Annotated in this window: 49 protein-coding genes and 2 pseudogenes (1 of these 51 running past the window's edge); 41 read left to right on the top strand and 10 right to left on the bottom strand. The window is 40.4% G+C overall.

Annotation, left to right across the window (positions count from 1 at the left end; translation table 11 throughout):
* The 4 genes from BLS16_RS19765 to BLS16_RS19750 form a co-directional block, all read left to right on the top strand.
* Positions 1 to 886, top strand: partial view of a CapA family protein gene (locus BLS16_RS19765; RefSeq protein WP_092335372.1) — the 3' portion only. Its footprint begins 284 nt before the window's first position; only the last 886 of its 1,170 coding nucleotides appear in the window; the start codon falls outside the window, past its left edge; its stop codon occupies positions 884 to 886.
* Between the two features lie 239 nt (positions 887 to 1,125).
* The gene (locus BLS16_RS19760; protein WP_092335371.1) at positions 1,126 to 2,184 is read left to right on the top strand and encodes a DUF6385 domain-containing protein; all 1,059 of its coding nucleotides are present in this window, start codon (positions 1,126 to 1,128) and stop codon (positions 2,182 to 2,184) included.
* Between the two features lie 204 nt (positions 2,185 to 2,388).
* On the top strand, positions 2,389 to 2,703 hold the full coding sequence (locus BLS16_RS19755) for a hypothetical protein (protein WP_092335370.1): 315 nt from the start codon (positions 2,389 to 2,391) through the stop codon (positions 2,701 to 2,703).
* 361 nt (positions 2,704 to 3,064) lie between these two features.
* Complete coding sequence (locus tag BLS16_RS19750; RefSeq protein WP_014901306.1) at positions 3,065 to 3,289, top strand: hypothetical protein; 225 nt, start codon at positions 3,065 to 3,067, stop codon at positions 3,287 to 3,289.
* An 85-nt stretch (positions 3,290 to 3,374) separates the two neighbouring features.
* Here BLS16_RS19750 and BLS16_RS19745 read toward each other — a convergent pair whose 3' ends face one another.
* From BLS16_RS19745 to BLS16_RS19725, 5 genes are all read right to left on the bottom strand, one after another.
* Positions 3,375 to 4,370 (bottom strand): glycosyltransferase family 4 protein, encoded by a 996-nt coding sequence (locus BLS16_RS19745; protein ID WP_092335369.1) that lies wholly within the window; start codon positions 4,368 to 4,370, stop codon positions 3,375 to 3,377.
* Positions 4,371 to 4,493: 123 nt separating this feature from the next.
* A complete protein-coding gene (locus BLS16_RS19740) occupies positions 4,494 to 5,444 on the bottom strand; it encodes a CgeB family protein (protein ID WP_092335368.1) in 951 nt (316 codons plus the stop codon).
* 216 nt (positions 5,445 to 5,660) lie between these two features.
* Positions 5,661 to 7,529 carry a hypothetical protein gene (locus BLS16_RS19735; RefSeq protein ID WP_242876382.1) on the bottom strand — a complete coding sequence of 623 codons (1,869 nt, stop codon included), beginning with the start codon at positions 7,527 to 7,529 and terminating at the stop codon, positions 5,661 to 5,663.
* Between the two features lie 161 nt (positions 7,530 to 7,690).
* Complete coding sequence (locus tag BLS16_RS19730; RefSeq protein WP_034598120.1) at positions 7,691 to 9,247, bottom strand: YncE family protein; 1,557 nt, start codon at positions 9,245 to 9,247, stop codon at positions 7,691 to 7,693.
* 91 nt (positions 9,248 to 9,338) lie between these two features.
* Entirely contained in the window at positions 9,339 to 10,340 is a 1,002-nt protein-coding gene (locus tag BLS16_RS19725; RefSeq protein ID WP_092335366.1) for a glycosyltransferase family protein, read from the bottom strand.
* Positions 10,341 to 10,497: 157 nt separating this feature from the next.
* On the opposite strand from BLS16_RS19725, the gene BLS16_RS19720 reads away from it, so the two are divergent.
* The 7 genes from BLS16_RS19720 to BLS16_RS19690 all read left to right on the top strand — a co-directional run bounded on the left by BLS16_RS19720 (position 10,498) and on the right by BLS16_RS19690 (position 19,296).
* A complete protein-coding gene (locus BLS16_RS19720; protein WP_092335365.1) occupies positions 10,498 to 10,734 on the top strand; it encodes a hypothetical protein in 237 nt (78 codons plus the stop codon).
* Between the two features lie 251 nt (positions 10,735 to 10,985).
* Positions 10,986 to 12,134, top strand: a complete 1,149-nt coding sequence (locus BLS16_RS19715) for a glycosyltransferase family 4 protein (RefSeq protein ID WP_092335364.1) — start codon at positions 10,986 to 10,988, stop codon at positions 12,132 to 12,134.
* Positions 12,135 to 12,275: 141 nt separating this feature from the next.
* Positions 12,276 to 13,262, top strand: coding sequence for an SDR family NAD(P)-dependent oxidoreductase (locus BLS16_RS19710; protein ID WP_092335363.1), 987 nt, complete (start codon positions 12,276 to 12,278; stop codon positions 13,260 to 13,262).
* Between the two features lie 18 nt (positions 13,263 to 13,280).
* Positions 13,281 to 13,973, top strand: a complete 693-nt coding sequence (locus tag BLS16_RS19705; protein ID WP_092335362.1) for a sugar phosphate nucleotidyltransferase — start codon at positions 13,281 to 13,283, stop codon at positions 13,971 to 13,973.
* 76 nt (positions 13,974 to 14,049) lie between these two features.
* Positions 14,050 to 14,967, top strand: coding sequence for a dTDP-4-dehydrorhamnose reductase family protein (locus tag BLS16_RS19700; protein WP_092335361.1), 918 nt, complete (start codon positions 14,050 to 14,052; stop codon positions 14,965 to 14,967).
* Positions 14,951 to 16,012: a polysaccharide biosynthesis protein gene (locus BLS16_RS19695; RefSeq protein ID WP_092335360.1), complete on the top strand. Its 1,062-nt coding sequence runs from the start codon at positions 14,951 to 14,953 to the stop codon at positions 16,010 to 16,012. The genes BLS16_RS19700 and BLS16_RS19695 overlap by 17 nt, the downstream gene beginning before the upstream one ends.
* Complete coding sequence (locus tag BLS16_RS19690) at positions 16,009 to 19,296, top strand: glycosyltransferase (protein WP_092335359.1); 3,288 nt, start codon at positions 16,009 to 16,011, stop codon at positions 19,294 to 19,296. The genes BLS16_RS19695 and BLS16_RS19690 overlap by 4 nt, the downstream gene beginning before the upstream one ends.
* A gap of 13 nt (positions 19,297 to 19,309) precedes the next feature.
* Here BLS16_RS19690 and BLS16_RS19685 read toward each other — a convergent pair whose 3' ends face one another.
* The gene (locus tag BLS16_RS19685; protein ID WP_092335358.1) at positions 19,310 to 20,260 is read right to left on the bottom strand and encodes a hypothetical protein; all 951 of its coding nucleotides are present in this window, start codon (positions 20,258 to 20,260) and stop codon (positions 19,310 to 19,312) included.
* 199 nt (positions 20,261 to 20,459) lie between these two features.
* Here BLS16_RS19685 and BLS16_RS19680 point away from each other — a divergent pair, with 199 nt between their 5' ends.
* The 6 genes from BLS16_RS19680 to BLS16_RS19655 all read left to right on the top strand — a co-directional run bounded on the left by BLS16_RS19680 (position 20,460) and on the right by BLS16_RS19655 (position 25,786).
* Positions 20,460 to 20,798 carry a hypothetical protein gene (locus tag BLS16_RS19680; RefSeq protein WP_092335357.1) on the top strand — a complete coding sequence of 113 codons (339 nt, stop codon included), beginning with the start codon at positions 20,460 to 20,462 and terminating at the stop codon, positions 20,796 to 20,798.
* A 63-nt stretch (positions 20,799 to 20,861) separates the two neighbouring features.
* Positions 20,862 to 21,206 carry a hypothetical protein gene (locus tag BLS16_RS19675; protein WP_092335356.1) on the top strand — a complete coding sequence of 115 codons (345 nt, stop codon included), beginning with the start codon at positions 20,862 to 20,864 and terminating at the stop codon, positions 21,204 to 21,206.
* A gap of 25 nt (positions 21,207 to 21,231) precedes the next feature.
* Positions 21,232 to 22,497 carry a BclA C-terminal domain-containing protein gene (locus BLS16_RS23290; RefSeq protein WP_143015553.1) on the top strand — a complete coding sequence of 422 codons (1,266 nt, stop codon included), beginning with the start codon at positions 21,232 to 21,234 and terminating at the stop codon, positions 22,495 to 22,497.
* A gap of 291 nt (positions 22,498 to 22,788) precedes the next feature.
* The gene (locus tag BLS16_RS19665; protein WP_092335355.1) at positions 22,789 to 23,655 is read left to right on the top strand and encodes a hypothetical protein; all 867 of its coding nucleotides are present in this window, start codon (positions 22,789 to 22,791) and stop codon (positions 23,653 to 23,655) included.
* A gap of 466 nt (positions 23,656 to 24,121) precedes the next feature.
* Positions 24,122 to 25,234 (top strand): tetratricopeptide repeat-containing glycosyltransferase family 2 protein, encoded by a 1,113-nt coding sequence (locus BLS16_RS19660; RefSeq protein ID WP_092335354.1) that lies wholly within the window; start codon positions 24,122 to 24,124, stop codon positions 25,232 to 25,234.
* An 18-nt stretch (positions 25,235 to 25,252) separates the two neighbouring features.
* Positions 25,253 to 25,786, top strand: a complete 534-nt coding sequence (locus tag BLS16_RS19655) for a class I SAM-dependent methyltransferase (protein WP_092335353.1) — start codon at positions 25,253 to 25,255, stop codon at positions 25,784 to 25,786.
* Between the two features lie 168 nt (positions 25,787 to 25,954).
* Here the strand turns inward: BLS16_RS19655 and BLS16_RS19650 are convergent, their stop codons facing one another.
* Together BLS16_RS19650 and BLS16_RS19645 are read right to left on the bottom strand one after the other, a co-directional pair.
* Positions 25,955 to 26,590: a glycosyltransferase family 2 protein gene (locus BLS16_RS19650; RefSeq protein ID WP_092335352.1), complete on the bottom strand. Its 636-nt coding sequence runs from the start codon at positions 26,588 to 26,590 to the stop codon at positions 25,955 to 25,957.
* Positions 26,591 to 26,764: 174 nt separating this feature from the next.
* Positions 26,765 to 27,754: a glycosyltransferase family 4 protein gene (locus BLS16_RS19645; RefSeq protein WP_092335351.1), complete on the bottom strand. Its 990-nt coding sequence runs from the start codon at positions 27,752 to 27,754 to the stop codon at positions 26,765 to 26,767.
* A gap of 136 nt (positions 27,755 to 27,890) precedes the next feature.
* On the opposite strand from BLS16_RS19645, the gene BLS16_RS19640 reads away from it, so the two are divergent.
* Positions 27,891 to 28,463, top strand: coding sequence for a class I SAM-dependent methyltransferase (locus BLS16_RS19640; protein ID WP_242876381.1), 573 nt, complete (start codon positions 27,891 to 27,893; stop codon positions 28,461 to 28,463).
* A 105-nt stretch (positions 28,464 to 28,568) separates the two neighbouring features.
* Here the strand turns inward: BLS16_RS19640 and BLS16_RS19635 are convergent, their stop codons facing one another.
* Entirely contained in the window at positions 28,569 to 29,564 is a 996-nt protein-coding gene (locus tag BLS16_RS19635; protein WP_092335350.1) for a glycosyltransferase family 4 protein, read from the bottom strand.
* A 186-nt stretch (positions 29,565 to 29,750) separates the two neighbouring features.
* On the opposite strand from BLS16_RS19635, the gene BLS16_RS19630 reads away from it, so the two are divergent.
* From BLS16_RS19630 to BLS16_RS19560, 13 genes and pseudogenes are all read left to right on the top strand, one after another.
* On the top strand, positions 29,751 to 30,809 hold the full coding sequence (locus BLS16_RS19630) for a UDP binding domain-containing protein (RefSeq protein WP_092335349.1): 1,059 nt from the start codon (positions 29,751 to 29,753) through the stop codon (positions 30,807 to 30,809).
* Between the two features lie 106 nt (positions 30,810 to 30,915).
* On the top strand, positions 30,916 to 31,842 hold the full coding sequence (locus BLS16_RS19625) for an NAD-dependent epimerase/dehydratase family protein (protein WP_092335348.1): 927 nt from the start codon (positions 30,916 to 30,918) through the stop codon (positions 31,840 to 31,842).
* A gap of 86 nt (positions 31,843 to 31,928) precedes the next feature.
* On the top strand, positions 31,929 to 32,633 hold the full coding sequence (locus BLS16_RS19620) for a glycosyltransferase family 2 protein (protein ID WP_092335347.1): 705 nt from the start codon (positions 31,929 to 31,931) through the stop codon (positions 32,631 to 32,633).
* 19 nt (positions 32,634 to 32,652) lie between these two features.
* A complete protein-coding gene (locus tag BLS16_RS19615) occupies positions 32,653 to 33,519 on the top strand; it encodes a YncE family protein (RefSeq protein ID WP_092335346.1) in 867 nt (288 codons plus the stop codon).
* Positions 33,520 to 33,615: 96 nt separating this feature from the next.
* Positions 33,616 to 34,683 carry a non-hydrolyzing UDP-N-acetylglucosamine 2-epimerase gene (gene wecB / locus BLS16_RS19610; protein WP_242876380.1) on the top strand — a complete coding sequence of 356 codons (1,068 nt, stop codon included), beginning with the start codon at positions 33,616 to 33,618 and terminating at the stop codon, positions 34,681 to 34,683.
* 249 nt (positions 34,684 to 34,932) lie between these two features.
* A complete protein-coding gene (locus tag BLS16_RS19605; RefSeq protein WP_176786241.1) occupies positions 34,933 to 36,054 on the top strand; it encodes a PAS domain-containing protein in 1,122 nt (373 codons plus the stop codon).
* Positions 36,050 to 37,972, top strand: a complete 1,923-nt coding sequence (locus BLS16_RS24085; RefSeq protein WP_282433775.1) for an ATP-binding protein — start codon at positions 36,050 to 36,052, stop codon at positions 37,970 to 37,972. Before BLS16_RS19605 ends, BLS16_RS24085 begins: the two co-directional genes overlap by 5 nt.
* On the top strand, positions 37,960 to 38,208 hold the full coding sequence (locus BLS16_RS24080) for a response regulator (protein ID WP_207649778.1): 249 nt from the start codon (positions 37,960 to 37,962) through the stop codon (positions 38,206 to 38,208). The genes BLS16_RS24085 and BLS16_RS24080 overlap by 13 nt, the downstream gene beginning before the upstream one ends.
* A gap of 69 nt (positions 38,209 to 38,277) precedes the next feature.
* On the top strand, positions 38,278 to 38,634 hold the full coding sequence (locus BLS16_RS19580; RefSeq protein WP_092335343.1) for a hypothetical protein: 357 nt from the start codon (positions 38,278 to 38,280) through the stop codon (positions 38,632 to 38,634).
* A gap of 201 nt (positions 38,635 to 38,835) precedes the next feature.
* A pseudogene (locus BLS16_RS19575) lies at positions 38,836 to 40,087 on the top strand (IS4 family transposase).
* A 405-nt stretch (positions 40,088 to 40,492) separates the two neighbouring features.
* Positions 40,493 to 40,702 carry a hypothetical protein gene (locus tag BLS16_RS23855; RefSeq protein WP_092335342.1) on the top strand — a complete coding sequence of 70 codons (210 nt, stop codon included), beginning with the start codon at positions 40,493 to 40,495 and terminating at the stop codon, positions 40,700 to 40,702.
* A pseudogene (locus BLS16_RS19565) lies at positions 40,695 to 41,207 on the top strand (chemotaxis protein CheW). Before BLS16_RS23855 ends, BLS16_RS19565 begins: the two are co-directional and overlap by 8 nt.
* Complete coding sequence (locus tag BLS16_RS19560) at positions 41,204 to 41,575, top strand: MCP four helix bundle domain-containing protein (protein WP_092335341.1); 372 nt, start codon at positions 41,204 to 41,206, stop codon at positions 41,573 to 41,575. Before BLS16_RS19565 ends, BLS16_RS19560 begins: the two are co-directional and overlap by 4 nt.
* A 497-nt stretch (positions 41,576 to 42,072) precedes the next feature.
* Here BLS16_RS19560 and BLS16_RS19555 read toward each other — a convergent pair whose 3' ends face one another.
* Positions 42,073 to 42,876 carry a CAP domain-containing protein gene (locus BLS16_RS19555; RefSeq protein WP_092335340.1) on the bottom strand — a complete coding sequence of 268 codons (804 nt, stop codon included), beginning with the start codon at positions 42,874 to 42,876 and terminating at the stop codon, positions 42,073 to 42,075.
* 222 nt (positions 42,877 to 43,098) lie between these two features.
* On the opposite strand from BLS16_RS19555, the gene BLS16_RS19550 reads away from it, so the two are divergent.
* The 10 genes from BLS16_RS19550 (at position 43,099) to BLS16_RS19505 (ending at position 57,283) form a co-directional block, all read left to right on the top strand.
* The gene (locus BLS16_RS19550; RefSeq protein ID WP_092335339.1) at positions 43,099 to 43,830 is read left to right on the top strand and encodes a PIG-L deacetylase family protein; all 732 of its coding nucleotides are present in this window, start codon (positions 43,099 to 43,101) and stop codon (positions 43,828 to 43,830) included.
* Positions 43,830 to 44,978 (top strand): DUF362 domain-containing protein, encoded by a 1,149-nt coding sequence (locus BLS16_RS19545; RefSeq protein ID WP_092335338.1) that lies wholly within the window; start codon positions 43,830 to 43,832, stop codon positions 44,976 to 44,978. Before BLS16_RS19550 ends, BLS16_RS19545 begins: the two co-directional genes overlap by 1 nt.
* Positions 44,979 to 45,074: 96 nt before the next feature.
* The gene (locus BLS16_RS19540) at positions 45,075 to 46,100 is read left to right on the top strand and encodes a DUF1786 domain-containing protein (protein WP_092335337.1); all 1,026 of its coding nucleotides are present in this window, start codon (positions 45,075 to 45,077) and stop codon (positions 46,098 to 46,100) included.
* Positions 46,101 to 46,206: 106 nt separating this feature from the next.
* Positions 46,207 to 47,019: a diadenylate cyclase CdaA gene (cdaA, locus tag BLS16_RS19535; RefSeq protein WP_092335336.1), complete on the top strand. Its 813-nt coding sequence runs from the start codon at positions 46,207 to 46,209 to the stop codon at positions 47,017 to 47,019.
* A gap of 2 nt (positions 47,020 to 47,021) precedes the next feature.
* Positions 47,022 to 48,257 (top strand): CdaR family protein, encoded by a 1,236-nt coding sequence (locus BLS16_RS19530; protein WP_092335335.1) that lies wholly within the window; start codon positions 47,022 to 47,024, stop codon positions 48,255 to 48,257.
* Between the two features lie 4 nt (positions 48,258 to 48,261).
* Complete coding sequence (locus tag BLS16_RS19525) at positions 48,262 to 49,863, top strand: NAD(P)/FAD-dependent oxidoreductase (protein WP_092335334.1); 1,602 nt, start codon at positions 48,262 to 48,264, stop codon at positions 49,861 to 49,863.
* Positions 49,864 to 50,087: 224 nt separating this feature from the next.
* Positions 50,088 to 51,425 (top strand): phosphoglucosamine mutase, encoded by a 1,338-nt coding sequence (gene glmM / locus BLS16_RS19520; RefSeq protein ID WP_092335333.1) that lies wholly within the window; start codon positions 50,088 to 50,090, stop codon positions 51,423 to 51,425.
* Positions 51,426 to 52,086: 661 nt separating this feature from the next.
* Entirely contained in the window at positions 52,087 to 53,910 is a 1,824-nt protein-coding gene (gene glmS / locus BLS16_RS19515) for a glutamine--fructose-6-phosphate transaminase (isomerizing) (RefSeq protein WP_092335332.1), read from the top strand.
* Positions 53,911 to 54,365: 455 nt separating this feature from the next.
* Entirely contained in the window at positions 54,366 to 55,718 is a 1,353-nt protein-coding gene (locus tag BLS16_RS19510) for an APC family permease (RefSeq protein ID WP_092335331.1), read from the top strand.
* A gap of 89 nt (positions 55,719 to 55,807) precedes the next feature.
* Entirely contained in the window at positions 55,808 to 57,283 is a 1,476-nt protein-coding gene (locus tag BLS16_RS19505; RefSeq protein ID WP_092335330.1) for a protein adenylyltransferase SelO, read from the top strand.
* The last annotated feature ends 388 nt before the right edge of the window (positions 57,284 to 57,671 follow it).

Here is a 57,671-nt window from a genome sequence, read left to right as displayed (position 1 = left end):
GAATTTTGAAGCAGCTATGGCTGGAGGTGAATCTGGGTATACGGGTTATCCTAAGTTTAATAGCCCGGATGAAGTTGCAGCCACTCTGAAAAGTGCAGGATATGACCTTATTGTTACCTCAAATAACCATATTTTAGATAGAGGGTATTCAGGAGCCATACGAACCATGAGGGTCTTACGCAATGCTGGTTTAGATATCGTTGGAACCTATCAAAGCCAAGAGGAAAGGGACACCTATTTCATTAAAGATTTAGATGGGGTTCGAGTGGGATATTTGGCTTACTCTTATGGAACTAATGGGATTCCTGTACCAAAGGAGCAACCCTATTTCTTCAACTTCCTAAATAAAGAAATAATCTTAAAGGATATTGCTCAATTAAGCCCTAAGGTGGATGTCCTAGTTCTTGTCTTGCACTGGGGAATTGAATACAGCTTACAGCCCACTGAAGAGCAACGAGAGTTAGCTCGATTATTTCTCGAGAATGGAGCAGATGTCATCCTGGGCAGTCATCCTCATGTGATTCAACCAATGGAAATTATGAATATTAATAATCAAGATAAACTTGTTGTTTATTCGATGGGTAACTTTATTGGGGATCAGCACGGAGTGGAACGGAATAGCGGAGTGATATTAAACATTACCTTTCAAAAAGATCAAACAAAGGGAGAAACCCTTCTGAAAGAAGTTTCTTATACGCCTACCTATTCTCATAGTTACTTTGAGAATAAGCGCCGTCAATTTCGAGTTATCTCAGTTGAAGACGCTATACGAAAAATTCAGGAGGGAAAAGATCCCTATCTTAAAAGTTCAGATTTAGCAGTTTTAAAACAAGTCCTTGCTCAGACCCAAAAACAACTAGGTATGCCGTATAAACAAGATATATAAAATTGGATATTAAGAGGGATTAGCTGAAGAGCCAATCCCTCTTAGTTTTTGGTGATAATTCCAGAACACCGTGTTTATTGTGGAATCCCTTTGCAAACGGGTACTTCTTCTGCCCTGAGAGCCTATCAATAGATTAATAGTGTCTTTGTCTGTTTTGAAGTATTAGTGATATTTTTGCCCGTCGGCTGATAGGATATTGAAAGGTACTTTATTTAACGTCCAATTGTAGGAGGTTAACGATGAGAAGAAATATGACAGGGACATTCAATAGAGTACCAAATGGAAACTTTCTAAGAAGGAGTAAAGCTCAAGATGATTTCCCCGAGTCTTGGCTTCAAATCGGTGGCAATAATGAATCTACTTGGAGATTCATCTCTGAATCAAAGGTTAACCCCACTCTGGAGATTAATAATTCTACCGCCATTCGATCGGGAATCATTCAAACTAAGGAAGCATCTCTAAGCATTGGAAAGGATAAAGAATGGCTCTTTAAAGTAAATCTTAAGGGAGAAAGACCGGATACCCAGGTTTATATACGGATTTATCCCATCTCATTAGAAGGGAATGTATCAAAGCCTATAGAGTATTACTTTAGAATAGGCTTAAAAAAGGAACAGATTTCACAGGTCATTAGTGCTGGTTATAATGTAGATTTTTTTCGTCTAGAAATAGGAATTATGGGACAGGGGTCCCTTGATATATTCAAAGTCATTGCCTATTCTCTTTCTCCGGGCACTATGAAAAGGCGTGTGATCAATAACAATAAAGCATGGACCCACAAAATTGAGTCTATTAAAACCATTGAAGAAATAAAGAAACCGATTCGACTTGCCTCTCCAATACCCATTCAAGTTCCAGTCAATGTCCACGCAACTGTTAGTGCAGATGTACGTAATTTAACACCGATTCGAGATAAAGTACAGGTTTATGGAAATAACCAAGTTCCTATAGCTACTTCAGTATCTGGGCTTGTCCAAGTCGAAATTAGCAGTCATGAGTTTTATGAAAGTCTCGAAGATGTTACTGCAACCGAAAAAATGTCCACAACCATAACTAGAGATATTTCGGCACTTCATCGTTGTTCCTTCTCGGTACTGAATTTCGGAAGCGATCCAGCATTTATACAGATAGAGCTAAGCCCTGACGGAATTCATTGGCTGACTGAAGATAGTTTACAGGAAGTACTACCTGGAAAGCTTGTGCTTGTTTCTCCTAAGAACTTTTTGCGGTTTATAAGAATTTCCTACAAGGCTGAGAATTTTACAATGTTAAGAATTTGGGTTCAGGCTCAAAATTGATTTGTTCACATAATTTATTAATATCGCTTAACAGGGATTGAAAAACATTTAATTTATTTACTTGGTGCATTAAGAATTTGGTTTCAAGCCCAGTGTTGATAGGTCCAGTACCATCACTATGCTCTGAATGAGATAGAAGAACATTAAACTCCTTGAGGAATATGATGGAAGTAATTGGAGCTGATTTTCAGAGGAGAGATTGGGATGGACGGGCTGGCTTTAGTTTTTTTCTTAGCGGTTCTGGTAGAGAAGGTCGTAGAGATTTTTAAAGATATTGTTTATACTGTACCCTTTTTTCCAGATAAATTTAGGCCCCTTACTTTAGAATTATTGAGTTTAGCCTGTGGGGTCATTTTAGCTTTTCAAAGTAGAATTAATGCTTTCGAACTTTTAGATGTGGAGATTTCAAACCCTAAGGTAGGAATGGTAATTACAGGACTAGTTATAGGTAAGGGTGCAAATTTCGCCCATGATTTCTTTCATTCTTATGGTAAAAACAAGAAGTCGATAGAAAAATAATGGGGGACTAATGTCCCCCTAAATATTTTCACCTAGAGTTTCCTGCTCTACTATTTGGTTTAGGGTCCGAAATCGAGAGATATTATTCCAAACTGGGCACGAGCGACGTTTCTATGACACTTGCTAATATCACAGATAAAGCAGGAAGTGGGGATGAAACTTATAATGTCTTAGAGGTGAACCATGGACAAGCCATTTACCCTTGAAAAATTGAATGAGGCTTAAGCCATATGAAAAGCCAGTGAATATTATACTAACAAACAAGCGACATTACTGAATTGAATGAGAAAGGAAGGGTAATGTAGCGGCTAGGTGATGTGAATATTTTGGCTATATCCTAAGTAAAGGGGTGAGTGAATAAATGGCCCAGTCAAGTTGTATAAAATGTGGTAATACTCAATTTGAGGTTGTTCACGCTAATAATCTAGAAGGAACAACTCGGTCTGTACTCTTTGTACAGTGCAAAAGCTGTGGATCAGTCGTCGGGGTGCTAGATTTCCTAAATGTTAGTGTTAAAGCAGAGCGCATGAAAAATGATTTGCGAATTTTAGCTGAAAAGATATTGACTCAAATTAAAGATAGTTAAGAGCAAGTAAGGGAAGAGGGAACGCCTCTTCCTTATTATATTAAATGCAATTAAATATTTTTAAATTGTAATTAGATCTGGAATTTTAGCTAAGGACTTTATTATAGGCTTCTAAAGTTATCTCTGCGACCCTCGACCAGGGGTAATGCTTATGAATATGCTGCATCAAAGGCAGGGGTGAAGCATTATAAGATTGTTCAAGAGCGGTATGTAGACTGGTGTTATCAAGTGGGTGAACATAAAGGGCCATATCCTGAAAATATTCTTTAGGACTCCCTTGATCCGTCGAGATAACAACAGTACCGCAGGCACTAGCCTCTAAACTTGATAGTCCTGGTGTTTCAAACCAACTAGGTAAAGCATGAGCTTTAGAAGCTGCATAAGCTGAAGCTAGCAGTTGCCCTTGAAGAGTACCGATATGGGTAACGTTGGAAAAGCTTAAGACACATTTATAATAATTTTGATCATTAACGGGTCCTAAAAGGACGAGAGATAGACCAAGTTCATGACAAGTTTTGGCTAACCATAGTTGATTTTTACGTGGGGATATTCGCGCCGCACAGAGAACAAATTCATCTGGTATATTAGGAAACTGTTCCCGAAAAAGTTTAGGGGTCGTGCCGATGAATGAGTCAGGAAACCCATTAGGTGTTACATGATAATCAGCAATTTTGAGGAAGTCTTGTTGTAGAACATCCATTTCAATTTGGCTATTGGGAAGCAAGAGATCACATTCTCGTAAGAGCCGTGCCCTCATAGGTTGCGTATGTTTCCAAGCAGCAAGAGCGTTAGAACTTGCCCCTTCACGGTTAAGATAAGCATTAGGAGGCCAATAAATTGGAGATATAATAATTTTTTTCCCTTGTTTTTGGGCATTGAGAAAAAACATGTAACTTTCTTTTATACGAGTAATATTGAAAATATGGACAAGGTCGTATGAAGAGACATCAATGTTCGGATCAGATGAGAAATGTGCTTCAATTCCTAGGGCTTTTAAAGCTTGCCCAGTTGAAACAATTTGTACAGTATCTCCGGCAGGGTTCTTCATAAAGTCCGGACGAGCTTGGAAAAGTATTTTCATAAACAATCCTCCCAGAAAGATCTCTTTACTTTTGGGCAAAGTCCGTTGAGGATTCAACACTAAGGATCAAAGAATAACTGTCATGCCAGGTGATTATATAAACAGAATGTAGTCAAGAGAAACTCAGAGTTTTTGTAGGTGCTTATAAACAGATTGCACGCGGTGCTGATAAGTATGTTTGTGGTACACTTCTTCTTGTCCTTGGCGAGCGATTTTTTCTCGCAAGTCTGCTCGGTTTAAGTAAAATCGAACGAGCTCTAATGTTTCGTCTGGATGGCGGCTCCAAACAAGGTGAACGTGGTTTTTAAAAAGATTCTCTACCGCCGGTGTCCAATGAGTCAAATAAAAGGCTTGACAACCCAAGGCTTCGAAAGTGCGCATGCTCATCATTGTAGGAGAGTCAATTACAGAATTTAGGCCTAAGACAATTTTAGCGGAAGAATATGCACAAGGTAATTGATCATATGGCAAATAACCTTGATACACTCCCGGTGCCAATGTGTAATGATCTGTATTTGCCAGCCAGTGCTCATTCCCAAAGACTTTAAGATCATAGGGTTCTGATTTCAAGGGGGATAGGACTTGCTCTATGCCGATTTTGCGTTGAGGATATGAAGTATAGTAATTGGCAACAAGAAGTAAATCGCAAGAATACTTATATGAAGGCTCAGTCGGCTGATGGAAACTAGGGTTACAGGCAAAGTGAAAATAGAGGGCCCGTATTCTCTCGCGTTGATAAAGGGATAGACATTCTTTTGCAGGGGTGAGAACCAGACTAGCTCCCCGCCCCAAAGGACGAGACATAAGGCGCCAGTCTGGAGGATCATCAATTGCCCAATAGACTAAAGGGATTGAATAACGGCGTAAAAGCGGAAAGAGTTTTCGAGCCACTGTGGAGATTGATACACCTTCGGCTAGAGCAAATTTGGGCTTCCAGGTCTTTAATAAATTAGTTAAACGATCCGCCCAGTCCGGTTGATGAACCGGAACTAAACGTATATCATCCTTTGAAGAGAAGCCCGAGACTAGCCCTAGACTTAACAAAGAGGAATCATTCAAAAAGAGGATATTCATTAATTTATCTCCATTGATGTTTAGATTGGTCGATGGTAACTTCTAAGGTTTTAATTAAAGTTGCGGAATTGAGACGATATCGTTGAGCAGCCTGCTCAATACTCATAGTGAGTAAGCTTTTTGCCCCTCAACCAGATGTGAGAATTCCAAATTTACGAAATGCTTTTGCAGTTTGTGGATATTTACACAGAATATCCGCAATGTTAGTGTTTAAATCTATGTGATCCATTTGTTCCAAAACCCTCCTTTATTCTTAGTATCATCTTTTTCTGATTGAAGTTGAGAAATCTGCGTTTCGAGTTTTTCAAGAGAAGAGTCACTTTCTTCTTGCTTGACAAGCATGACCCGGAGAACTTGTGATAGACTTTGGGTTTCTTTTTCTAAATTCGACATAGCTTCTTTGACGGGCTCTAGTTCGTCAAAAGGAGGTGAGTCTTCTTGTTTTGGCTTAACAGCAGTTTCAGTTATTGCTTCCATTATTTCATTAAATTTGGTTAGCATGCTTTGGACTGCAGTACTTAAAAGAGCGTTTTCTTGTTCAAGATGGGCGACGGTTTTGATCAAAGACTCTAGTTGGTCTGGATTTTCACTAGGCATCGAAGGAAGGACCTCCTCGTCACACTTTACTGAGATTAGAGTTTCTTCAAAAACTTCAAGATTCTCAGCTTGTTCAGGCATCTGAGGTGTTTCAAACATTTCAGATGTTTCTGTAGTTGTGATAACTTCTATTTCTTGAACTTCTTTGTCTACGAGAGGACTAGTGATTTCAGGCATTTTTGGCACTTCGGTAAATTCTGTTCCTGTTTTAGAGATTAAAGGTAGTTTTATTGCGTCAGGTATAGAAACTATATCTGGAGGGTTGGGTGCATTAAGTTCTCGCAAGTTAATCCCTGCCGGGATATTAGGAAGAGGATCACTATGGGGTGAGATTTGGTTCGGATAGAAGGCTGGAACAGGAGGAGCGGGTGTGGCAAGAGAAGGGTTTGGGGAGATTGGTTGGTAAGGAATAGCACAGTAGGGCGAAGGCGATGAAGTTTGCCTATCGACGGCGAATCCTAATTCCCGATGATAGGCTGGAGTGCGTCGTAACATTCGATCTTCCAACCAGTATGTCTGATGGAAATACTTTCGACCTTTATGAACCCACTGAATGATTTGATTATATGGTGTGTGTGAGGCAATCAATCGCCACCCTTTGCCGTCATTTTGCATTAGCATCTCTTCGCCAGTAATTGCTAGGAGCCATAATACGCCGCCAATTTCTAAAGCCCCAATATTTTTACATGGAGAGTTAAATGTTTTTATTGGAGCAAGAGACGGGCTCCAGCTACTCGACAATTCTTGGGCATCCAATTGCTGGGTTGTGCGGAGTTCGAATTGCCCCGTTGGAGTTTTAATTACCCAAAAGAGATGATGAACATTGTCCGTTGTCATTAGTGCAGCCATATCCATGACCTCACCGGGTATTCTCATGGTTTCAGTTGGAGATCCCCATAAATGAAATGTTCCATTAAATCGATTTGTGAAAAGAAGAGAATGCCTGCCTTGGAAAGTAATACTACAAAGATGAAGATTGCCGTGACTATCTAAGCTGACACTATAGAGAGGTTCTCGGGGATGAACAACCTCACCCATATGATTACTGCGCCAGGAATTACCGTTCCAGAACCGGTGTTCAATACGCCAGAGTTCGGGAATGGATTGGTGTGTAGAGGCGTAAAAGATATGTATTACTTTCCCTTGAGGAAACAGAAAAAGCTTACGATATCTTGTGCCGCGTACGTCCAGTTTAGCTATTAAGGTTGTCTGTGGAGTGCTTGCCCCGGAAATAAGAGTGTAGCAAAGATCTCCACTGGATTTGAGTACAACTATATGAATTGTTTTAGAATCTGTCATAATACCATGGGCTAAGAGAAGAGGTTCTTGAATCCGGTAAACTGGTTCATGACTATTTGCATTAAATAGAGCACAGCCTTGTGAGTTGATATGTAAGTATGAAGATTCATTTTCATAGGTTAGGAGAAGCGGACTAACAGTGTTTCGTGTAAGAAAAGCCAATACAATCACTTCCTTTCTTAAAATCATTTTAGACAAGAGTTTAGGATGACAATAGAACAATATATTTCGATTTGAGCCCCCACTACGCGCCAAGGGATCGTAGAAGAAAGGGCCGTTTATGGACGACCCTTTCTTTATCCCTAGAGCAAAGATTTATAAGAAGAGGGTGAATAACACATAAGAAATGATTATTGGCAAGTATCTTGCTGTGGTGGGAAGAAATCACTTGGGAATGGGGTAAGGGTGGCATCAAAGAAATTGATGCACGGATTTTCTGGAATATCCGGGAATTCCTCGCACATTGGAGGTTCAGGGCAGAATCCGAAGGCAGGAACGAGTAGCTGAACGAGACCTGTAACTTTTGTAATGACAAAACTTCCAATGGCAATTTGAATTGTTGTTGTTGTAAATAATGGGCTGGTTAATACTTCTGTTCTTGTTTCAACCCGCAAGTTAAAGTCGAATTCTGGACGTGTCGGTGGGAAGTACATAACAATGTCTTTGTTGATATCTGGTAGGGTGCCGGTTACAGTGAATAAAGCGCCAGTTGAATCCCTTAATGTCAAGGTGTAAGGAATCTGAATTGTGAATTGTACTCTGGAGAAGTTCGGCCGTGCAGGAATAGGTGTAATGACGACACTGCCGGGAACAATTACGCCTGTTGAGAAAGTCATGCTTACAAAGGTGAAAGGTGGAACTCCGCCTGCGGGTAAAGTGATTATGAAGGCGGGGAAGCATTCTCGCTGCAGACAGCTAGCATAAACTTTTTCGACGATAATGCACACTGATTCAGTAATTTCTTCAAGCTGATATGGGTCTGTCAAGTCAATGGGGTCACTAGGCGATAAAGCTGAACCCACTCTACCTACTGTTACACCCCGAGGTGGGAATGATGTTGGCAATGCAGCTGCAATGGTATTTGTCAGAGTGTTAATAATGCTAATTGAGCTGTCGCCTTCGTTTGCGACCCATAATTGAGTGCCATCTCCTGTAACATCTAGCCCGAGGGGATTTACTCCGACAGGAATTGTGGTTATAACGTTAAGTCCTGTTGTCGAGATCACACTAACACTATTCGATCCGAAGTTGCTGACGTACATAAAGACAGGGTTTACTGGGTTAGCAGCAATTTTTTGAGGGTTTGATCCAACGGGAATGAGGCTTAGTAAAGCATTTGTAGCGGTGTTAATTACACTAACATTATTGCTGCCACTGTTAACGACGAAGAGCCTGGTATTGTCTAGGCTGAGGGCTAGACCATTAGGAGAAGTACCTACTGGGATTGTTGCAATGACAGTATTGGTTACTGGGTTGATAACTGAAACTGTATTACTGTCGCCATTGCTTACGTAGACACGGCTGCCATCGCGGGCAATTGCAACATCGACCGGACCTGTACCAACCGTTATAGTGCTTACTACCGTATGAGTTGGAATACTAATTACGGAAACAGTTCCACTTCCAGAGTTTGTCACATATGCTGTAGTACTAGTAGGGTCAATTGCGACAGAGGTAGGAGCAAGACCTACTGGGATGGTAGCCAAGACAAGGTTGCCGGCTGTACAAATAACAGAGACAGTGTTACTACCGAAATTAGGAACCAAGACTTTTGTACCATCCGGAGTGCGTTTTGGGAAAGCTGGTGCAATCCCCACGGGGATGGTAGCGACTAGCACATCGCTATAAACGTTATATATAGCGACCGCATTGTCGAGTGTTACCCAAGCGTGGGTTTCAAATAGCATGTGTGTATTCCCCCCTTTTTTGATTGAGAAACGAGTTAGACTTAGTAGCTTTCAACGTATACTATTCGCTCGTCGATTAGGGTGTTACACGCTATTTCTGATTTGTATTAGCCCTTTCTAAAATATACTGCAGCATTCGGCCGACCCGCTCACTCCAATCATTAGCTTGCGCGTAGGCCATTCTTTCTGCTTTATTGGAATCAACTTCTTTTACTAAGTGTTTGAGGCGCAGTGAGAATAGGTGAGGACTGCTCTCAAGATTAATTTTAGGAATTTTGAGAAGTTCAGGAAGAGGTGTACCTAGAACTCTTATTCCGGCTGCGTAATATTCATAAAGTTTGATCGGGTTGCACCCTTTGGTCATTTCTGTTTGACGAAAGGGAATCAATCCAACATCAAAATAATGGAGATATGCAGGAAGCTCCTGATATGACTTTAATCCTAGGTAGTAGACGTTTTTTAATTTCATTGGAAATTTATTAAGCTGAAAGAGGGCTCCTAAAAAGACAAAGTTTATTTCAGGGTTTTCTTGGATTACTAATTTAAGCAAATCCCAATCTACCCATGGAGCAATAGCTCCACTATATCCGACAATGGGTTTTCCTGATGGAAGGTCGATAGGGCGGTGAGTAGGGGCGGGCGAAAAATGAACGTAGTCTACACCATTGGGGATTAAATAGACATGAGGATGTCGGTTAAGAAAATATTCGTAAATACTGTTGCTGCTACAAAAGATGAGATCTGCTTTTTCGAGTATTGAAGGATAATAGGGAGCCCAACTAGCGAACTCATCCTTAGGTTCATCCACAGCATCGTAAATAACCAGATCAGGGTCATAATTTTTAATTAAATTAATGTGAGATGGAACATTCAGCCATAGGATGCGTGGTCTTGGGTGGGGAACAGACATTGCTGACGAACCTTGACAGATGAGAAATGAAGGAGACAGTAGATTGTTTTTTGAAGTTGAAAAATTACCCAGGTCTTCATAAAGGACTGTTTGCCCAGAAGCCGAGAACCGTCCGAGTAACTGTTGTGGGCGCTGAAACATCCAATTCCAAGGAATTGAAGGAGGGTAGATTATCGTTGGCATTTGTAACCTCCTCATTAGCCGTTACCGAAAAATAATCGTACTTAGTATTATGATATGTCGAAGCGAGTTGAGGGGGAATGAACAGCAAGTACCTTTTCATGAATGGGAGCATAGGATATTGTAAAGGGTTGTCCGTAGTTGAGATGGAGGGTGGACAATGGAAGAGGAAGTCCAGACAATTAAGAAGGATATTGCAGAGATCAAGGAGGCTGTTAAGGATGTCTCAACAGTCGTAAACGACATGCGTGTACTTCTGGCGGGTAACTATATTACAAAACAGGATTTTGAGGATTACAAAAAAGGAACGGAAAACAGCCGACGTTGGTGGTCGGGTTTTGTTATTGCCTTGGCGGGAGCATTTGCTACTATTGTAAATGTTCTTTGGAGGCATTGATTAATATGAAAGAAAAAAGTAATAGCAAAGTATCAAAAAGCAAACGAAGTCTGCCATTGTATCAATAGGTAGACTTCGTTTCTTTTTTTTATGTTAGGTAAGAGCTTTCAGCAATACTGTTAGGGAATTTTTTACTAAGTGGGAGATTGATCCGATAAGTATGGATTAAGGCTTATTAAACCTATTAAGTATTTAAGTCTAGCAAGATAGAAGGCTTGTGCATAAAGTATTAGAGAAGTCAACTTAGGAACATGACAATTAGTAAGGGGGGAGATTTTCTGAAAATCTTATCCTTAAGCAACGAATTTGAGGAAGAAAGCTTTGGCGGCGCAGGAACAGCAGTCACAGGTATGGTGCATATGCTTGATCGTATGGGTGTGCAACAGACCGTTGTAGTACCGCGCAGTAACTGGAATATACCTGTCTGGACGGCAATAGGACAACAAATTAAGGTTCTATGGCTGCCGCGGGGCAGTCGATATTTTGGATATCTTGGGATGATCAAGGCAGATGTTGTATGTCAGGAATTTCCCCAGATCTGTCAGGGATGGGACATGATTCATAGCCACGCCATTAATTTTGCACCGTTGTCGTATACTCTATCTCAAGGAAATATTCCAATTGTATATTCAGTTTACTCTTTCTTACGCAAAGAATTGGGAGACTTACCAGACCCTGAATTACAAGCGCAATTTAAGATACAGGAAGAATTGCTAATGCGTTGTCAATGCATTCATCTTATTAGCCAGAGTGAGAGACAATATTTAGCTGGTCGTTTTCCGCAATATCTTTTTAAGACTCAAGTTTTACCCCTCGGTATTAGTATTCCTTTAGAACGTTGGCAACAAGGGATAATGAATCAATTGCTATATGTCGGAAGGTTGTTAGATTATAAAGGAATTGAAGATCTGATTAAGGCTGTATCAATTAGAGTTAGGAGTGGGCATCAAATTCATGTAAATATTGTAGGTAAAGGAACGGAGTTATATGAAGGTTATTTAAAGCATCTTGTCCAAGCCCTAAATCTGGGATCCTACATTCATTTTCATGGTCGAATCTCAAGTTTGGAGGTCAGACAGAGAATGGCAAGTACAACTGCACTTGTTGTTCCCAGTCGGCGAGAAGCCTATGGACTAGTTGCTTTAGAAGGAATGGCGATTGGAACACCGGTTATCTCCTCTAATGCTGGGGGGTTAGCAGAAGTTGTTCCAAATTCGTGTGCATTGACTTTCGAACCCGGAAACATTTTAAAGTTATCAGAGGCTTTAGCAATCGTATTGGGTAATCCCTCTCTACAAAAATCACTCTCAATTAAAGGACACCAAAATGCAGTAAAGTTCGAGTGGTCTCAGCTAGCATCGAAGTATTATACCCTCTTGAACACCATGTCAAAGGGATAGTCCTTTTTAACACGTTAATGTAAATTAGTTCGCCTTATTAAGGATTAAAAAGGATCGTCCTCCGAAACGGTAACTGCGGTGTCAGATAGACAAAAACTGACATAAGATATATCAGTTATTGTAATAGAAGGGATGAGCGTAATGTGGGAGCATAAGCAGGTCTTGATTACTGGTGCAGGAGGATTCATCGGCAGTCACTTGGCAGAGGCATTGGTAAAAGCAGGGGCAAAAGTTCGTGTCTTTATTCGATATAATTCTAGGGATGGCCGCGGAAATCTAGAAGATTTGGAACCAGGGTTACTTGAACAAATTGAAATCATTGCCGGGGATTTACGTGATGCAGATGTAATCGAACGATCTGTCAAAGGGTGTAACGCAGTATTTCATCTTGGGGCTTTGGTAGGGATTCCATATTCTTATAAAAATCCTCGAGAAGTTGTGGAAACCAATATTTTGGGAACATTTAATGTTTTGACAGCGGCCCGAGATCATGGGGTAGAGCAGATTGTACACACTTCGACAAGTGAGGTCTATGGATCGGCACTCTACGTCCCAATTGATGAGTCTCATCCACTTCAAGGGCAGTCGCCTTATTCAGCAAGCAAAATTGGTGCGGATAAATTAGCAGAGAGCTTTTATGCTTCTTTTGATTTGCCGGTAGTGACTGTAAGACCGTTTAATTGTTACGGACCGCGCCAATCTGCTCGGGCTGTGATCCCGACACTGATCACTCAGGCTTTGGCCTGTAAGGAAATACGTCTTGGTAACACAGAAACTTTGCGTGATTTTACCTTCGTCACAGATACAGCAGATGGTTTTATTAAAGCAGCACAGAGTAAAAAAGGCTTTGGAAAGGTTATAAACATTGGTTCAGGTAGAGAAATTTCGATTGGAGAATTGGCCAAAATTGTTTTGAAGACCGTTCAAAGCACTGCAGAAATTACAGTGGATGGGGCGAGAATCCGCCCAAGTCGTAGCGAAGTCAGCCGTCTTTTAGCAGATAATCGCTTAGCAAAAGAAACTATAGGGTGGGAACCCCAGGTTACGCTTGAAGAAGGCATCAAAAGAACAGTAGCCTGGATTGCCAGCCATATGAATCGTTTTCAGATCGGAAAATACCAGATTTAGAAGGTAAGGGGGGATATTATGCAAACTATTATTTTAGCCGGCGGCAGAGGAACCCGCCTGGATCCCTATACCCGAATTTTGCCTAAGCCGCTTATCCCCATTGGAGATAAACCAATAGCAGATATTCTGGTTCAACAACTAAAATCTTCTGGAGTCGATGAAATAATCATGTGCCTAGGATATCTTGCGGATTTTATTAAGCTTTATTTTCAGGATGGCAGTCATTTTGGCCTTGACATCCGTTATTCTATTGAAACAGCACCACTGGGTACTGCTGGCCCGCTAAAACTTGTGGCAGATTTAGAGGATGACTTTTTAGTCGTCAACGGCGATGAATTAACGACGCTGGACTTTGGCGCGCTTTATGGACACCATATTGCGATGCAAGCAGATATGACCGTTGCTGTGCATAAGAAGGCCGTTCACTCAGCGTTCGGAGTCCTAGAAATTATAGATGGACAGGTGACCGCTTATTCAGAAAAACCAACCATCAACTATTGGGCGAGTATGGGTATCTACGTCATTAATAAGCGAGTTATTTCATTAATTCCTGAAAATGAACGCTTTGACATGCCTGATCTAGTTAAAGCTCTACTTTCAAATCATGCTCAGGTTGTGAGTTATGAAAGTGAAGACCTTTGGTTTGATATTGGGACACCTGCAGATCTGGAAAAAGCGAAAGAGGTCTTTAAGGAGCTAAAACTGTCTTAAGAGCAAATGTAATTAATTTAAGTAGGATTTACTAATAAAACTTCTAGTAACTACCCCGAAAGGTGTGAATAAGGGAATGACAAAGGTATTGATCCTGGGAGGATCGGGGATGTTAGGGCATACCTTGTTTCGTTATCTGTCTAAAGACCCCAGGTTTGATGTTTATACAACAGTTCGTTCTGCAAAAGTACTGTCCGATTGGTTGCCGGCGGATTGGATGAAAAAGGTATACGGAGAAGTTGATGTTTTTAATGGAGATAGCCTGACAAAACTTTTCTCAGATGTGTCTCCAGATATTGTAGTGAACTGTATCGGAGTGATTAAGCAGGTACCCAAGGCCCAAGATCCACTTACTACTATATCGACTAATGCACTTTTGCCCCATACAATTGCTAAGCTCTGTAGTGCAACCGGTTCACGATTAATTCATATCAGTACAGATTGTGTCTTTTCTGGTGAAAAAGGGGACTATTTGGAAAGTGATGTGGCTGATGCCCTTGATCTATATGGTAGAACAAAACTTCTTGGTGAGGTAGATTATCCTGATTGTGTCACGCTTCGTACGTCCATTATTGGGCATGAACTAAAAGGATACTATGGACTTGTTGAATGGTTTTTAGGGCAAAAAGAGAAGGTTTATGGCTTCAGTGAGGTCATTTATTCAGGTCTGCCAACTATTGAAATAGCACGAATTATTCGAGATAATGTGATCCCAGATAAAGAAATGATTGGACTTTATCACGTTTCTGCAAATCCAATTTCCAAATTCGAACTATTGAAACTCATTAAAGCTCAGTATAACAAAAACGTGGAAATTGAACCGAACAACAATGTTCGGATTGATCGATCTTTAGACTCAACGCGTTTCCGTTCTCTAACGGGCTATAATCCACCTTCGTGGAAAGACTTAGTACACGAAATGTATCTGGATTATTTACAAGGCCCCTATCATTATGGCAAGGCCAAGGGGGATAAAAATGGAAATTCTAAATAACAAAGTAATTGTAATTACTGGTGGTACAGGTTCGCTAGGTAAAGTATTAACTCGTAGACTCTTGAAAAAAGAGCTTGGTTCACCGAAGAAAATTATTATCTTTTCCCGGGATGAGGCAAAACAGCACGCTATGAGAATTGAATATCAAAATATGCAAAACGTTACTGATGAAGTGATCTATGACAATTTTGCTCGCTTAATCGAGTTTAGAATAGGTGATATCCGTGATTATCATTCCGTTTGTTCAGTATTACGGGAAGCAGATATCGTCATTAACGCTGCTGCCCTTAAGCAGGTTCCTTCATGTGAATACTTTCCATTTGAAGCGGTGCTTACTAATATAGTTGGTGCAGAGAACATCATACGTGCCATTCGTGAAAACAATCTAAAAGTTGATACGGTGGTTGGTGTGTCCACTGACAAAGCCTGTAAGCCCGTGAACGCTATGGGAATTTCCAAGGCTTTGCAAGAGAGGATCTTTATAGCAGCAAATGTGACGCTCCCTAAGACAAGATTTATATGTGTCCGTTATGGCAATGTTTTAGCTTCTAGGGGTTCTGTGATTCCCTTATTTCATGAACAAATAAAGCGTGGCGGGCCAGTTACGATCACGACAAAGGAAATGACAAGATTTTTGTTGCCTTTAGAAAGTGCAGTGGATACTATTTTTGCAGTTTTAAAAGATGCTAGGCCGGGAGAAATATTTATTCCAAAAATTCCGGCGGCTTTAATTGAGGATGTAGCAAAAGCCTTAATGGGAGAACAAACAATCGCCGTAAAATATACGGGAATTCGGCCAGGAGAAAAGGTTCATGAGATAATGATTTCGGAAGAAGAGGCATGGCGAACTTACGATCGAGGGGATTACTATGCAATTAAGCCAATGTTGCCAGAGTTGCTAAAAGAAGATCTGAATTTGCAGGTGTTATCTAAAGAGTATAGTTCGGGTGATTCTCTAATGACCTTTGAAGATACTGTAGCTTTATTACGCAAGCATAATCTGATGATAGGTCAAGAAAATAGAGCAGGGGAATTCTTGAGATGAAGAAAAAATATAGGATTGCGTGCATTTGTCAAATCTATAATGAACTTTGTAAAAACAACCTGGAACGGTTTGTTAAGTATGTTTTACCTGCAGTAGATGATCTTATCGTCTATGATGACGGTAGTACAGATGGCAGCTATGAGTATATGCTTAAACAAACACCATATGTCCTTAGGGGAACGAAAAATGACTTTGTCAATGAACGGAGTCATAAGCAACTTCTGCTGCAAGAGGCCCTAAAGCTCAATCCAGATTTTATCTTATGGTTAGATGCTGACGAGGTGTTAACTGCTAATGCTGCCGAAAAGCTTCAAGAATTGTGTGCTCAATGTGAGGGCAACAATTATGATGCCGTGATTATGCATGAAATTAATCTTTGGCGAAGCAGTACTTGGCAGCGGCTGGACAGTTTATATGACAAGGGCTGGTTTTGCCGTTTGTGGCGGGTTGTGCCAGGGATTTGTTTTCATGATACAAAGCCCGGACTTCATCAGCCACTTTTTCCTTCCACGATTCGAAACGTAATGTGGACACTTGACCTTCAGGTATTACACTATGGCTTTTCTTCGAAGCAACGTTTAGCCCATAAATATCTAGTATACAGGTCTCACGGACAGCGAGGTTATGATATGCTGGATCGTTTAATCAGCGAAGAGAAGCTCGTTGTATCGAAAGTTCCTTCAGATTTTTTTCCTGAAGGTCTTTGGTCTGATGATGACGAACCGATACCCCTGACCTTTGCAGAGTCCTTGGCGTATGTTGAAGAATATCGGGAAGAAGTATTTAAGCCTAGATTCTCTATTGTTTGTCTGGTTTATAAAAGTGTGGAATGGTTGAAGTTTGTCTATGAGCAGGTCCATAGATATACGGATATGACAGATAAAGAGTTTTTCTTTGTTGCTAATGATGCGACACCTTCAGTCCTTAATTATTTAAGGGATAACTATATACCGCATTATATTTTCACAAATACTCCCGAACAACAACAGGAATGGTACGTCAATAATGTTTATCGTGCCTATAATTTTGCTGCAAGCAAAGCTCAAGGGGACTTTGTTGTATTTATCAATTCAGATATGGCCTTCACACCAGGATGGTTTGATAATCTATGGAAAGCATATAATGGAGAGAACTGTGTTGCTTCCCGCTTAGTAGAGTCGGGAAAACTGCGCAGTGGTCAATATGGCGTGGAAAAAGATTTCGGTCGGGATTATTCTACGTATCGAGAGATGGAATTTCAACAGTATGCCCGTGAAATCACTGAGCCTAAATTGTTAGATGGCGGACTCTTCATGCCTCTCTTGATTCGTAAGGAACACTTTGAACATGTAGGCGGCTATCCAGAAGGGCAGGTTCTCTTAGGGAGCGATTTTAACCATCCGGTTATTGCTAAGAAGGGCGAGGCTTGTATATCCGGGGATACTGTCTTAATTCTCAAGCTCAAAACCATAGGAATAAAGCATCAGACAGCCTTAGATAGTCTGGCTTATCACTTTCAGTGGGGAGAACTAGATAGTCGAGAAACTTTGAGATATGACCAAAATGACATTAAAGTCGCAATTTGCTGCGATTCTATAGCAGGGTCAATAGGGGAGAGATTGTTTTGGAATTCTTTGGGGGAATCCTTGCCTGCTTCAGTAAGTATAGGAAGGGATACTATAGGAGATTTAGGAGATTATGCTGCCAATGCTCGAAAATACATTCAGCATAATTATCCTAGAGTAGAAGTAATTCTGCAAAATGCAACATTCATAAACATCGTTGATCAATCTCGTTACACGATAGCAGTTTTGCAGGACAATTTAAGATCTATGGGCATTTCTAATGCCCAGCAAGAGGAGAATTTGCGACAGGCAGATAAACTTGTTACGAATTCGGACCAAACCGCTCTGGCATATCCGGAGTTCGATTTTGAGATTATTTCTGGCGGCTTGGGGCTACAGCTTTTCAATAAGATGAACAAAGAGGAGCTGCGTCAAGAGTTTTGCTTTGGTTCGGAAAGAATAGGAATCTACATTGGGGACTTTAACGAAGTACACGGCTGGGGCAAAGTTCGGGCCTGTATTGTAGCTCATCCGGAAATAACTTGGATTATAGTTACAAAGAACATTGAACCATTTATTGCGGACAACGTAAGGCTTTTTTATCAAGTGCCTCGGAATCTGTTGGTTAAACTTCTTAACTGTGCGGACTTCCTTATCAATGGTTCACCATTAGAGCTTCAGAGTCATGGAGCTATCGAAGCTTGTTTATGCGATGTGCCAGTGATTATGAGAAAGATTGGAATTTTTAAAGATTTAAGTCCTAAAGAGCGGGATCAGTGTGGAATCTTTGGTGAAGATATTGAGGGGGCTATTCAAGGATTATCCAAACGATCTTTTACTCCTAGGAATGTTCTGTTAGAAAAGACCATATCTATATCTACACCGGATTCTACGCAGAAATGGGAAAGCCTAATAAAGACTGTCTTCAAAGACCTAATGATAGAAAATTCTAACATCAAGCAAGATGTAAAACAACCTAAGGTATCTATAGTAATTACAACCTATCAGAGAACACATCTATTAAGATGGGGACTTTATTCTTTATCCCTTCAGACAATGCCCTTCGAGTTTGAAACAATCGTTGTCAATGATGGAATACAAGATCAAACAGAAGAAATTTGCAACGAATTTAAAGAGAAGCTACATTTGAAATATATTTTTACTGGACAAAGAAATCTTCAAGGAGAACCCATCTGGAGGGTGCCTGGTTTTGCAATTAATATTGGTGTGAAGCAAGCCTCTGGAGATATTTTAGTAATGTGTTGCGCCGAAATGCTCCATGTAAACCAGACTATAGAAAAAATTACAATTCCTATCTTAGATAACCCAAAGCTACTGGGTATTCCGGTTGGCAAAGACGACCGAACAGGTGCACTTTTAGAGTCAATCGAGAAGAATAACGGCAGTTTTGAACAAGAGACATTCAATAATTGCATAGACTTAGATACTAGAATGCCATTTCTGATGGCATTGCATCGCAGTAAATTCTTGGAGATTGGGGGTTATGATGAAGATTTTACTGGAATAGCTTATGATGATCGGGATTTCATTGATCGAATACTGGCATATGGTTGTCAGTACTGTCGTACTGAAGCCGTAACGGCACATTTGTACCACCCCAGAGCAGAGGGTTATTATCAGGGTGGAGGTCCGCCCGAATGGGACTATAATAAGAATCTCTACTTTTCTAGACGAGGGAAAATCGTAAGGAATGAAGGAAGAGAGTGGGGAAAACTATAAAAAAATGAGTAGCTTACTTGCATAATAAAAGGGCCACTAGATGTGGCCCTTTTATTATGCAAGTAAGCTTTGTTAATAGGGTATTTATTTTACTAAAAAGCGCATTTGGATTTATACATTTATTTTTTCTATTGTGTTTTGAATCCTTGTCATAGCAGTAATTGTTTTCTCTTTCAGACTCATTGTCTGGGTCACAATGAGGATTTTTATAATCGATTGGGGTTGGGAAGGTGAGTCGAAGCTGGATTAAAAGAACCATTTTTTCCTGCAAGGTGGTAAAAGTATATTCTTCAGGTGGACCACCATACAAAGGAATACAGTCAAGGGCATTATCCGTCTCGTTAATTTGGCAGAAGACAAGTTGGCAGGTCGGCATATGGTTGTAAAACTGTTTACTCAAAAGGTTAAATTCTGCCTTTGATGCAACAAACCCATATTCTCGCTGCTGATCGTAATGAATTCCTGGAAATTGCAAGTGTCTGCCAAGGTCAATTACACAAGAAATTGGAATATCGACTAGAAAATCTTTCATCAGACCTGCCACAGTGGTTGGAGTTTGGTGCACGGCTTCTGAATATTGAATATCCTTGCGCACAAGACCGCCAATAAATAACTTAGGAGTATCGCTTGTTATTCCGGGTGGCGTTGGAGCGCTATTAAAGAAATGATTTTGTGTTAGTTTAAAGTTTTTTTTGATCGTTTTTACCTCTAGTGCTTTTGTGGGCAAGTGAATAATAGATTGGGCAGGAACCGAAATAGTAATTAATACTGAGCTACAATCTATCTTTTCGATTTTTAAAGGATTGCACATCTGTAGTGCTGCAGTATTTGGAAAAACAGGATTAGGTGTAACCGGTGGAATTGGTTGAGGACACACCACTGGTTTGGGAGTTTCTCGAACCCAATTAGGGATAAAAGGCGCTGGTTGCTTCCATTCGTGAGGACAATGTTTTTGATAAGACAATCTGTTCCCTTCCTTTCTTATATGAAAACGTAAGGTTAGACTTTATTTAGAGGCTAATCCTCTTATATAACTAGCATATGTTGTACTAAAGAATTTGTACCACTATGAGCGACTATCACAAAGTAAGATTTAATGGTAACAAAATTAGGACATGAACAATAGAATAAGTAAACCCATAATTTAGGAGGTAAGTAAAAATATGCCGTATTTTTCTACGGGTTTGTTAGAAAGTCCTTCGGTCGAAGGCATTTGGGCAAGTCCAACTCTTTCAGTAAATATCTCAAATGATGATAGCTCTACTGTCGCAATTCAAATTGAGGGATTTTCTCAAACTGAAACTACAAAAGTCAAGTATGTCGAAGAGTTTTTTACTCTTGCATCAGGTGCAGTAGTCTTAAAGAATTATTTTATTCCATTTAATGCATTTGAGTTTTTATTCTTTGCCAGTTCTCAATCTGTAGAAATTTCTGTATGGTGCAAAGACTCTAATGGAAATCTTATTTCAGCCCCTTTAGAAATATTCGAAGCAAAAGCATAAATGGTAACGAAAAACGGACAAGTAAAATACAATATATAAAACTAAAATTTTGGAGGAGATTATATGCCTAATTTAACAACTGGTTTGTTTGAAAACACTCCTGTCGCGGGAGTCAGGCCGAGCGTGACGCTTTCGGTGAATATCACGAATGATGATATAACGTCTCAAGATGTTCTCATTCAAGGATTTTTCCAAAGTGGAACAACAAAGGTGTTGTATGTACAGGAGTTATTTGTACTTGCCCCAGGGGGTGTCGCCTTAAGAAATTATTTCGCAGATTTCGATGCCTTTGAATTTCAATTTGTTGTGAGTTCAGAAGCTGTTGAAGTTACAGCTTGGGGAAAAGATGCGGCAGGTAATCTAACTACAGCTCATCGAGTAGTTGCCCAAGAAGTTAACCCATTCTAGCAATATTAAAGAAGGAGACGAGAAAATGGCTGAATTAACGACTGGATTGATAGAGAATACACCGGTCAATGAAGTAAGACCTACTTCAACGTTCACAGTAAAGATTACGAATGATGATACAGTTGCTGCTACAGTTTTTATTGAAGGGTTTTACGTGACGGGGATTACGAAGACACTGTATGTCTTGGAGTTATTTATTATGGATCCCGGTGAGGTAGCAGAAAGAGTGTATTTTGCACAATTTGATGAATTTGAATTTCAGTTTATTACCAGCTCCGATGCAGTAGAGATTTCTGGCTGGGGAAAAGATGCAGAGGGGAATTTGGTCACGGCTCATCGCTTGGTAGCCGCGGAACTTGATCCGATAGGCCCGAGTGGAATCACCGGAGCAACAGGAGCAACAGGAGCAACAGGAGCAACAGGAGCAACAGGAGCAACAGGAGCAACAGGAGCAACAGGAGCAACAGGAGCAACAGGAGCAACAGGAGCAACAGGAGCAACAGGAGCAACAGGAGCAACAGGAACAGCAGGAACAGCAGGAGCAACAGGAGCAACAGGAGCAACTGGAACAGCAGGAGCAACAGGAGGAACCGGAGCAACAGGAACAGCAGGAGCAACCGGAGCAACTGGAACAGCAGGAGCAACAGGAGCAACTGGAACAGCAGGAGCAACAGGAGGAACCGGAGCAACGGGAACAGCAGGAGCAACAGGAGCAACAGGAGCAACTGGAACAGCAGGAGCAACTGGAACAGCAGGAGCAACAGGAGCAACCGGAGCAACTGGAACAGCAGGAGCAACAGGAGCAACAGGAGCAACAGGAGCAACGGGAACAGCAGGAGCAACAGGAGCAACGGGAACAGCAGGAGTAACAGGAGCAACAGGAGCTGGCTTGGCTGCCTTTGGGTATGTTTATCAACTCGCCACACTGCTTGACGCTACGGTAATCGGCGGTGCCGACGTGCCATTCAGCAATAATGGACCACTCACGAATATCACTCATACGGCTGGTACAGCACCTGTAACTGTGATTACTGCGGGTGACTATCTAATTGATTATAGCATCAGTATTACGGCAGGCATTGGAGCTGGAATTGCTATTGCAGTAAATGGTGTAGTTGATCCGTCAACACCAGTTACAGCTCTTGTAGCTACCGGGCAAGTTGCAGGGCAGGCAATTTTGACACTGGCTGCAGGTGATGTTGTGACATTAAGAAATAACTCTGCTGTTGCCCTTACTACAACCTTAGCGCCAAGTGTAGGTGCACAGATGACCCTTGCAAGATTAGACTAATGAATTGTAGTGAAATGATTAAACAAACAACTGCGGGCTTTAAATGCCTGCAGTTGATTTCATAGGGTTGATATGATTGTCTTGTTTATTTTGTATTAGGCACTAAAATCCAATGATTTCCCTAAGTAATAATTGACATTTTCGTGAGTGTTAGGGTGTAACAAAAAAAATATATGCAATATCATAGTATTAAATGACTTTAATTATAATAGTATTTTTAGTCGTCGCTTGCAGAGAATTAAGGCACTTATATAATAGTATATTTTAAGTATGTGTAAGGGAGAAGAAATAATGGCTGAATTAACTACCGGGATAATAGAGAATACACCATTTGGTGGAGTGAGGCCCACGGTAACATTTACAGTACAGATCACCAATGATGAAGTCTTTTCTGCAGACGTTGAAATATTGGGGTTCTTTGTATCAGGAAACACTAAAGTTCTGTACGTTCAAGAGTTGTTTACTTTGGTTGCAGGAGAAGTTATATCAAGAGTCTATTTTGCACAATTTGATCAGTTTGAATTTCAGTTTATAACTAGTGCTGATGGGGTGGAGATTTCTTGTTGGGGAAAAGGGAGTAGTGGTGACTTGGTCGCAGCTCATCGCGTTTTGCCAGCGGAACTAGATCCAATAGGCTCTGTAAGCATAGTAGGGGCGACCGGAGCGACAGGGGCTACTGGAGCTGGAGTAACGGGAGGTACAGGAGCAACAGGAACCGTAGGAACAACAGGAACAACGGGAGCAACCGGAGCTGTAGGAGGTACAGGAACAACGGGAGCAACAGGAACCGTAGGAACAACAGGAACAACGGGAGCAACCGGAGCTGTAGGAGGTACAGGAACAACGGGAGCAACCGGAGCTGTAGGAGCAACGGGAACAACGGGAGGAACCGGAGCTGTAGGAGCAACAGGAACAACAGGGGCGACCGGAGACGTAGGAGCAACGGGAACAACGGGAGCAACCGGAGCTGTTGGAGCAACAGGAACAACAGGGGCGACCGGAGATGTAGGAGCAACGGGAACAACGGGAGCAACCGGAGCAACCGGAGCTGTAGGAGCAACAGGAACAACCGGGGCTACTGGAGACGTAGGAGCAACAGGAACAACCGGAGCAACCGGAGACGTAGGCGCCACAGGTGCAACTGGAGCAACGCCTTAATGACTGGGAAATAATAATAGAGGATTAAAGTTAAAAGGTTATATCAATGAACCGACTAGGAGTATAGCAATTACTATCTAAAGTAATTGTATACTCCTTTTCTTTTAGTTCTAGTTTAATTATCTGTTTTCTAGGAACACATTGAACCGCTCGACATATAGAGTTAGGGGAGGCGGCAAGCCCAAAATGTATGTATTGAGAGGACAACTCTGTTAGAGATGCCTCACCCGATAGGAGTGAGTGGTATGCCGGGTAACTACGTTTTTCTTATATTCAGACGCGACATATAGGTCGCGTCTGAATAATGTAATTATACTATCGATCAAGTATTAATTACATTCTATACTTACTAGATTAGTTTACTATTCCGGGGGTCAATAAACTTATAATTGTGGTCAAGCTTCCGCCTCATAGTTCTCTGAATACAATAGAGTATGACTAATTCTAACTTTGAGGGGTAGAAAGCATGTCTGACAGTTCAATAACAATTAGCTTGTGTATGATTGTGCGCAACGAGGAAGCAACTATTGGTAGGTGTCTTGATTCAGTAAAGGGAATTCCAGATGAAATTGTAATTATTGATACAGGGTCTATTGATCTCACAAAAAAGATTGTACAGAAATATACAGATAAAATAGATGACTTTACTTGGGTCGACGATTTTGCAGCAGCTCGCAATTTTGCTTTTAGCAAAGCGACAATGGATTATATCCTTTGGTTGGATGCAGATGATATCTTTGTAGATTCAGATCGTGACAAGTTTCTCAAGTTAAAAGAGAGTTTTAATACTTCATTTGATGTCGTGAATATGCCCTATCTGTTAGCTTTTGACCAATCTGGTTTAGCTACTTTTAGTCTAAGAAGGAATCGCCTGGTTAAAAGAAATAAAAACTTTCGGTGGATTGGAGCAGTACACGAGTATTTGGAAGTGTACGGAAGTATTTTGAATTCTGATATTTGTGTAACTCACAAAGGGATAGGAGGTCATGATTCCGACCGCAACCTTAAGATATATGAGAAGCGTAAAGCAAAAAGGGAAGCGTTTTCCCCTCGGGATTTATATTACTATGCAAATGAACTCTTCGATCACCAACTCCATGAACGGGCTATTGAATCTTACAAGGACTTTTTAAATACAAACCAAGGATGGGTGGAGGACAATATTTCTGCTTGTGGGAAACTGGCAGACTGTTACCAAAAGCTCGAGAAGCCAGATAAACAACTTGAATATATCCTGAAATCCTTTCAATATGCTCCACCAAGAGCTGAGTTTTGCTGTCGATTAGGATTTTATTTTTTAACTGGGGAGCAATATGAACAAGGTGCTTTTTGGTACAAACTAGCTACTCAATTAGAGAAACCTATTAGTAGTTGGGGGCCAATAAATGAAGCTTGCTGGACATGGCTGCCCCATTTACAGTTATGTGTCTGTTACGATCGCCTTGGTAAATATGAATTAGCTTATGAGCATAATGAGATTGCTAGAAAGTATCGCCCAGACAATACCCAGATTCTGTATAACAGAAAATATTTAGAGGGTGTTTTTATTAAAAATGGAATCAAAAATTCAAACGGATAGAGAAAGAGGCAGAGTAAAATGGCGTTATTAAATTGGCACGAAGATTTTATTGTTAACTTGGTAAGCCTTGTCAGGCCGAAGATATACGTGGAATTAGGGATATATCACTGTGCACTTTTTAATCGACTGGTTCCTTTTGCAGAACAACTAATTGGGGTTGATATAAGTACTGAAGCCGGCAAGTATATGCAACAGTCTTCCAAAACCCGCTTTTTTAACGGTACTACCCAAGAGTTTGCTGAAGAAGTAAGAGGTAACCCATTTCAGATTGATATGCTATTTATAGATGCAGATCATTCAAAAGAGGCAGTGTTACAAGACTTCAAAGACTTTTTCCCTTTCGTAGCCCCACACGGTCTAGTTTTATTGCATGATACTCATCCAGGGAATGAGCAGATGATGCAGCCTGAATGGTGCGGGACTGCCTATCTTGCCATAGACGAGTTGTTGAGAGAAACGGGATCATCATATGAGTTAATGACCATTCCAATTTCACCTGGCTTAACAATTTGTCGAAAGCGTCAGGTTCAATTGGCTTGGCAGGAAAAATAGTAGATTAATAATAACCTGAGCCTTAAAGAGTAAAAATTTTTACTAAAAGGGTGAACGGCAGTTATGCTTTCACCCTTTGTTGTTATGAACACTAATATTCGGTTTTGGGTATAACGGGGGTCCTTTAAAATTTCATTAAATTTTGTTCTGTTTGTTAATTCAAATATATCATAATTCAGTTTTCATTTTGATTTCTTTAATATTTCCGTGGTATGGGAGTAATACTGACTTTTCGAACTCGATAAACTTCGTGTTTTGGAATGGGCCTAGATCATAGGGATAGTCCTCTTCTGCTAATTGCCTAGTTATTATATTTGCTGCTTCTTTCCATTTTCTGAAATATTGGTTTCGGGAGAAATTTGTTTTCTCGTAGTTCCAAGATGTAGGCAAATGGATATACTGTATTTCTTCGCTCTCGTAATAACCGATGTTAGCCTCTTTCAGCCTTCTGGCAAAATCGACATCTTCGTAGCCACCACCAATAAAGCGCTCATCAAAAAAACCAATTTTTCTGATTAAGTCTTTCTTGAATCCAAAAAAACCAAATCTAAATAGCGCAACAATCCCCCAACCTTCGTTCAGCATAACCAAAATTTTTCCCACTGCTTGAGGTGTCGGTCTCGCTTTTTCATTACATATAATTATTGTTTCGTGCTTGCTTGAAATTATACAATCATTAACAAGCTTTGAAAATGATGGGTAATTTCTGCCATCAAAAACTCTGTAATTATGAGCCTTTAAGCATAATTCAGCGCCGCTGCATAGATGAGGTCTATGAGATATGATTACTACTTCAAAATCCATTGCATAATCTCCTAAAACATTATTACTATTATATGAAGTCATCCTTGATTCTGACTACAATTAATGGAAAGATGCATATTGTTTAGTTAAAGAAAAATAAAAAAGGGGCCTAAGCTCGGCCCCAGTCAAGATTTAGTTATGCACTCTGCAATTGATAAAAAATGATAAATACTTCTATCTAAGGCTCAACAAAAATGCCTCTACTTGATCAGCAGTACGTTGCCAAGTCCAAGTTTGAGCGAAAAGATGCCCGGCATTTGCTAAACGATGACGTTCATTATCCTTTGTCAATAAATGATAAACAGCTGAGCGAAGTTGATCAATGTCACTAGGGGGGACTAATAAACAGTTTTCACCACTTCTGGCGTAATCACGATTTCCGCCACAGTCTGTACTTATAACTGCTGTGCCGCATGCCATCGCTTCAAGGGGAGGCAAACCAAATGCTTCAAAGTAGGAAGTGTAAACAAAGAGGTCTGCCTTAGCATAAAGCTGGGCAAGCTCTTGATCTGTAGCCGAGGTTCTAACCTGACAAGGAACTGGGCACGAAAATTGAGCACTCTCTGGAATAGAAACTGTTAAGTCAAAATCAACCTGTTCCTTAATTTGATTAATAACTTGTAAAAACTCTGAGCCGCCCTTCCAGGTATATCCTGAGGCAGGATCACGCATGATGTAAAAAATGTTCTTGCGACCTGTAAGGGCAGAAGGTTTGGAATAAGGGCGGAACGTCGATATATCTACACCCCCGGAAATTACTGTGCTTTGCAGGCCGGTTTCCTGGAGAATGAGTTGACGGTGCCACTGTGATATCGACATGATTGGGGCGCCAATTAAATAAGTCTGTTTTGCTATTTGTGATTCGGGAACCCATAGAGGTTCATACCCCAAACTTAAACGCACTACTTGACCTTTTTTAGACTCCCAGGCGGGTTTGACTGTCAAATAAAAATTTGGAAGTATGAAATCTGCTGAAGGGATGAAGGCAGGGGTAAGCTCTTTTACACGTCTTAATTTGGTACGAAGAGGCCATACTTGGAGTCCATTTTCAGGCATTACAACTTCAACATCATGCCCTTTATCAAAAAGGGCATTGGCGAGATGATAGATAAAACGGGCTCCCCCACCCATTTCTAAACTAAGAACAGGAAATACAATTTTCATAGTTTGTCCTCCCTTTGCTTTCCGATACTACATACTATGCCTTCATGTGGGGTAATTGTGTATCGACTGGTACTTTAAAAGAAGTATTGAATACGATAATAAAGAAAGAAATTTTAAATGGAAGGATGTTCGGCTTGTGATCAACTTTGTAAATCATAAAGACTTTCTCAGTTCGATTAATGAACTACTTTCAGATTCGAATACAGTCCTAGATGTGGGCTGTGGAGTAGGTGAGACTCTCGGAAAAATTAATTGTCCAATTAAAATTGGAGTTGATGCGCATCGGCCCTACCTCGAGAATGCTAGGGCGAGTGAAAAGTTTTTAAAGTTAAATTATAGGGCAGAGCGGCTTAGAGAATTATTTTTGCCTAAGTCGATTGATAGCGTAACTATGATTGATGTTATTGAGCATTTTGAGAAAGAGGATGCATTAGATGTCTTGAATCAAGTGGAAGAAATTGCAACCAAAAGAGTGGTTATCTTTACTCCAAGAGGTTTTTTTCGTCAACTTGATATCGACCATTATAATTTAGGAGGAGAAAGCTTCCAAAGGCATCGATCAGGATGGGAAGTTGAAGATTTTGAAAAACTGGGGTATAACACTGTAATTTTTAGCAAGTTCCATGATCAGAGTAATAAGGCTTTTTTAGAGGTCTATGGAAAAAATGCTACTCCTGTCGATGCCCTTTTGGCTTGGAAAGATTGTTAAAATAGATGGCTGGGTCAAAACTAGAGCTTCATGTCGAGGAATAAAATTTGGAATATATCGCTACAGAGGCTAATAACAGCTTGAGTAAAACATGGGTTGAAAGCTTTAGGATTGGGCTAACTGATAAAGTAAGGATTCTAACTTATTAGCGGCATGCCGCCAAGTCCAAGATTGTGCAAACTGTAACCCATTAAGAGCAACGCGATTTCGTACTGCTTCCTGAGTTAAAAGATGAGCAAGTACAAGGGTTAGTTGATGAGTATCACTAGGGGGGACGAGAAAACAGTTCTCCCCATTTTTTGTATAGTCACGATTCCCGCCGTTGTCAGTAGTCACTACCGCAGTTCCACAAGCCATCGCCTCTAAGGGAGGCATAGAAAAGGCTTCAAAGTAAGACGTTGAGACAAAAATGTCTGCTTGAGCGTAGAAACGGGCCATATCGCTGTCTGCTTGAGCTTTCACGATCTCATAGGGAAGAGGTGCTTGGTAGTTTGCTCCTTCCGGGGCTACAACCTGTATATCAAATGCTGGAACCAATTGTGATAAACCCCTGCATGCTTCCCAAAAATCTTCTGAGCCTTTCCAAGTATAGCCGTGTTCCCTAGAACGAAGAATATAAGCAATTGTTAATCTTCCCGTAGAAAGAGACTTTTTTTGACAGGGTAAAAAAACAGAGGTGTCAACCCCTCCAGGAATAACTGTACTGTCTTTCCCAGTTTCTTGGAGGATTATTTGGCGATGCCATTCTGATATGGAAATTATCGGAGCATTGATATGGTAAGAAGCTAACGCTTTTTCCTTTTCGGCAACCCATAAGGGTTCATAACCTAGGCTAAGTCGTACGACTCGGCCTTTTTTTGATTCCCAGGCAGGAAAAACTGTGGGATAAAAATTTGGAAGCAGAAAATCAGCTGGAGGAATTGTATAGGGAGTAAGCTCTTTAACTCTTGTAACCTGTGCTCTCAACGGCCAAGCAACTGCAGCGTTTTCTGGAAGTACAATCTCAACGTTGTGCCCTTTATCCACCATTTCATTGGCTAACTGATAAATAAAGCGTGTCCCCCCTGTTTCCAAACTTATAACGGGAAAAACTATTTTCATATTTTGTCCTCCAAAAAGTTATTGTCTTTTCAGTCTATGTCATTTCGAGCTGCAAGGTTGCAAGATATGCGTAAAAATCGATTATTGATTGAATTATTTCTAGCAGATATAAGCTTATGTTTGTGTCAACAAGGAGTGGACTGCCATAACCTATAGTGATGATATTGGGGGAGGATGGTTCCTATAATGAAAATCTGTGTCGTGGGGTTAGGGAATATTGGGTTTAATTTGTTCGCTTATCTGGACCAGAAATTTGCTGGAGAGGTCATTGGAGTAGATGTGAATGAAAGCCGAGTAAAAGAGCTGCGACGCCAGGGATATAGAGTAACCACGGATTATAGGGCGTTAACAGGCATAGATGTATGGTTAATGGCACCTTCTACGGGTAATCAGGGCCAAAATTTATTTTCAGCTCTGGAGCATATGATAATCCGCCCAGGCTCTTTAATCTCTATTGAATCCACATTGCCTCCGGGAACTATGGTGCGAATTCGGGAGTTTTTAGAAAAAAAGGGGTTTGAATTAGGATCAGATCTTTTCTTAATTCATGTTCCGCACAGAGTAATGTTTGGTGTCGATAAAACCGTTTGTGATACACCAAGAGTAATGGGGGCCTTTACAGAAGAATGTCTGGAAAGGGGGCGTGAGTTTTATAAACCTTTGGTACCCCTTCTGGTAGAGGTTTCGGATGTTAAAGTGGCTGAGTTATCAAAAGTTGTTGAAAATGTTAAACGATACGTGGATGTTGCCTTTGCCCAGGAAATTTATGGGTTTTGTGTTACAAATGGCCTGAGTTATGAGGAATTGAGAAGAGCTGTTAATAGTAAAAATAATGTTGAGCTTCTGGCTACTGATTGGGGAATTGGAGGAGAGTGTCTTCCCAAAGATATGAATTTTTTAAGAACGGTTTGTTCCTCGGCTTTGTTAGAGGGTGCTCAAATTGCGGATCAAAACTATAGAGATCGAATTCAAACTCAGGTTGACCAAGGCAGAGAAGTCTGGCTTAAAGGCATAAGCTATAAAACAGGAGTTAAAGATCTCAAGCACAGTAGAGGAGTTGATTTAGTTAGCGCTTTAGAGGCAGCCGGAAAAACTGTAAAAGTTGAAGATCCCTTATTTTCTCCTAATGAGCTACGTGAAGCCGGTTTTAATCCAATCAATCAGCAAGAAGACAATTCTCAAAACATCCAAGAGAATAAAGCCAGAGTAATATTAGATCGTCATAAGGCCTTAGAACCTACGTGACTCACCTTACTTTATAGAAGTAAGGACTTGAACTATGAGGAAAAAATGTGACATTCTTCGCATTTCGATTCTTGTAATATAAATAAGTGGAAAAAGGAGCAATATGATGGCAAAGATTTTGGTGACAGGCAGTAGGGGCACATTAGGAACACGATTAGTAGAGGTACTCAAATATAGAGGACACGATGTTTGGGAAGTCGATTTGCAGCATTATCTTGGAGATAAGTATGTTAGAGCGGATATCTCTGAGTATCGTCAGTTAGAGAGGGTTTTTGAGCAGGACTATGATTATGTTTTCCATTTAGCGGCTGAATTTGGGCGCATTAATGGAGAGCACTATTATGACACTCTCTGGAAAACAAATGTTATCGGCACAAGGAATATTTTGGAATGGCAATTAAAGAAAGGTTTCAAGCTAGTTTTTACAAGCTCTTCTGAAATCTATGGGGAAGCTATTGAGCCCTTGTTAACTGAAGATTTGCCTCTGAAAAAGACGATTATTCAGCATAATGATTATGCGCTGACTAAGTGGGCAAACGAAGTGCAAGTGATCAACTTTGAAAAAAAATACGAGTCTCCTATCGTCAGACTGCGGTTATTTAATGCTTATGGTCCCGGAGAATACTATCATTCCTATAGAAGCGTTGTTTGCCTCTTCATTTATCGGGCATTACAGGGAATCTCATATGAAGTTTTTGAAGGGTACTACCGTGTGTTTATGTATGTTGATGATTTAATACCAACTATAGCTAACGTCGCCCATAATTTTAAACCGGGCGAAGTTTATAACATTGGGGGAACGGAATATCGTAGTGTCAGAGATTTAAGCGACTTGGTGCTTAAATATACGGACGGTAATCAAAAATTAGTTAAGTATCTCCCTGAAGACAAGCACAATACGGTAAGTAAACGACCAGATATTAGTAAGGCAAAAGCGGATCTGGCACACAACCCAAAAGTGTTGCTGGAAGAAGGATTGCCTAAGACGGTAGAGTGGATGAAAAAGATTTACCTGACGGAGAAGAAGCTGTAGATCTTTTATAGAATGGGTTTAGTTTACTTCAATGAAGTCGATCTTATCTTCATTGAAGTAAACTACTAGATTAAGGAGGAAAAGTTATGCTAACCCCTAAAGTTAGTGTGGTTATCCCTACGTATAATCACTCTCGGTACCTGCCTTATGCTTTGGAAAGTGTCATTAATCAAAGTTATGCGAATCTTGAAGTAATAGTCATTGATGATGGTTCAACTGATGGAACAGCAGAAGTAATAAAGCCCTATTACTCTAAGATTAACTATATTTACAAGGAGAATGGAGGTACACCCAGTGCTCTAAATCTCGGCTTATCGAGGGCAACGGGTAAGTATATATGTTGGCTAAGTGCTGACGATGCCTTTATTGAAGACAAAGTCTCAAAACAAGTTGGATTGATGGAAAGTGATCCTAGCTTGGGTTTTAGTTACACAAGCTTTATAGTAATTGACGCAGGAGGCAAAAAACAATATGAGGTTAACTCACCATTTTATCCCGACAAACAGGAAATGGTGACTAAGCTTATGGAGGGTTGCTTTATAAACGGATCCGCTGTAATGATGAGCACTCATGCATTAAAGACTGTAGGATATTTCGATGTAGGTCTGCCTCAAGCCCATGATTACGACTTATGGTATCGATTCCTTAGGCATTACTCATGTGGATTTCTTCCGGATCATTTGCTGGCATATCGCTGGCATGGTGAAAATATGAGTAAAAATCCTATTGAAGAATGTTCTGTAATTGTTCAAGAGAGGGCAAAAAAGTTGTTTCCTGAATGGCTAAATTAATTCTGTAAGGAGGCATAAAATGGCTTCGCTAACAACCGGATTGATAGAAAATACTAGAGTTTCCAATATAAAACCCTGTTCAACGATTTCGGTTACAGTAACAAATAAAGAGCCGATAGCCAATACTATTAGAGTAAATGGATATTATTGGACTGGAGAAGTAAAAAAAGAGTACGTTTTGGATTTGTTGACGTTGGCTCCCGGAGAGGTCATTATTCAAAACTATTATGCACTGTTTGAGGCTTTTGAATTCCACTTCATTTCTGGTTTGGATGATGTTGAAATCACGGTTTTAGGTAAGAATGATGCCGGAAGGTCGACCATGAAATATAATATCCTTCCGGTACAACTTTTTTCCCTTGATAGTGGAATGAGGGTAGAAGTACCTAAAACGGCTATTCCCTCCGCTCTTAACAGAGTCTATCTTTTGGATCCCAGTAGTAGAAGAATATCTGTGATTGATGGAAACACTCATACTCTAATAGGAAGTATAATAGTTGGTTCAGGCCCCTTTGGATTAGGGATAAATTCCGTAACAAATCGAATTTATGTTGCAAACTTTGCCAGTGACAGTGTCTCAGCCATTGATGGAAGTACTAATCAGGTAATAACCGAGATTACTGTAGGTTCTAATCCCATGGGGGTGGGGGTTAATCCCCAGACCAACAGATTATATGTAACAAATTGGGGAAGTCATAGTGTCTCAGTTATTGATGGATTAACTCATACTGTTATAACAACTGTGAGGGTAGAAGCCTTCCCGGAAGGAGTAAGTGTTAATCAAACAGCTAATTTGATTTATATTACTAATCATGGCAGTAACAATGTTACGGTTTTAGACGGAAGCACTAATACTATCAAAACAATGGTAGATCTAGGGCACTAAAGCTATGAGTAGATAAAATCCATTGAAGGAGCAAGTATATGCTCCTTCTGATTTAAATCTACTGTATCAAAGAAAGGGAATATGCAAATGAAAATTATGACAATCATAGGTACACGCCCGGAAATCATTCGCTTAAGCCGGATTATTCCCCTCTTAGATAAAGTATGTGATCATGTTTTTGTGCATACAGGGCAGAACTATGACCAAAGATTAAATGATATTTTTTTTAGGGATCTTGAGTTGAGATCTCCCAACTATACATTGAATTGTCGGACTTTAACTATGATGGGCCAAATCGGGGAAATACTTTATAAGTGTGAACAGCTAATGATCAATGAAAGACCCGACCGGTTACTAATTCTAGGAGATACTAATAGTGCGCTAGCAGCTATGTCAGCCAAACGGCTGAATATTCCAGTTTACCATATGGAGGCGGGTAACCGCTGTTATGATGACCGAGTGCCGGAAGAAATTAACCGTAGAATCATTGATCATTGTAGTGATATTCTAATGCCCTATACAGAACGTAGTCGAGCAAATCTTCTGAAGGAAGGAATCGACGGAAAGCGCATATTTGTTACTGGAAATCCTATCAGGGAAGTTTTAAGTTATTATGCTGATAACATTAAACAAAGCCGAATTCTTGAAATCCTAGGGGTGAGTTCTAAAAGTTATTTTCTAGTAACCTTACACCGAGCTGAAAATGTAGATGATGAGGTGCGCCTTAGCAAATTTATAGCCTCATTGCATAAATTATATACAGACTACAAAATCCCGCTTATTTGTAGTCTGCACCCTCGAACCCGATCTCAATTGCAAAAGCAAAGTAAGATTCTAGAAGGAGGCGGGATTAAGATCGTAGACCCATTGGGGCTATTTGATTTTGTTTGTTTAGAGCAAAATGCTTTCTGTGTTCTAAGTGATAGTGGGACGGTACAGGAGGAGTGTAGTTTATTTAAAATAGCTAATGTAACGCTAAGAGATGTGACAGAACGTCCTGAAACTATGGAATCGGGAAGCAATATCCTTTCTGGCTGCGAACCGGAAAACATTTCAAGATCAGTAGAAATTGCATTAAGCATGGGTTGCGCTTGGGAAGCTCCGGTTGAATACATGGAACATAATGTTAGCAGGAAAGTGCTCAAGATCCTGCTAGGATGTTAGAAAACAATATAATTTATGCCTTTAAATAAAATGAGCTGTTTTTCATGAACTTGGTTTGTGATAAACAGCTTTTTCGTGCTTGTTGGAGATGTTTTTATTAAAACGGAGATTGCTCAATAAAACCGAGAAAAATAAAGGTTTATGAAATATATTTGCAGAATTAGAGGAATTTTGACAAAGAACATCGAAAGTTCTATTTTAACCGTTTCTATGTTGTCATTACTGCATCAAATATGGAGGTGCATAAAGATGAAGTTCGATTACCGAGGGATGATCAATGAAACAATGGATACCTTACGAACGCTATTTAATATCATCGAGGACTACGTGTTCATTGTTAATGAATCTGGATCAATTATTGAGGTTAATGAATCAGCAACGGAAAAGTTAGGGTATTCCAGAGAAGAATTGTTAGGTGTAAACATTCTGCATCTTTATCCCCCTGAACGGCATGAAGAAGCCTTTAAATCTGTACAAATGATGCTTGAAGGCCAGTTGTACAAAAACATGATTCCTCTTTTTACAAAGGAGGGTAAATATATTTTTGTAGAAACTCGGGTGTTTATTGGCAAATGGCTGGGTGAAAATGTGGCTTTTGGAATAAGCAAAGATATCTCAAAATTGAAAAATCAGCAGCGTTTTTTTGAATCTATGATTGACGCAATGCCTGATTTAGTTTTTTTCAAAGACAAGAATAGATCTTATTTGGGGTGCAATAATGCTTTTGCCAGCAAATTTATCGGCTTAAGGAAAGAAGATGTCATAAGCAAGAAGGATAGCGATCTACTTGAAGATGACAGTATGGTTGAATTTATTAAGCAAAAAGATATTGAAGTGTTAGAATCTGAAAAATCGAGCGTGTATGAACAGAGAATAGCTTTGACAAATGGTAATAGCGCAGATGTCGAAACTGTCAAAACACCATTTTATGATGAAAACGGCAATGTAGCAGGGCTAATAGGGATTGCTCGTGATATCTCTGGTCGAAAACTCGTCGAAAAGCAATTAAAGGTTCAAACAGATTATGCAGAAATGCTGCTGAATACAGTTCCAAGTGCTGTCTTTTCAGTTGATAATAATAAGAAGATTCTAAGCTGGAATAAATGGGCCGAGTATTTAACTGGTTACTCTACGGAAGAAGCTGTCGGAAAAAACTGTTGCTTGTTTTCCGAGGATCCTTGTAAAGAGCAATGCGGGCTTAAATTAAATGAAACCTCTCAACCAATGATTGGAAAAATATGTACTATTATTAATAAGGATGGAAATAGAAGATATATATCTAAAAATGTAGCTGTTATTAGAAATAAGATGGGTGAAGTCACTGGCGGAATTGAGTGTTTTGATGATATTACAGAGAGGATAAAAAATTGAGGAACAACTTCGAGAAAGCGAAGAGAGATATTCTGCCATTGTGAACTGTGCCCCTGAAATAGTAGTAATATTTAAAGTTGGGATAATTTCCTTTGTTAATGATTCGGGTTTAAGAGCTTCTGGATACACAAAAGACGAAGTTATAGGTCAGAGCGTTCAAAAATTTGTTTCTAAAAAGTCAAATGAGCTTATTTTAGAAAATATGAAAAGAAGGTTGCTGGGAGAGACTATCGGAGATTTTGAGATAGAATTCATTAAGAAAACGGGAGAGTTATCGAATTTAATTGTCAAGACTTCTCCAATAACCTATGAAAACGAATTTGCTGTGCTTGCAGTATTGGTTGATATTACAGAGAGAAAACGTGCTGAAGAGGAATTAAATAAAAAAGAAAAGATACTATCCGCTGTTGCCATGTCAATTAAAGAGTTTTTGGATTGCAGTGACTATTTAGTAGCAGTGAAGAATTCCTTTGAATTGCTTGGAACAGCGACTCAGGCCGATAGAATTTATCTGTTTCAAAACTCGACGGATGTGGCTGGAAATCGGTATACTAATCAAAAGGTTGAATGGAATTCAGGTTCATGTGAATCTCAGATAACTAATCCTGACTTACAGGAGATTCCTTTTTCCGAAATATATAGTTTTATCCAACCACTGATTAAAGGAGAAGCTTATTTTGGAATTGTAAAAGAACTTAAAAATGACAGAACCCGGGAATTCCTTACGAGTCAAAATATTTTATCCATTGCAGTAATTCCTGTCTTCGTAAGGGGAGATTTCTGGGGATTTGTAGGTCTTGATGATTGTACTTATGAAAGAAAGTGGTCAGAGGCAGAGTTTTCTGTTTTAAGAGCCTTTGCTAATTCTTTGGAGAGAGCAATCGAGCGAAGTTTGATCAATGAGGAATTAGAAAAGTCAAAAAAAACCGCAGAGACCGCCAGTATTCTAAAAGGTCAATTTCTTGCAAATATGTCGCACGAGATAAGAACCCCTATGAATGGAATTGTTGGTTTTGTTGAACTGCTATGTAGAACAGATTTGACGAGAGAACAAAGGGGATTTCTAGGGCAAATAAAGTCGGCTTCTAATGCGCTCCTGCTGCTTATCAACGATATCTTAGATTATTCAAAAATTGAAGCAGATAAACTGGAGCTTGAGAATATCCTGTTTGATATGCATGCTCTTGTAAATGATTCAATAAACCTTTTTGTCCCTAAAGCTAACCATAAGGGCATCCGAATTAATCTGTTCATTGAGCGAAATGTTCCTAAATGGTTAAACGGGGATCCTAATAGGTTAAGGCAGGTTCTCAATAATATTATAGGTAATGCTCTTAAATTTACGGAAGAAGGAGAAGTTGATTTAAAGCTTATCCTTAGGGAAGAAAGGGAAAAAAGTGTAAAGATTCAACTTCAAATCAGTGATACTGGAATTGGCATAAGCAAAGAAGTGTTGCCAAGGTTGTTTACTGTTTTCTCTCAAGCAGATACCTCAACAACAAGGAAATATGGAGGTACTGGTCTAGGTCTGGCTATTTCTCATCAGATTATAAAACTAATGCACGGTCAGATAAGTGTAAACAGTGTCTTAGGTAAAGGTTCTGCATTTTTAATTGAATTGGAATTAGATAAGCACAATGCTAACACTAACCTTAATCAGGAGAATATACAGATTCTAAGCAGAGACTTACTTACAACCGACTATGGTGCTCAAGATGAGTTAAGTGATGAATTTTCAAATGTGGGAAAAGAAGAAAAAGTTCTGTCAAATAAGGCAATAAGAAATAAAAAATTAACTATCTTACTGGTGGAAGACACTTTAGCGAATCAAAAGCTAGCAATTGTTATGTTGGGACAATTAGGATATAAGACTGAGTTGCTGGGAATGGGCATAAGGCTGTGGAAATGTGCAAGATAACAAAATACGATATTATTTTGATGGATTGTCAAATGCCTATAATGGATGGGTATGTAGCATCGAGCAGGATTAAGAATGAAGGATTGAACAAAGATACTGTAATTATTGCCATGACTGCTCATGCTATGGAAGGGGATCGTGATAAATGCCTTAAAGCAGGAATGGATGACTACATCAGCAAACCAATTATTATGAATGACCTTGATAAAATGATCCAACGGTGGTTAAAAAAATAGTGCCGTTAGCATTAATATTGTGCTTTTTTGTGGTTTTAGTAAAAAGATTTTAATAAAAGGAGAACGTAAATGAGTCAGAGAATAGTGGATATAATTGGCTTTAAAGAGGATTTAGGACTAGATTATGATACTCTGAAAGATCTTTATATGGTTTTTGTTGAGGAATTGATACAGGAAAGAGAAAAGGTTAATAGTCATGTAATCTTACATGAAGTTGAAATTGTTAGAAAATCCGTACACAATATCAAAGGTATTGCCAGTAGTTATAGGGCTAAATTAGTATTTGAAAGTGCAAGGAATTTAGATGTTAAGCTAAAGCTTCAAGTCTTCGAAGAATTAAACAGCTTTGTTAGAGATCTCAATAAGAGAATTGACGAGGCAGTCAAAGAAATTAAAATATATTTTAGTGAACAGATTTCAAGTTAATACCATTATAAATGTATAAATTTCCATTAGCGTTGCATAAATCATCTGACCAAAAGTCAAATATCAAATGGCAAAGAAATCAAGAGAAAAACTACGAAATCAGCCGATATTCCTGATTATTCCTGTAATAACCAATAAAAAATCCTTATAATTAGAGTTAGGGTAGTCCTTGCCCAAATCTCTAACTATAAGGAGATATATATGCAGGACAAGGATACTAAATATTCCACATTTTTTCAAGCCTTTAAGCCGATTTTATCCAATAATATCTGGTTAAAAATTACCCAAGCTGTTCCTAATCTGAACAAGGGCGTTAAAAAACTCACGGTTAAAACCCTGATTCTACTAATGGCTAACGCTCAAATCCAGGAGTATCGCGCTTTAAGAGACATTAGCGGAAGCGTGAATTAACGATCACTTAAGCCAAGCTGTAGGACTTAAGAACATCAGCTATAGTACAATTTCGCGCCGACTAAGAGATCTTCCCCCTACAGTTGCTGAGATGCTTTTGAAGAATGTTACCCATCAAATTACTCAAAAAAAGGGCTATGCAGCAGTTCAGCAAACGCTCGGGAAACTAAATCTGATTGATTCCACTACAATTAGCATCTGCTTGCACCGTTATCGCTGGGCGGAGTTCCGGAAAACAAAAAGCGGCGTTAAACTTCACCTCGCTTTACAGTTTGACGGTGATTCTTATCCGAATAAATCAATCATCACCCCAGCTAAAAAAGCCGACCGAAAACTCTTAGATGAGCTTATTATCGATGAAGAGGGTGGCATTAACGTTTTTGATCGTGCCTACGTGGACTACAAGAAGTTTGATGAGTTCTGTAAACTGGGAATCCGCTTTGTCAGTCGTCTGAAAGATAATGCAATCATTCAATTTACGGGAAAAGAAAGGGTTATCGACGAAAATTCCTCAATTGAAGAGGATGTTACTGTCATCCTTGGAGGCAACTCTAACAGGATGAAAAGCGAACTTCGGCTCATTACCGTTTATGACTCGGAAAAAAATCCAGTGACCATTGTGACCAATGTATTTGACCTGAGTGCCGAAGAAATCTCTGATATCTATCGGTATCGCTGGCAGATCGAGACCTTTTTCAAATGGCTCAAACAACATGCTCAGATCAAGCACTTCTATGGATTAAGTAAAACCGCAGTCATAAATCAATTGTTAATAGCCCTCCTCACTTACTGCTTGCTGTTATTAATGAAGCTTGAAACCGGCTTTAACAAAGATCTCTTGTACATTCAGAGAATGGCGAAAAACTGTTTATTTGAGTCCTACGAGGATTTTATCAAGAAGCTCTTTGCAAAATACGGAAAGAGTTCTCGAGGCCAAAGACGACTAAGCAATGCAACAATCTTTGCTTCGACAAAACTCCAGGTACTATGCGGAGATACCGAACTCTTAAATAGTGTAGACTATGATCCTTTAATTCTCTAATTGAACATGTGGCAAAATGTGGGAAAGGGCTATCGCTTAGTTCTACCTTGTTTTGGATCAAATAGAAAAAGAGCAACTGTTTGTATACACCATATTTGTTAATATTAGGTATTGGATACTTTTGAAATATTACTATTGACAAGATGAGTTAAAATTTATGCAACGCCAATGATAAATTTCATAAAGTTTTTCTTAAAGAAATGAATTTCTAAAAAGCTAATTAAAACAACCTAAAAAATGGTTGATTTAATTAGCTTTTTTAACATATTACTTTTTAAAGTTGCACAAAAATACTTATGCCTTAAGCATAATGATTTGGTGACCTTTGGTACTGCAGCAGTGCGCTAGGAACCGTTAAACTATTTATAAAGACTTAACAAATTCTTAAGAAGAGGATTGATTTATATGTCACGGTTGGAAGCATTACGTAACAAACTTCATTTAACATGGGAAGATGGCAATCCTGATGAGATTCTTAGGGTAAGTCAGGAACTAGATGTAGAGATTGTAAAACATATGAAAAGCTTTGAGGTGTCAAAAAGAAATTCTTTGAGAGACAAGAACAAGATATACCAACAACAGTTAGTTTTGAAGGGATTGTGTGAACATGGTTAATGCAGCCAGTGAGGAGCTTGTCGATCAGGAAGAAGATACACAGAAGGTCAGATATCTCACTTTTCTGATAGGAAACGAGTTTTACGGCATTGAGATAAGGTGTGTAACTGAGATTATTGGTCTATAGCCAATTACCGAAGTGCCTGACTTACCAGAATACATAAAAGGAATTATTAATTTGAGGGGGAAAATAATTCCTGTCATGGACGTAAGAATGAGGTTTAAGAAAAAATTTAAAGTCTATTATGATAGAACTTGTGTCATTGTTATTGAGGTTGGGAATATTTCCATGGGTCTAATCGTAGACAGTGTATCGGAAGTTCTTTCAATTTCGGAAGAAGATATAGTCGATCCTCCTGATATGAGGAAAGATGGGAATAAATTCATAAAAGGAATTGGCAAAGTTGGCAATGAAGTTGAATTAATTCTTGACTGTGAAAGGTTACTCTACAAAGAGCAGTTAGATGAGCTGACAACAATTCAGTCACCGGAGGATGAAGTATGAAGTGGTTTTATAATATGAAAATAGGCAAAAAGCTGATTTTGAGTTTTGTCATTGTAGCCATATTAGCTGGTATTGTCGGAGGGGTTGGAGCCTACAATATCAACAAGACTGATAAAGGGTATTCTGCATTGTATACCAATTATGGTATGGCCCTAGGAGATATTGCCAAAGTATCGATTGCCTATCAACGTAACCGAGTCAATTTAAGGGACATGTTGTTGGACAAAGGAAATTCGGATAGAAGTTTATATGTCAGCAAGATAAAAGGGTATGACAAACAAATACAAGAGGGGCTAGATGCATTTGATAAATCAATCCAGACAGAAGAGGCAAAAAGGGAATTTTTAAAGCTTAGAGAGGCTATCTAAAAATTTGCTCCTTTACAGGAGCAGATTATCAATCTGGCACTTGCCAATCAGGAAGAACAAGGGCTTCTTATTATTAGAGGAGAAGGCCTTGCGTCAGCAAATGAAATAAATGACGCCATAGATAAGTTATTCGAATTAAAAGATAGTGGTGGTAAGCAGCTATCAAGTCAGTACTCAAAAGATGCAGATAGCAAAGTTCAAGAGAAGCCTATAGAGGAATTGAGAATTTAAATCCTGATGTTCTCCAGATGCTTGAACGTTTAAACAATAAAAAGCCAGTCCAAATGAGTTTACAAAAAGAACCAGCGGCAACTAAATCACAAAAAATAGCTCTAAGTGATAACGAGTTTGGTAAATACTAAATTGGAAAAACACATATCCAACTTAAAAATACAAAGAATTACCCCGACTTAAAAACCGTGAGGGTTTCTAAGCCAGGGATAAAGTAAAATATTAGACAGTAATAAAGAACCTCTAAGAGGGTTCTTTATTATATGTTACTGTTGTAAGAATTCTTGTACATATAGGTTGCCATAAGCTGATCCGTAAGCAATTCCGACTCCTACATGTGTGAAGCGAGGGTCTAGGATGTTGGCTCTATGGCCAGGGCTTTGCATAAGGGCAGCCATTGAAGCCGAGACCGATTTGTTTCCAGAAATGTTTTCTCCTGCCCATCGTACTGTAATACCCGCCTGTTGCATCATAGCCCAAGGACTCCCGTAGGTTGGAGATGTATGGCTAAAGTAGTTGTTAACTTTCATATCGTTGGCCTTGGCTCTTCCCACTGCTGTTAATCTTAAGTCAGCAACAACGGGATTTAAGCCGGCAGCAGCACGTTCTTGATTGATCATGTCTACCATGAGTTGTTCATCCGCTGTTAAAGACGATACTGGAGGAATTAAGTTGTTCGTTTGGTTAGTTGGAGTAGCTGGAGTGGGTGTAGGTGCCGGAGTGGCCGTTGGAGTAGGAGTAACTGGAACAGTGATTTGGGTATAATTCTTTAAGGAAACAACATTTCCTCGGGTAGTAGGTGTTGCACCAACATAAACATTTGTCGGAGTTGAAACTGTAGGCTGGCTTCCTTGTACTGGAGTAGGAGCCGGAGTAGAGGCTGGAATAGTAGTTTGAGGAGTAGAATCCGGAGCAGGAGTCGTTACGGGGGAAGAGGAGCGAAGGCTGATAACAGAACCGGATAATTGACGCGGAGCACCAATTATTAAAGCAGCTTGAACCGGTAACGCAACAGTGGCCATTAGAGCAGTTAGTTGAATTCCCAGCAAAATCTTTGTGTGAAGTTTCACGTACCTTTGTCCTCCTAACTTTTATTTAAGGCTTGTCTTAAGACAACTGCAGTATAACATGAGAAGTTGTCCCTTGGAACTGGTATTTTATAGCAAATTATTTCGTATTATTCATAAGAAATTTCCCTCTAACCTTAAAAAGCGCTATAATAATAAAACAGATGTCAATTAGTAGTTAAATAATTCTTTGCATAAAATAAGAGAAGGGATGAAGCAATAAATATGAACAAAGAGATGTTGCTGATCTTTGCCCATCCTGACGACGAATCCTTTGCCTTAGGTGGAACCATTGCTAAATACGCCGAACAAGGTGTCAGAATTACTCTTGTTGTTGCTACTAAAGGAGAAGCCGGTAAAGCAGCTGGACTATGCAAGCAGGAAGAACTCGGGTTATTTCGAGAGCAGGAACTTAGCTGTGCTGCGAAAGTCCTGGGGATTACTGAAGTCATCTTTTTGGACTATAAGGATAAAGAAGTTCCGATTTCCCCGCCTCTTGAAATAGTTGAGAAGCTTGTTCGAATTATACGTAAAGTTCAGCCTCAAGTAATAATTACCTTTGGTGCTGATGGGTCATCAGGTCACCGTGACCATAGAGCAATCCATTATTTTACCAAGGCCGCTATTAAATTGGCTAAAGAATTTATTGAACCGGAGTGGGGAAATCCGTATATTTTGCCACGCTTATGCTATGTTCAGGCCGGATGGAGGCTTGGGGATAATGTGTTAAAGGGACTTGACTATATTGTTGAAATTAAGCCATGGGCTGAGAAGAAAAAGAGAGCAATTGAAGAACACAAAACTCAATTGTTTTCACAGCAGAAGTTCGAGGCTTTAGATCAAAAAACCAAACAAGATTATTATAGTCGAGAGTATTTTCAATGTGATGTTGAGTTAAGTGCTTTCCCTGGACGAGGTGAGGACATCTTTGCAGATATGGAGAGGGTGGGTTCTTAGTGAGAGCAAAGGTAGTGCTGAAATTTTGCCCAGACTACACAGCAGATGTGGAAAAGAGTTTAAGAGAAGGACTTTTGGAGTGGGGCGGAATGTCCACTTTTGTAAAGCCTGGGCAAAAGGTTCTGCTCAAAGTCAATCTGCTTATGAAAAAGCGACCTGAGGAAGCAGTAACTACTCATCCCAGTGTCGTTGAAGCTGTGGTTCGCCTTGTTCAGGAGGCTGGAGGAATAGCCATTATCGGGGATAGTCCCGGTGGACCTTATACAGTGAATGCCCTTCAAGCCATCTACTCCAAGTCAGGGTTGCGTGAGGTTGCAGAGCGTACCGGAGCAATTCTGAACGAGGATGTTGGACAAACGACAATTCAATATCCGGAAGGAAAAATAGTAAAAAGTTTAACCGTAACAAACTGCGTATTAAATGCTGATGTGGTAATCCCTATATCAAAACTGAAGACACATGGCATGATGACTTTTACCGGTGGGGTTAAAATCTTATTCGGGGTTATACCGGGTCTTTTAAAAGCGGAATATCATCTGAAAATGTTTAAGATTTCGGATTTTGCCGACCTTTTAGTAGATATTGCTTCTTGGGTAAATCCATCGCTCAGTATTATGGATGGTATTGTGGGGATGGAAGGGGATGGCCCTTCAGCGGGCAGCCCACGGAATGTTGGAGCGCTTCTTATGAGTACAGATCCATACGCCTTAGATACTGTGGCGGCAGATTTGATAGGCTTAAAGCCCGAAAAGGTTCCTACTCTGATGGCAGCTCGTGAGCGAGGTTTTATAAGCAGGCTCAATGAACTGGATTTAGTAGGTGATCCACGCTCCCTTTGGAGAATAGAGAATTTCAAAATTCCTAAAGCAATATCCACTAATTTTCTGGATATGGTTCCTCTGCCTCAAGGTGTAAAGGATTTTGTAATGAATCGTTTGCGACCGTTGCCAATGTTTGAACATGAGAAGTGTGTCGGATGCAGAGACTGTGTTAATAACTGTCCTCCGAAAGCATTGACTATGAATGAATACGAGCGACCCACTGTCGACTTACAAGCGTGTATTCGCTGTTTTTGCTGCCAGGAGCTTTGTCCACACCATGCAGTAAAGCTCTATAAACCTTGGCTGGGAAGAAAACTGATTAAGTAAAAAATGCTAATAAGTAATTAATACACAGATAACCTAAACATGAGATTCATTGAGTTGGAATTTATGGCATGTCTTTAGGTGGAGGGTGTTAGTAAAATGGCAGAAAGTGCACTAGTTATTGATGTAGGATCAGGTACTCAGGATATTTTGCTCTACCAATCAGAGAGAAATTTAGAAAACTGTCCAAAGTTTATAGTCCCTAGTCGAACCCAGATTGTCGCAGCTCAAATTCGAGAGGCTACATCTAAAAGCAGACAAATTTTTTTGCATGGTCATTTAATGGGCGGAGGGGCAAGTTCTGTAGCCCTAAAAAAACATATCGCTGCAGGTCTTAAAGTTTACGCAACTGCTGAGGCGGCGGTTACATTTAACGACAATTTGGCGATTGTAGAAGGCATGGGAATCCTGATTTGCGATAAACCTCCGGAACCGGTAACTTCTATTTGGATGGGAGATGTAGATACAGGTTCTCTGCGGCAGGCACTCGAAGCATTTAGCCTGGGTTATCCAACAAGAGCAGCAGTAGCTGTTCAAGATCATGGTTTTAGTGTTACGGAGAGCAATAGAACGCTAAGATTTCGCCTTTGGGAAGAATTCGTCCTCCAGGGTGGAGATTTAAAAAAGCTAGTCTACACTGAGACTATTCCAAAGGTCTATACGAGAATGCGTGCCCTACGAGACATTATTCCGAATGCAGTGGTGACTGATACTGGAACTGCAGCACTCTTGGGAATCATGGCAGATCAGTATGTAAAGCCTTACTTAAATCAGGGAATTTTGGCTATTAATATTGGAAATTCTCATGTCCTTGCTGCCGCCATACGCGGTGAACGGGTTTATGGAGTATTTGAGCAGCATACTAGTATGCTTGATACCGAATCTTTGGCGCATTATATCAAACGATTTCAATTGGCCGAATTGACCAATGACGAAATCTATGCAAACGGAGGACACGGAGCAGCTCTTCATCCGGATATGGGCTCGGGTTGGGATTTTGTGGTTGTTACCGGTCCGAGAAGAAGTATGGCAAAACCAATGAACTGGTATGAAGCAGCACCTTACGGGGATATGATGTTAACAGGATGTTTTGGCATCCTGGCTGGAATGGGAATCATTAAGTAAAAAAAGTTTAATTAAGGCAAGGACTTTTTACATAAATGGAGAATTTAAACAAGGGAGATAATACTCTCTTACAGATTTGAATGCATAAAGAAACGGGGGGGGGACCATGGCCGAGTTTTTATCACAATTTCGTAATTTTGGACTGCGGAGCGCTATTGATATTATCGTGGTGGCGGTGGTCTTCTACCAGTTTTATATGCTCATTAAACGTACCCGTGCTGTTCAGTTAGTCAAAGGAGTAATGGTTCTTTTAGCAGTCTCTTTGCTAGCGAAATACTTCCAGCTAACAAGTATTAGTTGGTTATTAGATAAGCTCTTGGAAGTGTTTTTCATAGCCATACCTGTTGTCTTTCAGCCTGAACTCAGAAAGGCCTTAGAACAATTAGGCCGAGGGCGGTTTTTTACTCGGCATCCTTCTACCCCCGGAGTAGATACATTAGAACAAGTCACCGAAGAATTAGTGCGTTGTACACAAGTCCTTTCTAAGAATCGGATTGGGGCTTTGATTGTGCTTGAACGTCAAACAGGAGTTCAAGATTTTGTAGAGACTGGAATCAAAATTGATGGAGTCGTATCATCTGAGTTTTTAGTCAATATTTTTATTCCAAATACACCACTACATGATGGGGCGGTAATTATTCGACGCGATCGAGTGGCCGCTGCGGGTTGCTTTCTTCCTTTGTCTGTAAATCCTGCTATTAATAAGGAATTGGGAACAAGGCACAGAGCTGCTTTAGGATTAACCGAGATTACTGATTCTTTGGCCCTCGTTGTTTCAGAGGAAACAGGAGCGATATCAATTGGAATAGATGGTGCACTGACTCGGTTTACCGATGAGAAATCATTGCGAGAATTATTGCTAAAGGAACTCGATATTAAGAGTATTCCTTCATCGGTTATTCCGTTTTGGAGGTGGTAGTGATGTTAGAGTTGTTGCGGAGAAACCTTGGCGTTAAGGTAGTGTCGTTTTTGTTTGCGATTCTCTTTTGGTTATATGTGTTGAACCAAGGAACAACAGATAATCTGATTCCTGAACAAACACTGACAATTCCCCTCGTGGTCAGTGAATTAGATCAAAAAATGGTTGTAATGACTCCGCTCCCTTTAGTCCGTGTCCGTTTACAAGGAATTAATCCCAGTGCCAAAGATATCTATGCAGTGGTAGATCTTTCTTCCGGTATGCCGGGAGAAAGTACCTATGGCATTAAAGTAAATACACCCCCTGGGATTAATGTTGTGGAGTATCAACCCAGCACTATTAAGTTGAATCTAGAAACAGTTGAGGAAAAGATGGTTCCGGTGCAAGCAGTTGTCTCGGGAAGCCCGGCGAATGATTATCAGGTAGGAAGTCTTATCATTAAACCCTCAGCGGTTAATGTACGAGGTCCCAGCTCTAAGCTAGGCACCTTAGACAAAGTAATAGTTGAAGTCAGTGTAGCAGGAGTTAATGAAACAATTCAGGTTTCCAGACCTGTGAGCTTTCGTGATAAAGAAGGCAAACCGATTTTTGGACCTGACCCAAGCGTAACTATTCTAAGCGCTTATCCAAGCAGCGTAGATGTAATTGCCCCAATCATGGCGAAGGAGCTGGCTTCAAAGATGGTTCCCCTTAAAGTGACAAGTACAGGGATCCCGGCCGTAGGAATGGAACTTCGCTCACTTGTTCCATCTCCGGGTAGTGTACAGGTTTCCGGGACCCAGCAAGCTTTGAAAGGCTTCGACATACTCAATATTGGGCCGGTGGACATTAGTAATTTGGCGGATAATAAAACCTTCCAGATACCTATCGAGCAAGTCGCTCTACCACAGGGAGTTTCCTTGATAGGTGGAACAACCATAAGTGTAACTGCTCAGATTGGGCCCGGTCCTGTTCAAAAAACGATTCCGGGGGTTGCGGTTCAAATTCGAAATGTAGGAAAAGATTTAGAGATAGATCAATCAATAGCCCCCATAGATATCGTAATCGAGGGGCTTTCCGATAACTTAAAGAATGTAACAGCAGACCAGATACAACTTTGGGTTGATGCTTCCGGTCAGGCAGTCGGCAGTTATACGGATGTTAATGTTTTCTGGCAGCTCCCTCCGGGAGTGACGATGCCCACTACACCTCAAGTGACCTATAGTCTTAAAGCTCACTTGGAAAAAGGAGCAGAGTAAATAAGTGGATTTAGTATGGTCGAATTTGAGAATCTCCGTAGAAGAGGATGTTTTCTTAACCACTATAATGGCTCGTAAGTTAAAAGTGCCAGAAAATAGTATCAGCGGTCTTCGTTTTTTGAGACGTTCTTTAGATGCTCGCAAAAAACCTCATTTGGCTTTCGTGTATACGCTCCAATTCTCTCTTAATGTGCCGAGACCTGAAGGGAATCGAATTATGGCTCGGGTTCCCGGACTTAAGGAGGCACCGATAGAGGTTCCTGTTATATGGACAAAACCCAGCAATACCCTGATTCACCGTCCGGTAGTAATTGGTGCCGGACCAGCGGGGTATTTTGCTGCATTATCATTAGCACGAAAGGGATATGCTCCGCTCGTCCTGGAACGGGGTGACTCCGTCGAAGAACGATCCCTTAAGGTTCAGGAATTTTGGGATAAAGGAAAGTTGGACCCTGAGAGTAATGTGCAATTTGGAGAAGGTGGAGCCGGGACTTTCTCAGATGGTAAACTCACAACTCGCATCCAAGATCGACGGATTTCGGAGGTTTTAGAAACTTTCGTCAAGCATGGAGCACCCTCAGAAATTCTCTACCTAGCCAAGCCTCACATTGGGACAGACATACTTAAAGATGTAGTTAAAAGAATTCGAGAGGAAATTGTGTCTTTGGGCGGAGAGGTTCGTTTTCGTGCCAAAGTAACCGGATTGAAGTCATCCTTAGGCCGTCTAAGTAAGGTAGTCGTCAACGGAGAAGAGGAAATTCCAGCTGAAACAGCCATACTTGCAATTGGGCATAGTGCTAGGGATGTCTTTAAACTATTAAGCGATATGAATCTCACTCTGGAGAAGAAATCCTTTGCTATTGGCTTGAGGATTGAACATCCCCAGGCCCTAATAAATCAGTCCCAGTATGGAGTTGAGGAACATCCTCACATTGGGGCTGCGGATTATCAGCTCACTTACAAGGATGTGAGAACCGGTCGAGGCGCCTATGCCTTTTGCATGTGCCCAGGAGGAAGGGTTGTGGCAGCTGCATCTGAGGAGGATGGAGTTGTCACGAATGGAATGAGCGGTTATGCTCGGGATACGAAGATTGCCAACAGCGCGTTAGTCGTAACTGTTGGGGCAGACGATTTCCCGACAGCTTACCCGCTGGCAGGTCTGGAGTTTCAACGGGCATGGGAACATAAGGCGTTTATTGCAGGTGGATCTTCCTATATGGCACCGGCCCAAAGAGTTGTTGACTTTTTTGAGCGACGTGTAACGGATAATTTTGATTTGTTACCCACTTATAGTCCCGGTATCAAACCGTATAACTTACATGAGGTACTTCCGGAAGTTGTAGGGGATGTTTTAGAGCGTGCTCTTCGAGATTTCAATGGGAAGATAAAAGGTTTTACTGGGAAAGAGGCGACTTTGACAGGGATTGAGACAAGAACCAGTTCCCCCATTCGCATTGCCCGAAATGCCCAAGGGGAATCTTTAAATCTGGCGGGGCTCTATCCGACGGGTGAAGGAGCAGGGTATGCAGGGGGAATTACAAGTGCTGCTGTCGATGGAATTAGAATTGCAGAATTTCTTATGGCGCAATTTGCTCCAATAGAGTAAACTAATGTAGTTGATTTTTATTGAGCATGTATATAGGTGGTTCCAATGCTATTCTAAGCGTATTGGGCATTTAGCTTTTGGGACCATGATACATAAGATTATATCAACGATGTAGAATGACCTTTGCTTTCAAGTGAAAAATTTTAGATTCTGAAAATTATGTTTGAAGATTAAGAACTTTTTACAAGGAAAACAATACACTAAATAGGAAGGGAGGGAACGATTTGGATCGACTCTTTGGAACTGATGGGGTGCGTGGTGTGGCGAACAGCCAACTGACCCCCAGTCTTGCTTTTCGCCTTGGGCAGGCAGGTGCTTATGTACTTAGCAAGGAGCATCCACATCCCCGAATCATAATTGGCAAAGACACTCGGATCTCAGGAGATATGCTTGAAGCTGCACTTATCGCAGGGATTTGCTCAGTTGGAGCAGATGTCTTGCGGGTGGGGGTACTACCGACCCCTGGAATCGCCCTCTTGACTCGAACTCTTGATGTTAGTGCCGGTGTTGTTATTTCTGCCTCTCACAATCCAGTACAAGATAACGGGATTAAGTTTTTTGATTCTACTGGCTATAAATTGCCGGATGCTATTGAAGATGAAATAGAAAGAATCGTTGTCAGTGCTGAAAAACCTTGGGAAACCCCAATCGGCGGAGAGATCGGCCGGGTTATCGAAGTACCTGATGCTGAAGCCCGCTATAAGGATTTTCTAAAGAATACTGTAGGACGTCTGGATGGTATTAAAGTCGTTCTTGATTGTGCCAATGGAGCAGCATCCTTTGTTGGTCCAAAAGTATTACAAGAAGTAGGGGTTGAGGTAATCTCTATTTGTAATACACCAGACGGTGTGAATATCAATGCAGACTGTGGGTCAACTCATCCGGAAAAATTACAGAAGGCTGTTCTGGAGCACAGCGCAGACCTAGGGTTGGCAATGGATGGAGATGCTGATCGCCTTATTGTAGTAGATGAACAGGGAACTGTTTTAGATGGGGACTTTATTATGCTTATTTGTGCTTTAGCACAGAAAGGAAAAGGAAAGTTAGCACAAAATGCAGTTGTTGTTACAGTAATGAGCAATTTAGGGTTGCATCTGGCTTTGAAAGAGGCAGGAATTGCGATCCATGAGACAAAAGTCGGGGATCGCTATGTTATGGAAGAATTAATCAGGACAGGTGCTCAGCTTGGTGGGGAGCAATCCGGACATATTATTTTCCTGGACAACAACACCACGGGCGATGGTTTATTAACTGCTCTCCAGCTCTTGGCAGTGATCAAGGAACGGCAACTTCCTTTGTCAAAGCTCGCATCTCAAATGCAACGGCTACCTCAAGTTTTGCTCAATGCTAAAGTTCAACATAAGGAACGATTAATGAAGGATGCCCGAGTGCTTGCCAAAGTACAAGAGGCAGAGGATCTACTTAACGGTACAGGTAGAGTATTAGTACGTCCTTCCGGAACAGAGTCTTTAATTCGAGTAATGGTAGAAGGTCCAGACCAACAAAAATTGAAAGAATTAGCCCAAGAAGTAATAGACACTATTCTTCAATGTGATGAATAAAATACCAGTGGATACTTTTTAAATTTTGGCTATAATGGTTTCATGTGTCTTTTGCAGTGAAGTTTACCAGAGGTTTACGAAAAGAGGCACATGAACTAAGTCAGATCTGTCAAAATATCCTCTATCAGCATAAGTGGATAAGCATATGATCAGCGATTCTTTTAGTATGGATCTATTCTTGGAAAGAAGGTGATGCTATCGGTTAAAAGTATTCGGGATACTCTGGACGATTGAATCAGCTAAGGCAATATCTTAAAGCGCCAGGACCTTTCTATTAATGGTAAGGTCGACGAGGAAGAGGGTTATCGAAGTATTCGGCGGATCCCTCTCGGTGGCTTGTCACCGTAAAGCTTGCTTAAAGCCAAAGAGTAATTTTTGGGACAAAGGTAAAGCTGTCAAGACAAGGGGAAAGTGGGTTGAATTTGATCCCCCTTGCTTGTTGTTGCCAAGAATCTGATTAAAGTCGTCCGCCTAAGGATGGCTTTATTTTTTCATCCGGGAACATGAGGTTTAACGTTCTTATTTGTAAGGCTATGAGTAAAAGGCAGTAGAAAAAGTGATTGAATTGCTTATAAGAAAATTCTAAAGAGATTGTGTATATTGTTACATACTGAAGACGAGTATGGATGTACTATTATTATTTTGAGAGGGGTAAACGAATATGTGTGGTATCGTAGGATATATTGGAAAAAGGGTAGCTATTCCTATTTTAGTTGATGGATTAAAGAAATTAGAGTATAGAGGGTATGACTCTGCAGGTGTGGCAGTCCTGGACTGTGAAAAAATTGTGGTTTCAAAAAGTGTCGGAAAGTTAGTTGCTTTAGAAGGAGAACTTGGGCAAGATTATTCCCAAGCTTCGATTGGAATCGGTCACACTCGTTGGGCGACTCATGGTCGACCATCTCAACTAAATGCCCATCCCCATTGCGATTGTAAGCAAGATTTTGTAGTTGTGCATAATGGAATCATTGAAAATTACCTGGAATTAAAAGATAAGCTTATTGAAAAAGGCCATAAATTTGCTTCAGAAACAGATACAGAGGTTTTAGCTCACTTATTGGAGGATTACTTTGAAGGTGACCTTGAAGGGGCAATGCGAAAGGTTCTAAAGACTATTCGGGGATCCTTTGCGATGGTCGCTTTAAGACGTCAGGAACCCGATAAATTGGTGGCAGCTCGCAAAGATAGTCCCATGGTGGTCGGTCTCGGCGATGGAGAATTTTTCATAGCGAGTGACATTACTGCGATTTTAAACTATACCCGTAAAGTTTATATTTTAGATGACGGTGAAATGGTAGTTATTACTGAAGAAGGGGTTAAGGTCACAGACTTTGAAGGGAATTCTCGCACGAAGGAAGTCTATGATGTAAAGTGGGATGCAGTAGCTGCCGAGAAAGGTGGATATGAGCATTTCATGCTCAAAGAGATCCATGAACAACCAAAGGCTCTGAGAGACACGGTGTTAGGCCGTCTGGAAGAGGAGCGAGTTGTCCTCCAAGAAGTAGACTTAACTCTTGATGAACTTGCTCAAATTAATAAGGTTTATATCGTTGCCTGCGGTACAGCCTGGCATGCAGGGTTAGTTGGCAAAACTTTGATCGAACGTTGGGCCCGCCTCCCTGTCGAAGTCGATATTGCTTCCGAGTTCCGCTATCGCTCCCCATTAGTCGATGAGCATACTTTGGTTGTCGTAGTCAGCCAGTCGGGGGAAACAGCTGACACCCTAGCAGCTCTGCGTGAAGCAAAAAACCGCGGTGCTCGGGTGGTTGCAGTTACAAATGTAGTCGGAAGTACCGTTTCCCGTGAAGCTCATGATGTAATCTTTACTTGGGCCGGCCCAGAGATTGCAGTAGCTTCAACAAAGGCATACACTACTCAGTTGGAAGGGATGGTTTTACTAGGACTCTATCTCGCTCAAGTTAAAGGGTCGTTACCTTCGGAAAAAATTGGAGAGATTATTGAGGCTCTGAAAAAAATCCCGGCTCAAGTTCAAGAGCTTTTGGATCAAGAGGATTTAATTAAAGACTTAGCAAAATCCTTTGCTAAGGTGGAAAACACTTTTTTCATCGGACGTTCTTTAGATTGGGCTGTCGCAATGGAAGGATCACTCAAACTAAAAGAGATTTCTTACATCCACGCGGAAGCCTATGCAGCAGGGGAATTAAAACACGGAACCTTGGCCTTGATCACTGAGGAAACGCCCGTAATCGCTTTAGCTACTCAACGTGATGTGTATGAAAAGACGATCTCTAATGTCAAAGAGGTAAAGGCTCGGGATGCCAAAGTGATCGGACTAACCTATGAAGGTAACACCAGCATGGCAAAGTCGGTTGATCATGTCATCTATATACCCGAGACATTGGATGAGCTTTCACCGATGCTTACGGTCATCCCACTGCAACTGTTATCTTACTATGTTTCCGTAGCTAGAGGGTGCGATGTCGATAAACCGAGGAATTTGGCAAAAAGTGTGACAGTGGAGTAAGGACTAGCGTAAGTGTGAGGGGTATTGTGGTATAAAGTCGGAAAATAGTTAGGCATTGTTTTGAGGATTTTTTTGATAAAAGATACCATAGAATAAGTGAATTTTTCTTTACCTTGAATATTTCCAGGCTTTTAGGAGCTATTTCCATAACAATGTTTTGGAGTAGCTCCTTTTCAATTAGGTGAAGACAAATATAAATTCTTTTTTGAATTTACAAATCTCTCCCATGTAAGTTTTCCTGCAGTGTACATAATATGGTATTTAAATTATAAACAGGATTTTACATGTCGCGAAACTTCCAATTAGAGAAAGTAGGGGGATCTTTACTTGAGGGATATTAGCTAAATTTAGAAAACATCACGACTAGCGTTTATTTTTTCAACACATTATGTTAAAGTAATTTTGCTATACTATAGGAGTTTCTACAAAATACTTGGTGAATAGGAGATTGATTAATGGAAAATGGACTACAAAAGAAATATGGTCTAATAACAGCAATAGCAATGGTTATTGGTATTGTAATTGGCAGCGGAGTATTTTTTAAAGCGGAGAAAGTTTTGACCGCTACTGGTGGAAATCTTCCACAAGGTATCTTGGCATGGATTATTGGCGGAATTATAATGATTGTCTGTGCCTACGTTTTCGCAACCATGGCCACCAGATATGAGAAAGTTAATGGTGTGGTTGACTATGCTGAGGCTGCTCTCGGCAGCACGTACGGTTATTTTGTAGGATGGTTCATGGCAGCTATTTATTATCCAACTCTAACTTCAGTACTGGCTTGGGTTTCGGCCAGATACACTTGTGTTTTGCTGGGATGGAATATAGTAGGCGGTGAAGCGATGGCCATTGCTGGATTCTTTCTGATTGGAAGCTATGCCTTAAACGCCCTCTCACCAAATCTTGCCGGTAAGTTCCAAGTCTCCACAACTGTAATCAAAATTATTCCTTTAGCCTTGATGGCAGTAGTCGGAACAATCGTTGGTCTAAGCAACGGGGTATTGGTTAGTAACTTTACTAGTGGTGTCATTGCTGAAGTGACTAGTAATAGTCCACTCTTTACCGCTGTTGTGGCTACCTCCTTTGCTTATGAAGGATGGATAATTGCAACTAGTATCAATGCTGAATTAAAGGATGCCAAGAAGAACCTGCCTCTAGCACTAACATTTGGAACACTGTTTGTAGCCCTCCTTTACATCCTCTACTATACAGGTTTGGCTGGGGCTGTCAGTAACAGCGTTATGATGAAAGGCGGCGAAGCGGGGGCAAAGCTTGCATTTTCCACAGTCTTCTCTAACGTAGGAGGTACTGTTCTGTTTGTTTTTGTTGTAATCTCTTGCTTGGGGACGTTAAATGGTTTAATGATGGGCTGTACACGTGGTTTCTACTCTTTGGCAGCTAGAGATATGGGTCCGGCACCAAAGGTTTTAAAATGTATTGATGTAAACACAAATATGCCAACCAACTCTTCTATTTTAGGCGTTCTGCTTAGTGGCGTTTGGTTACTATACTTTTTTGGTGCAAATCTGACCCCAGTCCCTTGGTTCGGTCCTTTTAGTTTCGATAGTTCAGAACTTCCGATTGTTACCATCTATGCAATGTATATTCCCATTTTTATTATGATAATGGCAAAAGAAAAATCTCTGCACTTTATTAAACGTTTTATTATGCCATTTCTCGCCATTTGTGCCTGTGTCTTCATGGTTATTGCTGCAATTTATGCTCATGGTAAAGCAGTACTCTTTTACCTTATTATTTTCTGTGTTATTATGCTATTTGGAATAATGGTAAACTCTAAAAGGAAATAGTATTTGTTCTGTTTCTGATCATATTTAAGGTTGAAAAAGTGCATAATCTAAGATAGGAGAGGATAAAACAAAGTAGAAAAGGAGATGCAATGAAAAACCTTACAACAGATATAGAAACAGGATGGAACTTTGATAACAGTTATAGCCGACTACCAAAATCATTTTTTACTCCACTAAAGCCAACCTCTGTAGGTTCCCCAAAGTTAACCGTTCTTAATAATATGTTAGCAAGGTCCTTAGGACTGAATACGGAAGCGTTACAAAGCAAAGATGGTATAGAGGTACTTGCCGGTAACCAGGTTCCTAAAGGTGCCTCGCCACTTGCTCAAGCTTACGCTGGGCATCAATTCGGGCATTTTGCCATGTTAGGGGACGGACGGGCTCTACTACTTGGAGAACATCTTACTCCTCAAGGTGAGCGGGTTGATATTCAGCTTAAGGGCTCCGGGCGAACGCCATTCTCGCGTCGTGGCGATGGTCGAGCGGCGCTTGGACCGATGCTCCGCGAATACATCATCAGCGAAGCAATGCACGGACTTGGTATTCCTACCACACGGAGCTTAGCGGTAGTGACAACAGGAGAGTCAGTAATTCGTGAGACTAAACTGCCGGGTGCAGTTTTGACACGTGTAGCTGCCAGTCATTTGCGAGTTGGTACTTTTGAATATGTAGCTAAATGGGGAACAGCCGAGGATCTCCGGATGATTGCTGATTATACATTGCAACGACACTTTCCAAATGTTAACGATGGGGAGAATCGTTACCTTTTACTACTTTATGAAGTAATTAAACGTCAAGCCTTGCTAATTGCCAAATGGCAATTGGTTGGATTTATTCATGGAGTTTTGAACACTGATAACGTTGCTCTAAGTGGAGAAACCATAGATTATGGCCCTTGCGCCTTTATGGATACCTATGACCCGGCAACGGTGTTCAGTTCTATCGACCTTAATGGACGCTATGCCTATGGAAATCAGCCACCTATTACCGAGTGGAATCTTGCGCGATTTGCCGAAACCCTATTGCCACTCTTGCATGAGAATCAAGTGCAGGCAGTCAAATTAGCTGAAGAGGCGCTTTCTGATTTTGTTAAGCAGTTTCACAGCAATTGGCTAGTGGGAATGCGAGCCAAACTAGGAATAGCTAATGAAGAAAAAGAAGATGAATCTCTAATAGAAGACCTGTTAAGAATGATGGAAAAATATCGTGCAGATTATACTAATACCTTTCGTGCTTTAACGTTTGATACTCCTGAAGAAACGGTGCTATTCGATGCCCAAGAATTTAAAGAGTGGCATATGGCTTGGCAGGGAAGGTTAGGCAGGCAGAAAGAACCAAAGACTGCTATCCGTGAGTTAATGCGAAAATCTAATCCTGCTCTAATCCCTCGCAACCATCGTGTAGAAGCTGCTTTGGAATTAGCAGTAAAACAAGAAGACTATAAGGTGATGCAACAGCTTCTTACTGTTCTTTCAAATCCCTACGAACACTCTGCTGAACAGATCGATTACTCCAAGCTGCCTGAGTTAGCTAATTGTTCTTATCGAACCTTTTGCGGTACCTAATAGGGAACTCTATTTGTTTATTCAACCAATTGATTAGAAACCGCTAGCTTTTGTACAATTAAAAATCATTAGGTTATGACGTAACGATGGAATTTAAACAAATTAATCAAATCATGAATAATAAACTAGCATTTAAATAAAATAATAGTTGACATTACTTCTTAAAAGGTGTAATCTAACAAAGCGCCAACACGACGCATTGATTGAACAAAGAAATGCTTAAACCCATTGAAATAGCAATCAAAAAATCAAATCTTTTTGTTGACAACGCAAGTTGAAAATGCTAAGATAACATTCCGGCCTAAACGGGTCAAAACAAAAATCCTGATCTTTGAAAACTAAACAACAAGGACAGCCAATGAGAGAAACTCGCAAGAGTTTCAAAATA

The organism is Desulfosporosinus hippei DSM 8344, assembly GCF_900100785.1.
GTDB classification, from domain to species: Bacteria; Bacillota; Desulfitobacteriia; order Desulfitobacteriales; family Desulfitobacteriaceae; genus Desulfosporosinus; species Desulfosporosinus hippei.
This window is presented reverse-complemented; position numbering and strand designations above follow the sequence as displayed.

What these genes read in the sequence shown, in the direction of transcription:
- BLS16_RS19760 (WP_092335371.1), top strand. Translation starts at nt 1,126, where the DNA reads ATGAGAAGAAATATGACAGGGACATTCAATAGAGTACCAAATGGAAAC.
- BLS16_RS19755 (WP_092335370.1), top strand. Translation starts at nt 2,389, where the DNA reads ATGGACGGGCTGGCTTTAGTTTTTTTCTTAGCGGTTCTGGTAGAGAAG.
- BLS16_RS19750 (WP_014901306.1), top strand. Translation starts at nt 3,065, where the DNA reads ATGGCCCAGTCAAGTTGTATAAAATGTGGTAATACTCAATTTGAGGTT.
- BLS16_RS19745 (WP_092335369.1), bottom strand. Translation starts at nt 4,370, where the DNA reads ATGAAAATACTTTTCCAAGCTCGTCCGGACTTTATGAAGAACCCTGCC.
- BLS16_RS19740 (WP_092335368.1), bottom strand. Translation starts at nt 5,444, where the DNA reads ATGAATATCCTCTTTTTGAATGATTCCTCTTTGTTAAGTCTAGGGCTA.
- BLS16_RS19735 (WP_242876382.1), bottom strand. Translation starts at nt 7,529, where the DNA reads ATGATTTTAAGAAAGGAAGTGATTGTATTGGCTTTTCTTACACGAAAC.
- BLS16_RS19730 (WP_034598120.1), bottom strand. Translation starts at nt 9,247, where the DNA reads ATGCTATTTGAAACCCACGCTTGGGTAACACTCGACAATGCGGTCGCT.
- BLS16_RS19725 (WP_092335366.1), bottom strand. Translation starts at nt 10,340, where the DNA reads ATGCCAACGATAATCTACCCTCCTTCAATTCCTTGGAATTGGATGTTT.
- BLS16_RS19720 (WP_092335365.1), top strand. Translation starts at nt 10,498, where the DNA reads ATGGAAGAGGAAGTCCAGACAATTAAGAAGGATATTGCAGAGATCAAG.
- BLS16_RS19715 (WP_092335364.1), top strand. Translation starts at nt 10,986, where the DNA reads ATGACAATTAGTAAGGGGGGAGATTTTCTGAAAATCTTATCCTTAAGC.
- BLS16_RS19710 (WP_092335363.1), top strand. Translation starts at nt 12,276, where the DNA reads ATGTGGGAGCATAAGCAGGTCTTGATTACTGGTGCAGGAGGATTCATC.
- BLS16_RS19705 (WP_092335362.1), top strand. Translation starts at nt 13,281, where the DNA reads ATGCAAACTATTATTTTAGCCGGCGGCAGAGGAACCCGCCTGGATCCC.
- BLS16_RS19700 (WP_092335361.1), top strand. Translation starts at nt 14,050, where the DNA reads ATGACAAAGGTATTGATCCTGGGAGGATCGGGGATGTTAGGGCATACC.
- BLS16_RS19695 (WP_092335360.1), top strand. Translation starts at nt 14,951, where the DNA reads ATGGAAATTCTAAATAACAAAGTAATTGTAATTACTGGTGGTACAGGT.
- BLS16_RS19690 (WP_092335359.1), top strand. Translation starts at nt 16,009, where the DNA reads ATGAAGAAAAAATATAGGATTGCGTGCATTTGTCAAATCTATAATGAA.
- BLS16_RS19680 (WP_092335357.1), top strand. Translation starts at nt 20,460, where the DNA reads ATGCCGTATTTTTCTACGGGTTTGTTAGAAAGTCCTTCGGTCGAAGGC.
- BLS16_RS19675 (WP_092335356.1), top strand. Translation starts at nt 20,862, where the DNA reads ATGCCTAATTTAACAACTGGTTTGTTTGAAAACACTCCTGTCGCGGGA.
- BLS16_RS23290 (WP_143015553.1), top strand. Translation starts at nt 21,232, where the DNA reads ATGGCTGAATTAACGACTGGATTGATAGAGAATACACCGGTCAATGAA.
- BLS16_RS19665 (WP_092335355.1), top strand. Translation starts at nt 22,789, where the DNA reads ATGGCTGAATTAACTACCGGGATAATAGAGAATACACCATTTGGTGGA.
- BLS16_RS19660 (WP_092335354.1), top strand. Translation starts at nt 24,122, where the DNA reads ATGTCTGACAGTTCAATAACAATTAGCTTGTGTATGATTGTGCGCAAC.
- BLS16_RS19655 (WP_092335353.1), top strand. Translation starts at nt 25,253, where the DNA reads ATGGCGTTATTAAATTGGCACGAAGATTTTATTGTTAACTTGGTAAGC.
- BLS16_RS19650 (WP_092335352.1), bottom strand. Translation starts at nt 26,590, where the DNA reads ATGGATTTTGAAGTAGTAATCATATCTCATAGACCTCATCTATGCAGC.
- BLS16_RS19645 (WP_092335351.1), bottom strand. Translation starts at nt 27,754, where the DNA reads ATGAAAATTGTATTTCCTGTTCTTAGTTTAGAAATGGGTGGGGGAGCC.
- BLS16_RS19635 (WP_092335350.1), bottom strand. Translation starts at nt 29,564, where the DNA reads ATGAAAATAGTTTTTCCCGTTATAAGTTTGGAAACAGGGGGGACACGC.
- BLS16_RS19630 (WP_092335349.1), top strand. Translation starts at nt 29,751, where the DNA reads ATGAAAATCTGTGTCGTGGGGTTAGGGAATATTGGGTTTAATTTGTTC.
- BLS16_RS19625 (WP_092335348.1), top strand. Translation starts at nt 30,916, where the DNA reads ATGGCAAAGATTTTGGTGACAGGCAGTAGGGGCACATTAGGAACACGA.
- BLS16_RS19620 (WP_092335347.1), top strand. Translation starts at nt 31,929, where the DNA reads ATGCTAACCCCTAAAGTTAGTGTGGTTATCCCTACGTATAATCACTCT.
- BLS16_RS19615 (WP_092335346.1), top strand. Translation starts at nt 32,653, where the DNA reads ATGGCTTCGCTAACAACCGGATTGATAGAAAATACTAGAGTTTCCAAT.
- wecB (WP_242876380.1), top strand. Translation starts at nt 33,616, where the DNA reads ATGACAATCATAGGTACACGCCCGGAAATCATTCGCTTAAGCCGGATT.
- BLS16_RS19605 (WP_176786241.1), top strand. Translation starts at nt 34,933, where the DNA reads ATGAAGTTCGATTACCGAGGGATGATCAATGAAACAATGGATACCTTA.
- BLS16_RS24080 (WP_207649778.1), top strand. Translation starts at nt 37,960, where the DNA reads ATGTGCAAGATAACAAAATACGATATTATTTTGATGGATTGTCAAATG.
- BLS16_RS19580 (WP_092335343.1), top strand. Translation starts at nt 38,278, where the DNA reads ATGAGTCAGAGAATAGTGGATATAATTGGCTTTAAAGAGGATTTAGGA.
- BLS16_RS23855 (WP_092335342.1), top strand. Translation starts at nt 40,493, where the DNA reads ATGTCACGGTTGGAAGCATTACGTAACAAACTTCATTTAACATGGGAA.
- BLS16_RS19560 (WP_092335341.1), top strand. Translation starts at nt 41,204, where the DNA reads ATGAAGTGGTTTTATAATATGAAAATAGGCAAAAAGCTGATTTTGAGT.
- BLS16_RS19550 (WP_092335339.1), top strand. Translation starts at nt 43,099, where the DNA reads ATGAACAAAGAGATGTTGCTGATCTTTGCCCATCCTGACGACGAATCC.
- BLS16_RS19540 (WP_092335337.1), top strand. Translation starts at nt 45,075, where the DNA reads ATGGCAGAAAGTGCACTAGTTATTGATGTAGGATCAGGTACTCAGGAT.
- cdaA (WP_092335336.1), top strand. Translation starts at nt 46,207, where the DNA reads ATGGCCGAGTTTTTATCACAATTTCGTAATTTTGGACTGCGGAGCGCT.
- BLS16_RS19530 (WP_092335335.1), top strand. Translation starts at nt 47,022, where the DNA reads ATGTTAGAGTTGTTGCGGAGAAACCTTGGCGTTAAGGTAGTGTCGTTT.
- glmS (WP_092335332.1), top strand. Translation starts at nt 52,087, where the DNA reads ATGTGTGGTATCGTAGGATATATTGGAAAAAGGGTAGCTATTCCTATT.
- BLS16_RS19510 (WP_092335331.1), top strand. Translation starts at nt 54,366, where the DNA reads ATGGAAAATGGACTACAAAAGAAATATGGTCTAATAACAGCAATAGCA.
- BLS16_RS19505 (WP_092335330.1), top strand. Translation starts at nt 55,808, where the DNA reads ATGAAAAACCTTACAACAGATATAGAAACAGGATGGAACTTTGATAAC.